The 57,273-nt window shown below is 70.0% G+C and carries 46 protein-coding genes, 1 tRNA gene and 1 rRNA gene (1 of these 48 only partly in view); 27 read left to right on the top strand and 21 right to left on the bottom strand.

Annotated features, from left to right (window positions below; genetic code table 11):
• From MFF58_RS20520 to MFF58_RS20505, 4 genes are all read right to left on the bottom strand, one after another.
• On the bottom strand, positions 1 to 1,498 hold the start of the coding sequence (locus tag MFF58_RS20520) for an efflux RND transporter permease subunit (RefSeq protein WP_238290750.1). It extends 1,700 nt beyond the left edge of the window; only the first 1,498 of its 3,198 coding nucleotides appear in the window; it begins with the start codon at positions 1,496 to 1,498; its stop codon lies off the left edge, out of view.
• A 107-nt stretch (positions 1,499 to 1,605) separates the two neighbouring features.
• Complete coding sequence (locus tag MFF58_RS20515) at positions 1,606 to 2,760, bottom strand: efflux RND transporter periplasmic adaptor subunit (RefSeq protein ID WP_238290749.1); 1,155 nt, start codon at positions 2,758 to 2,760, stop codon at positions 1,606 to 1,608.
• Positions 2,761 to 2,905: 145 nt separating this feature from the next.
• Positions 2,906 to 3,226 (bottom strand): rhodanese-like domain-containing protein, encoded by a 321-nt coding sequence (locus MFF58_RS20510; protein WP_238290748.1) that lies wholly within the window; start codon positions 3,224 to 3,226, stop codon positions 2,906 to 2,908.
• Positions 3,227 to 3,345: 119 nt separating this feature from the next.
• Positions 3,346 to 4,641, bottom strand: coding sequence for a glycosyltransferase family 4 protein (locus MFF58_RS20505; protein ID WP_238290747.1), 1,296 nt, complete (start codon positions 4,639 to 4,641; stop codon positions 3,346 to 3,348).
• A gap of 130 nt (positions 4,642 to 4,771) precedes the next feature.
• Between MFF58_RS20505 and MFF58_RS20500 the strand changes: the two genes are divergently transcribed.
• Together MFF58_RS20500 and MFF58_RS20495 are read left to right on the top strand one after the other, a co-directional pair.
• Positions 4,772 to 4,848, top strand: a tRNA-Pro gene (locus MFF58_RS20500).
• Between the two features lie 771 nt (positions 4,849 to 5,619).
• Positions 5,620 to 7,209 carry a putative bifunctional diguanylate cyclase/phosphodiesterase gene (locus MFF58_RS20495; RefSeq protein ID WP_238290746.1) on the top strand — a complete coding sequence of 530 codons (1,590 nt, stop codon included), beginning with the start codon at positions 5,620 to 5,622 and terminating at the stop codon, positions 7,207 to 7,209.
• Between the two features lie 51 nt (positions 7,210 to 7,260).
• Here the strand turns inward: MFF58_RS20495 and MFF58_RS20490 are convergent, their stop codons facing one another.
• Positions 7,261 to 8,163: an MBL fold metallo-hydrolase gene (locus MFF58_RS20490; protein WP_238290745.1), complete on the bottom strand. Its 903-nt coding sequence runs from the start codon at positions 8,161 to 8,163 to the stop codon at positions 7,261 to 7,263.
• Between the two features lie 228 nt (positions 8,164 to 8,391).
• On the opposite strand from MFF58_RS20490, the gene MFF58_RS20485 reads away from it, so the two are divergent.
• The 5 genes from MFF58_RS20485 to MFF58_RS20465 all read left to right on the top strand — a co-directional run bounded on the left by MFF58_RS20485 (position 8,392) and on the right by MFF58_RS20465 (position 12,432).
• Positions 8,392 to 9,057, top strand: coding sequence for an SCO family protein (locus tag MFF58_RS20485; protein WP_238290744.1), 666 nt, complete (start codon positions 8,392 to 8,394; stop codon positions 9,055 to 9,057).
• Positions 9,058 to 9,316: 259 nt separating this feature from the next.
• Positions 9,317 to 10,027 carry a L,D-transpeptidase gene (locus tag MFF58_RS20480; RefSeq protein WP_238290743.1) on the top strand — a complete coding sequence of 237 codons (711 nt, stop codon included), beginning with the start codon at positions 9,317 to 9,319 and terminating at the stop codon, positions 10,025 to 10,027.
• Positions 10,028 to 10,140: 113 nt separating this feature from the next.
• On the top strand, positions 10,141 to 11,730 hold the full coding sequence (locus tag MFF58_RS20475) for an OpgD/OpgG family glucan biosynthesis protein (protein ID WP_238290742.1): 1,590 nt from the start codon (positions 10,141 to 10,143) through the stop codon (positions 11,728 to 11,730).
• 80 nt (positions 11,731 to 11,810) lie between these two features.
• Positions 11,811 to 12,050 (top strand): hypothetical protein, encoded by a 240-nt coding sequence (locus MFF58_RS20470; RefSeq protein ID WP_238290740.1) that lies wholly within the window; start codon positions 11,811 to 11,813, stop codon positions 12,048 to 12,050.
• Between the two features lie 4 nt (positions 12,051 to 12,054).
• Positions 12,055 to 12,432 (top strand): hypothetical protein, encoded by a 378-nt coding sequence (locus MFF58_RS20465; RefSeq protein WP_238290739.1) that lies wholly within the window; start codon positions 12,055 to 12,057, stop codon positions 12,430 to 12,432.
• A gap of 11 nt (positions 12,433 to 12,443) precedes the next feature.
• On the opposite strand, the gene MFF58_RS20460 is transcribed toward MFF58_RS20465, so the two are convergent.
• Positions 12,444 to 12,713: a DUF6894 family protein gene (locus MFF58_RS20460; protein WP_238290738.1), complete on the bottom strand. Its 270-nt coding sequence runs from the start codon at positions 12,711 to 12,713 to the stop codon at positions 12,444 to 12,446.
• A gap of 305 nt (positions 12,714 to 13,018) precedes the next feature.
• Complete coding sequence (locus MFF58_RS32315; protein ID WP_283206455.1) at positions 13,019 to 13,147, bottom strand: hypothetical protein; 129 nt, start codon at positions 13,145 to 13,147, stop codon at positions 13,019 to 13,021.
• Positions 13,148 to 14,297: 1,150 nt separating this feature from the next.
• On the opposite strand from MFF58_RS32315, the gene rpoN reads away from it, so the two are divergent.
• The 4 genes from rpoN to MFF58_RS20440 all read left to right on the top strand — a co-directional run bounded on the left by rpoN (position 14,298) and on the right by MFF58_RS20440 (position 20,543).
• Positions 14,298 to 15,866: an RNA polymerase factor sigma-54 gene (gene rpoN, locus MFF58_RS20455; protein ID WP_238290737.1), complete on the top strand. Its 1,569-nt coding sequence runs from the start codon at positions 14,298 to 14,300 to the stop codon at positions 15,864 to 15,866.
• Positions 15,867 to 15,939: 73 nt separating this feature from the next.
• Positions 15,940 to 17,319, top strand: coding sequence for a bifunctional UDP-N-acetylglucosamine diphosphorylase/glucosamine-1-phosphate N-acetyltransferase GlmU (gene glmU / locus MFF58_RS20450; protein WP_238290736.1), 1,380 nt, complete (start codon positions 15,940 to 15,942; stop codon positions 17,317 to 17,319).
• A gap of 149 nt (positions 17,320 to 17,468) precedes the next feature.
• Complete coding sequence (gene glmS, locus MFF58_RS20445; RefSeq protein WP_238290735.1) at positions 17,469 to 19,295, top strand: glutamine--fructose-6-phosphate transaminase (isomerizing); 1,827 nt, start codon at positions 17,469 to 17,471, stop codon at positions 19,293 to 19,295.
• Positions 19,296 to 19,385: 90 nt separating this feature from the next.
• On the top strand, positions 19,386 to 20,543 hold the full coding sequence (locus MFF58_RS20440) for a M20 family metallopeptidase (RefSeq protein WP_238290734.1): 1,158 nt from the start codon (positions 19,386 to 19,388) through the stop codon (positions 20,541 to 20,543).
• A gap of 267 nt (positions 20,544 to 20,810) precedes the next feature.
• Here MFF58_RS20440 and MFF58_RS20435 read toward each other — a convergent pair whose 3' ends face one another.
• Positions 20,811 to 21,941, bottom strand: a complete 1,131-nt coding sequence (locus tag MFF58_RS20435) for a serine hydrolase domain-containing protein (protein ID WP_238290733.1) — start codon at positions 21,939 to 21,941, stop codon at positions 20,811 to 20,813.
• A 275-nt stretch (positions 21,942 to 22,216) separates the two neighbouring features.
• On the opposite strand from MFF58_RS20435, the gene MFF58_RS20430 reads away from it, so the two are divergent.
• On the top strand, positions 22,217 to 22,636 hold the full coding sequence (locus MFF58_RS20430) for a hypothetical protein (RefSeq protein ID WP_238290732.1): 420 nt from the start codon (positions 22,217 to 22,219) through the stop codon (positions 22,634 to 22,636).
• Entirely contained in the window at positions 22,624 to 22,797 is a 174-nt protein-coding gene (locus MFF58_RS20425; RefSeq protein ID WP_238290765.1) for a hypothetical protein, read from the top strand. The genes MFF58_RS20430 and MFF58_RS20425 overlap by 13 nt, the downstream gene beginning before the upstream one ends.
• Here the strand turns inward: MFF58_RS20425 and MFF58_RS20420 are convergent, their stop codons facing one another.
• The 4 genes from MFF58_RS20420 to pedA1 form a co-directional block, all read right to left on the bottom strand.
• On the bottom strand, positions 22,798 to 23,775 hold the full coding sequence (locus MFF58_RS20420; RefSeq protein ID WP_238290730.1) for an FAD:protein FMN transferase: 978 nt from the start codon (positions 23,773 to 23,775) through the stop codon (positions 22,798 to 22,800). It lies immediately after the preceding gene.
• Positions 23,772 to 25,871, bottom strand: a complete 2,100-nt coding sequence (locus tag MFF58_RS20415; RefSeq protein WP_238290763.1) for a 4Fe-4S binding protein — start codon at positions 25,869 to 25,871, stop codon at positions 23,772 to 23,774. Before MFF58_RS20415 ends, MFF58_RS20420 begins: the two co-directional genes overlap by 4 nt.
• 281 nt (positions 25,872 to 26,152) lie before the next feature.
• Entirely contained in the window at positions 26,153 to 27,160 is a 1,008-nt protein-coding gene (locus MFF58_RS20410; RefSeq protein ID WP_238290728.1) for a YVTN family beta-propeller repeat protein, read from the bottom strand.
• A complete protein-coding gene (gene pedA1, locus MFF58_RS20405) occupies positions 27,157 to 28,392 on the bottom strand; it encodes a lanthanide ABC transporter ABC transporter substrate-binding protein PedA1 (protein WP_238290725.1) in 1,236 nt (411 codons plus the stop codon). The genes MFF58_RS20410 and pedA1 overlap by 4 nt, the downstream gene beginning before the upstream one ends.
• Positions 28,393 to 28,611: 219 nt before the next feature.
• Between pedA1 and pedF the strand changes: the two genes are divergently transcribed.
• The 9 genes from pedF to MFF58_RS20360 all read left to right on the top strand — a co-directional run bounded on the left by pedF (position 28,612) and on the right by MFF58_RS20360 (position 37,297).
• Positions 28,612 to 29,040, top strand: coding sequence for a cytochrome c-550 PedF (gene pedF, locus MFF58_RS20400; RefSeq protein WP_373323366.1), 429 nt, complete (start codon positions 28,612 to 28,614; stop codon positions 29,038 to 29,040).
• Positions 29,030 to 29,890 (top strand): substrate-binding periplasmic protein, encoded by an 861-nt coding sequence (locus MFF58_RS20395; protein WP_238290721.1) that lies wholly within the window; start codon positions 29,030 to 29,032, stop codon positions 29,888 to 29,890. The genes pedF and MFF58_RS20395 overlap by 11 nt, the downstream gene beginning before the upstream one ends.
• A 463-nt stretch (positions 29,891 to 30,353) precedes the next feature.
• Positions 30,354 to 32,123 (top strand): PQQ-dependent methanol/ethanol family dehydrogenase, encoded by a 1,770-nt coding sequence (locus MFF58_RS20390; protein ID WP_238290719.1) that lies wholly within the window; start codon positions 30,354 to 30,356, stop codon positions 32,121 to 32,123.
• A 179-nt stretch (positions 32,124 to 32,302) separates the two neighbouring features.
• Positions 32,303 to 32,962, top strand: coding sequence for a response regulator (locus tag MFF58_RS20385; protein WP_238290717.1), 660 nt, complete (start codon positions 32,303 to 32,305; stop codon positions 32,960 to 32,962).
• Positions 32,963 to 33,283: 321 nt separating this feature from the next.
• Complete coding sequence (locus MFF58_RS20380) at positions 33,284 to 33,769, top strand: MarR family winged helix-turn-helix transcriptional regulator (RefSeq protein WP_238290716.1); 486 nt, start codon at positions 33,284 to 33,286, stop codon at positions 33,767 to 33,769.
• Complete coding sequence (locus MFF58_RS20375) at positions 33,766 to 35,826, top strand: FUSC family protein (RefSeq protein WP_238290715.1); 2,061 nt, start codon at positions 33,766 to 33,768, stop codon at positions 35,824 to 35,826. Before MFF58_RS20380 ends, MFF58_RS20375 begins: the two co-directional genes overlap by 4 nt.
• The gene (locus MFF58_RS20370) at positions 35,823 to 36,032 is read left to right on the top strand and encodes a DUF1656 domain-containing protein (RefSeq protein WP_238290714.1); all 210 of its coding nucleotides are present in this window, start codon (positions 35,823 to 35,825) and stop codon (positions 36,030 to 36,032) included. The genes MFF58_RS20375 and MFF58_RS20370 overlap by 4 nt, the downstream gene beginning before the upstream one ends.
• Positions 36,029 to 36,955, top strand: coding sequence for an efflux RND transporter periplasmic adaptor subunit (locus MFF58_RS20365; RefSeq protein ID WP_238290713.1), 927 nt, complete (start codon positions 36,029 to 36,031; stop codon positions 36,953 to 36,955). The genes MFF58_RS20370 and MFF58_RS20365 overlap by 4 nt, the downstream gene beginning before the upstream one ends.
• A gap of 63 nt (positions 36,956 to 37,018) precedes the next feature.
• Positions 37,019 to 37,297 (top strand): hypothetical protein, encoded by a 279-nt coding sequence (locus tag MFF58_RS20360; RefSeq protein ID WP_238290712.1) that lies wholly within the window; start codon positions 37,019 to 37,021, stop codon positions 37,295 to 37,297.
• A gap of 208 nt (positions 37,298 to 37,505) precedes the next feature.
• Here MFF58_RS20360 and MFF58_RS20355 read toward each other — a convergent pair whose 3' ends face one another.
• The 6 genes from MFF58_RS20355 to MFF58_RS20330 all read right to left on the bottom strand — a co-directional run bounded on the left by MFF58_RS20355 (position 37,506) and on the right by MFF58_RS20330 (position 46,320).
• On the bottom strand, positions 37,506 to 38,978 hold the full coding sequence (locus MFF58_RS20355) for an NAD-dependent succinate-semialdehyde dehydrogenase (protein WP_238290711.1): 1,473 nt from the start codon (positions 38,976 to 38,978) through the stop codon (positions 37,506 to 37,508).
• Positions 38,971 to 40,983 (bottom strand): acyl CoA:acetate/3-ketoacid CoA transferase, encoded by a 2,013-nt coding sequence (locus MFF58_RS20350; RefSeq protein WP_238290710.1) that lies wholly within the window; start codon positions 40,981 to 40,983, stop codon positions 38,971 to 38,973. Before MFF58_RS20350 ends, MFF58_RS20355 begins: the two co-directional genes overlap by 8 nt.
• Positions 40,984 to 41,229: 246 nt before the next feature.
• Positions 41,230 to 42,300, bottom strand: coding sequence for a class III poly(R)-hydroxyalkanoic acid synthase subunit PhaC (phaC, locus tag MFF58_RS20345; RefSeq protein WP_238290762.1), 1,071 nt, complete (start codon positions 42,298 to 42,300; stop codon positions 41,230 to 41,232).
• 82 nt (positions 42,301 to 42,382) lie between these two features.
• Positions 42,383 to 43,207 carry a poly(R)-hydroxyalkanoic acid synthase subunit PhaE gene (locus tag MFF58_RS20340; RefSeq protein ID WP_238290708.1) on the bottom strand — a complete coding sequence of 275 codons (825 nt, stop codon included), beginning with the start codon at positions 43,205 to 43,207 and terminating at the stop codon, positions 42,383 to 42,385.
• A 241-nt stretch (positions 43,208 to 43,448) separates the two neighbouring features.
• Entirely contained in the window at positions 43,449 to 44,624 is a 1,176-nt protein-coding gene (locus MFF58_RS20335; RefSeq protein ID WP_238290707.1) for an iron-containing alcohol dehydrogenase, read from the bottom strand.
• Positions 44,625 to 44,667: 43 nt separating this feature from the next.
• Positions 44,668 to 46,320, bottom strand: coding sequence for an acetolactate synthase large subunit (locus MFF58_RS20330; protein ID WP_238290706.1), 1,653 nt, complete (start codon positions 46,318 to 46,320; stop codon positions 44,668 to 44,670).
• Positions 46,321 to 46,585: 265 nt separating this feature from the next.
• On the opposite strand from MFF58_RS20330, the gene MFF58_RS20325 reads away from it, so the two are divergent.
• A complete protein-coding gene (locus MFF58_RS20325) occupies positions 46,586 to 48,070 on the top strand; it encodes a DUF2252 domain-containing protein (RefSeq protein ID WP_238290705.1) in 1,485 nt (494 codons plus the stop codon).
• Positions 48,071 to 48,079: 9 nt separating this feature from the next.
• On the opposite strand, the gene MFF58_RS20320 is transcribed toward MFF58_RS20325, so the two are convergent.
• Together MFF58_RS20320 and MFF58_RS20315 are read right to left on the bottom strand one after the other, a co-directional pair.
• Positions 48,080 to 49,018 carry a LysR family transcriptional regulator gene (locus tag MFF58_RS20320; RefSeq protein WP_238290704.1) on the bottom strand — a complete coding sequence of 313 codons (939 nt, stop codon included), beginning with the start codon at positions 49,016 to 49,018 and terminating at the stop codon, positions 48,080 to 48,082.
• 128 nt (positions 49,019 to 49,146) lie between these two features.
• Positions 49,147 to 50,790 (bottom strand): GMC oxidoreductase, encoded by a 1,644-nt coding sequence (locus tag MFF58_RS20315; RefSeq protein WP_238290703.1) that lies wholly within the window; start codon positions 50,788 to 50,790, stop codon positions 49,147 to 49,149.
• A 202-nt stretch (positions 50,791 to 50,992) separates the two neighbouring features.
• Here MFF58_RS20315 and MFF58_RS20310 point away from each other — a divergent pair, with 202 nt between their 5' ends.
• The 3 genes from MFF58_RS20310 (at position 50,993) to gluQRS (ending at position 54,561) form a co-directional block, all read left to right on the top strand.
• Positions 50,993 to 53,023 carry an ATP-binding protein gene (locus tag MFF58_RS20310; protein WP_238290702.1) on the top strand — a complete coding sequence of 677 codons (2,031 nt, stop codon included), beginning with the start codon at positions 50,993 to 50,995 and terminating at the stop codon, positions 53,021 to 53,023.
• Between the two features lie 250 nt (positions 53,024 to 53,273).
• The gene (locus tag MFF58_RS20305; protein ID WP_238290701.1) at positions 53,274 to 53,555 is read left to right on the top strand and encodes a hypothetical protein; all 282 of its coding nucleotides are present in this window, start codon (positions 53,274 to 53,276) and stop codon (positions 53,553 to 53,555) included.
• 145 nt (positions 53,556 to 53,700) lie between these two features.
• Positions 53,701 to 54,561, top strand: coding sequence for a tRNA glutamyl-Q(34) synthetase GluQRS (gluQRS, locus tag MFF58_RS20300; RefSeq protein WP_238290700.1), 861 nt, complete (start codon positions 53,701 to 53,703; stop codon positions 54,559 to 54,561).
• A gap of 16 nt (positions 54,562 to 54,577) precedes the next feature.
• Here the strand turns inward: gluQRS and MFF58_RS20295 are convergent, their stop codons facing one another.
• Complete coding sequence (locus tag MFF58_RS20295) at positions 54,578 to 56,593, bottom strand: M23 family metallopeptidase (protein ID WP_238290699.1); 2,016 nt, start codon at positions 56,591 to 56,593, stop codon at positions 54,578 to 54,580.
• 582 nt (positions 56,594 to 57,175) lie between these two features.
• Here MFF58_RS20295 and MFF58_RS20290 point away from each other — a divergent pair.
• Positions 57,176 to 57,273, top strand: a 16S ribosomal RNA gene (locus MFF58_RS20290); the annotation flags it as partial.

Below are 57,273 nucleotides of genomic sequence, written 5' to 3'. Positions count from 1 at the left end.
GCACGAGGAGCAGCTTGCACAGCGCCGGCGAAAGGGTGAGCGAGTTGAAGGCCGAGATCAGGGTCGAGGCCGCGATGGTCAGCGCGAACTGCTTGTAGAACTGGCCCGAGATGCCCGGGATGAACGCCGTGGGCACGAACACCGCCGCCAGCACCAGCGCGATGGCGATGACGGCACCGCCGACCTCGTCCATCGTCTTGTGGGCCGCATCGCCGGCGGAGAGACCCTCGGCCATGTTGCGCTCGACGTTCTCCACCACCACGATGGCGTCGTCGACCACGATGCCGATGGCGAGCACCAGCCCGAACAGGGTCAGGTTGTTGAGCGAGAAGCCGAAGGCCGCCATCGCCGCGAAGGTGCCGATCAGGGACACGGGAATCGCGATCACCGGGATCAGCGCCGTGCGCCAGCTCTGGAGGAACACCAGCACCACGATGACGACGAGGCCGACCGCCTCGAACAGCGTCTTGTAGACCTCGTGGATCGATTCCTCGATGAACTCGGTCGGGTTGTAGGCGATGCGGTACTCGACGTCCGGCGGGAAGTTCTTCTTGACCGTCTCCATCACCTTGCGGACCGACGCGGCCGCGTCGAGGGCGTTGGTGCCCGGCCGCTGGAACGCGCCGATGCCCACCGCGGGGGTCTCGTTAAGGAAGGAGTTGGTCGTGTAATCCTTCTGGCCCATCTCAACGCGGGCGATGTCCTTCACCCGGACGAGGCGTCCGTCCTGCGCCTTGATGATCACCTCGGCGAATTGCTCGGGCGTCTTGAAGCGGGCTTGCGACTGGACGACAAGCTGGAACGCCTCGCCCCTGGCGGCGGGTGGTCCGTTGAGCTGACCGGCCGCGACCTGGACGTTCTGCTCCTGCAGCGCCGTCGTCACGTCCGTGACCGACAATCCGTAGGCGGCGAGCTTGTTGGGATCGACCCAGATCCGCTCCGCGTACTCGTTACCGCCGAAGATGGTGATGTCGCCCACGCCGTCGAGGCGCAGCAGCTCGTCGCGGATGTTCAGATAGATGTAGTTGGCGAGGTAGTTCTGGTCGTAGGTCTTGTTCGGCGAGAGCAGGTGCACGACCAGCATCAGGTCGGGCGAGGCCTTGCGCACCGTGACGCCGAGGTTGCGCACGTCCGGCGGCAGGCGCGGCTGCGCCACCGACAGCCGGTTCTGCACCAGCACGTTGGCGATATCGAGGTTGGTGCCGACCTTGAAGGTCACGGTCAGCAGCATGTTGCCGTCGTTGGTCGACAGCGACGTCATGTAGAGCATGTTGTCGACGCCGTTGACCTCCTGCTCGATCGGCGTCGCGATCGTGGCGGCCACCGTCTCGGCGTTGGCGCCCGGATAGGAGGCGCGCACGGTCACGGTCGGCGGCACGATCTCGGGATACTGCGAGACCGGCAGGCTCTCGTAGGCCACGAAGCCGAGGATCAGGAACACGATCGACGTGACGGACGCGAAGATCGGCCTGTCGACGAAGAAATGGGCGAAACGCATCGGTCAAACCTCTGAGGCCCGCCGGTCTCCCGGTCGGGGCCCTGCGTCGTCGGTGCGGGGCGCGCCAGGTGGCGCGCTCGGAAGCGGTCGCGATGAGCCGCTCGGGCTCACGTCTTGCTCGGCGGCAGCTCGACGGTCTCCGGCGTCACCTTGGCGCCGGGCCGGATACGGGAGATGCCGTTGACCACGAGGGTCTCGTCCCCCTTCAGCCCGGACTGGATCACCCGATAGCCGTCGACCTTCGGTCCCAGCGTCACGTCCTTCTGCTGGATCACGTTGTCGGGACCGAGCAGGTAGACGATCCGCTTGTCCTGGTTGGCGGCCACCGCCTCGTCGGGGATCAGCACGCCCTGGTACGGCTTGGTCGCGGGCATCGAGACGATGCCGAACAGGCCGGGCTTGATGAACAGGTCGCCGTTCGGGACGGTCGCCCGCAGCAGGATCGTGCCGGTGGCCGTGTCGACCCGGTTGTCGACGAAGTCGAGGCTGCCCTTGCGGGTCGGCTTCGCCTCGCCGGACAACGCGATCAGGATCGGCACGCCCTTGCCCTGCTGGGTCTGACCCATGCCGATGCCGAGGCTGTTCTGGTACTTCAGGAACGACTTCTCGTCGACCGTGAAGCTGAAGTAGATCGGGTCGAGGGACACGATCGTCGTCAGCATCGTCTGGTCGGCGCTGACGATGTTGCCTTCGGTGACCAGCCGCCGGCTGATCCGGCCGTTGATGGGCGCCTTCACCTCGCTGAAGTCGTAGTTCAGCTGGGCGTTGTTGAGGGCCGCCTGGGCGCTGTCGACGTCGGCCTGCGCGGTCTGAGAGGCCTGCCGGCGCTGGTCGGTGACCTGCTCGGAGATGTTGCCGCTGCGGGACAGGGTCTGGGCGCGCTCGAGGTCCGTCTGCGAGAAGGACTGGCGCGCCTTGGCGGAGGCGAGCGCCGCCTGGGCCTGCTCCAGCGCCGCCTTGTAGGGCCGGCGATCGATGACGAACAGGAGGTCGCCCTTCTTCACCGTCTGGCCGTCGGTAAAGTTGATCTTCTCCAGGTATCCGGTAACGCGAGCCCGGACCTCCACGTACTCGATCGCGTCGAAGCGGCCGGTATACTGGTCCTGCTCGACGATCTGGCGGACCACGGGCTTGGCCACGGTCACCTTGGGCGGCGGGCCACCCGGTGCCTGTGCCCGCACGGGTGTCGCGAGCGGACCGGCCACGAGGCCGGCGGCCAGTGCTGAGATCACGGTGAGAAGGCTGGGAAGCCGGCTGCGCATCGGGTCCTGCTGTCCGTTGGCCGACCCGTTGGTCGCGCCGAGCTTGACGATTGTTCCGCCGCTGGAGCGCCGTAACCCGCGGGAAACGCTGTTGCTTGTGCGCGAGCGCACATCACGGCGTCGTGAGCCGGATTGAACCGCTGGGTTACTCGACCGGTTCGCCGGACCCGTACCAATCCTTGAAACCGCCCTTGTAGTGTTCGGCGATGTCCAGTCCGGCGTTCTGGGCTGCCATCAGCGCGTGAACCGAGCGGACGCCCGACGCGCAGGAGAAGACGGGCCGCCGCCCATCGTGGGCGATCAGCGCCCCGACCGCTTCGGGATCGAATTCCGACAGGGGATGCGAGACGGCACCCGGTATGTGTCCGGCAGCAAATTCATGCGCTTCGCGCACGTCGATGATCAACATTGACCCGTCGCTGAGCCCGCGCTTGATCGTATCGCGATCGAGGTCGACCACCTGCATTGGCAGGATCTCCGTTCAGCCCAGGCCCTCGCCAGCCCTGTGGGCTGACGCGTTTCCTTATTCGTCAGGCCGAAGGGGTGCAACTTGCTGCGTCCCGGCGAGGGGACGCGCGGCTCCGCTCAGAGCGCGTCCAGCACGGGCATCACGGATCCGAAATGCGCCTTCCAGCCCGGCGGCTCGTATCCGTCGAGCCGCCCGATCAGATCGACCCGCACGGGCGAGGCGGGACGCGCCAGCGCCTCGATCGTCGCCGTCCAGCCGGGGCCGTCGAGAGGATCGTGAAACCGGGCGAAGCGTCCGGCGATCTCGCGATGGACCGGCAGGTCCGAGGCGACCACCGGCAACCCGCAGGCCGCAGCCTCCACCACCGGGATCCCGTAGCCTTCCGCGAAGGAGGGCATCAGAAGGGCGGTGCAACTGCGCATGAGGGCGGCGAGTCCGTGGGTGGACAGACCGGTGGCCTCGATCACGTGGGCCACGACGCCGGGGCAGCGCTCGAGCATGTCGATGGCGCTCTCGGCCTCCCAGCCGCGCCGCCCGACCACGACGAGGCGGGGCGTAGAGGCACCGTGCCGCTCGGCCAGGCGCCGCCAGATCTGAAACAGCAGGAGGTGGTTCTTGCGCGACTCGATCGTCCCGCACACCAGGAACGTCGGCCGGTTGGGGTGGAACCGGGGCCCGGCCCGCCCGAACGCCTCCTCGACGCCGAGGTGGCCCACGGCCACCGGCGGCCGGCTGAAGCCTTCGGCGGCGAGATGCTCCAGGGTCAGGCGGCCGGTATCGGCCGAATTCACCAGGATCGCGGCCGCATGCCGCCCGATCGTGCGCAATCGTGCCCGGTGGCGGTCGGCTTCGCCGGAGCGGCCGTATTCGGGATGGGTGATCGGGATCAGATCGTGGACGAAGAACGCGGCGCGCACGTCCCGCCGCGTATACAGCCAATCGAACCGGCCGGGGTTGTCGAGACGCAGGTGCGAGGTGTGGAGATAGAGCGCATCGCGCGGCAAGGCGGCGATCGGGCTGCCCCGCAGGGCCATGTCGGCGGCGGTCCGCGCCTGGATCCGGCGCCGCTCGGCCGCGCTGGCCTGCGGGGGAGGATCCTGCCTGGACCTGCCGCCAACCCCGGCCCCGGCGGAATCGCCGCAGCGCGTGGCCAGCCGGTGATAGACTGGGTCCGAGGCGGCCTCCCGATCCTCCACCCAGCCGGCAGCCACGGCCTCGACGATCGCCAGCGCCCGGGCGCGGTCGAGGACGCGTGGGCCGAACGCCGTCGACACCACGCCGAAAGCTGGACCGGGCCGGCCCAGGAAGACGCGGGCGTAGGCCAGGTCGACCCGATCGATCCCGGAGGGGCTCGGGTGGCGCAGGCGCGTGACGAGGCGCGTGAGATCGAAGGCGATCGGTCGGTCTGTCATGATCCTGAAGCGAGGCGGCTGCGGCCGTCTCCCTATCGAGCCGAACCCGCCATTGCCAGCGTGCCAGACCACGCCACGGGGCTTGCACAGGCGCGGCGCGACGGCTAAGAGCGCCGAGCCCGCGTGGCGTCGGAGTGTAGCGCAGCCCGGTAGCGCACCTGTCTGGGGGACAGGGGGTCGTCGGTTCAAGTCCGGCCACTCCGACCATTTCACCACCGCGGCCCGGGCCGGAGCATCGGCGGGGCCGGTCCATGCGTGAGCCTGCTGCATATTATCGTGCCGGGTGATCGGTGTCGCCGGACGCTCCGTCTTCAGTGGCCAGCCGGCCGGGTGTCAGCGTTCGCCGGCACGGAGGCGTCTCGTCGTTCACGATCGCGCTGCCGAACGTGCCGGGGGCCGCCCCGATGCGCGCGGCCGCATGATACGCCCCACGCAGTTCCCATGCGCGAGACGGTGCCGGCATTCGCCGCCGTCTCCGCTCGAACCCTGCCGATACCGGCGCCCGCGCAGAGGCTCCGAAGGGTTGAGGTGGCGCGCGCCTGACGGGCGCCGTCAGGCATCTTGAAGTCAGCATCGCGCGGCGCACCGCGGTGACCGGAACCGGCATCGCGAACTCGGCGACAGGCGGGGTCACGACGCACCCGGACCGGACAGTAGCAAGCGGGCACGGCGGCTTCGGCGGGGCGGCGGCTGGCCAGCCGTGTCCCGGCGCGCCTCACGCAGCGGGCAGTTCCCGGCCCGAACGCGGAGCATCATGGAACCGGCATGATCGCCGCGCGGGACGATTACGGGCAGCGACAGCGCAACCATAGACTGCGCTCAGATGATCGAAGGAGCAGTTCAGGACATCATATTAAGTCCGCTTAAACTAAGAACCGAACCCGAATTATCGGAAGAGCACCGTTCGTCGAGTCTGGAATTCACTGCCTTTTAGCATTTCCCGTGCCTTGCTCACGCGCTGGAAACCGGAAACAACACATGCCGAGCGAGACGTCGACCACCTGGGGACGCGGCGAACTGTACGAGACGCTGTGCCTGCTCGTCATCGGCGTCGGCATCTGGTTCGTGGGCGTCACCCTCGGGACATTCGACACCTTGCAGGGCTTCATCGTCAGCAACAGCCTCAACGATCTCCTGATGCTGGCCGCCTGCATGGGGTTGGCCCTGTGCGGCGCGAGCGTCCGCAAGTCGATCCTCCTCCGCCGGCTCATGCTGGAACGGAATGCCGCCGCCGCCCAGGCCGAGGCGATCGCCCGGCACGATGGCCTAACAGGACTGGCCAACCGGCGCCGCTTCATCGACGCGGTCGAGTGGTCGCTGATCGCGGTGAACACCGGCTCCTCGGCGGCGGTGCTGCTGATCGACCTCGACCGGTTCAAGCCGGTCAACGATCTCTACAGCCACGCGGCCGGCAACGCGGTTCTTTGTGCGGTCTCCGAGCGTCTCCAGCAGCTCCTTCCAGCCGGCGGCGTCGCGGCCCGGCTCGGCGGGGACGAGTTCGCCATGCTGGTTCCGATCGAGCACGGCAGCGAGGGCCTGATGCGCCTCGCGCAGGCTGTGATCGCCAGCATCTCCGAGCCGGTCTCGTGGAACCAGAACGATCTCAAGGTCGGCGCAACGGTCGGCGTGGCGGTCGTCTCGGCCGATCACGCGGACGCCGACGCGGTGCTGCACGCGGCGGACCTCGCCATGTATCAGGGCAAGAAGGACGGCCGCGGCAACTACCGGTTCTTCCGGAGCGCCATGGACGAAGAGCTGCGCGCCCGCGCGCGCTTGGAGACCGAACTGCGCGTCGCCATCGAGACCGGCGCCATCGAGCCCTATTATCAACCGGTGGTCGCGCTGCCCGGGCGGGAGATCATCGGCGTCGAGGTGCTGGCCCGCTGGCGCCATCCGACCCGCGGCCTCGTCAGTCCCTCGGACTTCATTCCGATCGCGGAAGAGACCGGCATGATCGCCGATCTCAGTTACAGCCTGATCCGCCGCGCCTGCCTCGACGCCCGGGCCTGGTCGCCCCACCTGATCCTGGCCGTGAACATCGCACCGCATCAGTTCCAGGATGCGTGGCTCGCCGAGCGCATCCTGGCGATCCTGACCGAAACCGGCTTCCCGCCGCAACGCCTCGAAGTGGAAATTACCGAGAGCGCGCTCATCCAGGATCTCGAGGCCACGCGCGCCACGCTCCTGTCGCTTCGGCAACTCGGCGTGCGGATCGCACTCGACGATTTCGGCACCGGCTATTCCAGCCTGTACCACCTGCGCGAGCTGAAGTTCGACAAGCTGAAGATAGATCGAAGCTACGTTGACGCGATCACCATGAGCGACGAGCGCGCCAAGCTGGTCGACGCCATCATCAAGCTCGGCACGAGCCTGGGCCTGTCGACCACGGCCGAGGGCATCGAGACGGATGCGAGCCTGGACTGGCTCTCCGACCAGGGCTGCCATTTCGGGCAGGGCTACCTGTTCGGTCGGGCCATGCCGAAGGCGGAGATCGATGACATCCTGGGCGTGGACAGCAGCGCCGGTCGCCGGCCGGCCCAGATCGAGGAGCTGGCCGAAGCGTCGTAGGGCCTGTCCGTCCGGACGTTCTTGTGACCGGTCGCGTGCCCAGCGCGACCTTCAGCGTGGCTCCTTGTAGGCAGAGCCGTCGGCGGCGTGCAGCGGCTTCTCCACGAAGCGTCCCTGCCGCGGAACCGCGACCCGGTCGAACTCCGCCGCGAGGGTGTTGAGCGCCCGGCGCATCGCCATCCCCTGCAGGGGCCGGCCGTGACCGGTGATCACCCGTTCCGGCTCGAGGGCGGACAGCGTCCGGACCGAGTTGCGCGCCGCGTCCCAATCGATCGTCAGGTACATCGGCGGTCCGTGCAGCTCCGGCTCCTGAACCGCCACCGCGTAGACCGATTCCTGCGCGGTCGTCACGAAGGCGTCGCCGACGATCAGCGTGCGGTCGGCCTCTCGCCAGAGCGAGACGTGGCCCGGTGCGTGGCCCGGGGTGTGGATCCAGCGCCAGCCCGCCATGGGCGGCACCGATCCATCCTCCGGCAATGTCCGCAGTCGGCCCGACACGTCGACCGGTTTCGTCGGGAAGAGCGGCGACAGGCGGCCGAGAAGCCCGCCCCCGACGCTCGGGTCGGCGGTCGGATAGGCGGCGCTGCCGTCGAGATAGGGACGCTCGAGGGCGTGCGCGTAGACGGGGACGTCCCACGCCTCGGCCAGATCCTCCAGCACGCCGACATGATCGAAGTGTCCGTGGGTCAGCACGATCGCGGCCGGGCGGGCATCCGCGCCGAAGCGAGCCTCCGCGGCAGTCCTGATCGCGCGCTTCGAGCCCATCACGCCCGCGTCGACGAGGACCCAGCCGCGGTCCCCCGCCCCGGGTGTTCCGACGAACACCACGTTGACGAGGACATGACGTTGATAGGCAACATCGTCGGTGATCGCGTGGGTCGCGTCGTCCCGCACGGCGTCGGCCCGCGGATCGTCCGCGCGGGCCCCGGGGTCGACGGGGATCTGCTGGGCCATCTGCGGCGTCTCCCGTGCCGGGTATCGAAGGGGTGAGGCGGCGCTCCCTACGGCGCGTCCCGCCCGTCGGCAGCCGCATCGGCTCGAGATGCCGGTCCGCCCGTCTTCGGCCAACCGGACTTGCCGGGGCGGGTTCCCCGGACGGCCCGGCATCGCACCGGCCGAGACGCACCCCATATTGCGGGCATCGACGCTCCGTCCCAGGTCACAGCAGCCTCGAATCACAGCATGGCACCGAGCCCGCTCGCCCTCATCGCCTCAGCCGCCCTGATCGCCGCGGTCGCCGCCGGCACAGGCGCGATCGTCGTGCAGCAGGGTTCGCAGTTCAGCCATCCGCGCCGAGTCGGCGGCCCCTTCACCATGTCGGATCTCGACGGCCGCCCGGTGAGCCGCGCCGATCTCCTCGGCAAGCCCACCGCCCTGTTCTTCGGGTTCACCCACTGCCCTGAGGTCTGTCCGACGACGCTGGCGACCCTGTCGGGGGCGCTCGGCCGGATGGGCCCCACCGGGGACCGCCTCAACGTGGTCTTCGTGACGCTCGATCCGGAGCGCGACACCCCCGAGACCCTGCGCGACTACCTGACCGCCTTCGATCCGCGCATCCGCGCCTTCGTGGGCACACCCGATCAGGTCGCCCGGATGGCGGATGCCTACCACGTCGCCTACAAGCGCGTGCCCACCCGGAACGGCGACTACACCCTGGAACACTCGGCCACCGTCGCGCTGTTCGACAAGACCGGCCGCATGGTGGGTGAGATCGGCTACGGTGAGGACGAGGCGCGGACCCAATCCAAGCTGATCACGCTGGCGCTGCCCGGCCAGTGCGCCCAAGGTGGCGGCGCCAACCTCTGGACGACCGACGGGAGTTCGGACGCCTGCGGCCCGCGGAGCTGAGACCCACGGGTGAGGGACGGCTGGGCCGGGACCCGACCGGCTGCGCCGCGGAGAGCAGTACTCAAAGCAGGCTTTACGGCGAAGCTCCGGTCACGGTTGGGGATTGGCCATACTCCCGACGCATTCCACCTGCTCACAACTCTGAATAGTCGAGCTTGTGCAACGTGCCGGCGACCGGCAGCGTCAGCTCGGCGCTCTGGTCGACAGGCGCGCGCCGGTGCGTCCGCCGGACGCCGCGGAACAGGGAAAGTCCGGGGACATGCGGATCGCAGGTTGCAACGCCGAAGCCGGCGCGAGGGACGGGGACGCGCGGGACGGACGGCCTTCGGCGCTCCTCAACCGCCGCTCATTCCTGGTCGGCTCGGCGTTCGGGGTCGGCGCCCTCGGGCTCGGGGGCTGCGGGACATCCGACAGCTTGATCCTCGCTGAAGCGGCGAAGATCTACGGTCCGATGCCGAATGAGAAATTTCCGATCCCCGCGGCTGATGTCAGCAAGGTCAACCCGAAATACTACCGCCGGACCGTAGCCTACGACACCAAGGAGGCGGCCGGCACGATCATCGTCGATCCCGCCAACTTCTATGTCTACCGGGTCGAGGGCGACGGATCCGCCACCCGCTACGGCGCCAATGTCGGCCGCCAGGGCTTCCTCTGGAACGGGGACGCCTATGTCGGCCGCAAGTCCGAATGGGCGACCTGGACGCCGCCGAAGGAGATGATCAAGCGCCAGCCCGAAGCGGCCAAATACGCCCGCGGTATGCCGGGCGGCCTCGAGAATCCGCTCGGCGCCCGGACCCTGCATCTCTACCAGAACGGCGCCTACACCCTCTACACGATCTACGCGAGCAGCGATGCCGAATCGATCGGGACCGGCATCACGAGCGGTTGCGTGGGGTTGCTCAGCCAGGACATGATCCACCTCTACGCCCGCACGCCGGTCAAGACGAAGGTGGTGGTGCTGCCCGCGTAGACGGCCCGTGCCGGGATCGCCGGCCGGTCCGGACGAACCGTTGGCTTGCCGCCGCAAGTCTGCTTAGAGGCCCCGCGGGTCACGGGACCCGTCCGTCACACCGGGGCTCCAGCTTGATCACGCGCCGTGTCCTGACCGCCCTCGGGCTCCTCGCCCTCGCGCCGCTCCCGGCGCCATCACGGGCGGCCTCGGGTGGGCCGCGCCTCGCGCCGCCCGAACCCATGGATCTCGAACGGCTCAAGGACCTCGCCCGAAGTCTGCGGGACCGGCCCCACGCGCCCCCCGCCGAGGCGCCGGCCGCGAAGGCCCTCGATGCCCTGACCTACGGGCCGCTGCAGGAAATCCGCTACCCGCCCGGCCACGCGCTGTTCGCCGACAGCCCGTATCCGGTGACGTTCTTCCATCTCGGCAATTTCTTCCGCCATCCCGTGAAGGTCTACGCCCTCGAAGGCGGGCAGGCCCGGGAGGTGCTGTACGCCCACGACCTGTTCACCTACCCGGCCGGCAACCCGGCCAAGGACGTTCCGGACGGCGCCGGCTTTGCGGGCTTCCGGTTCCAGAAGGTGCCGGCCGGCCAGCCCGGCGACGACGGCGACTGGCTGGCCTTCCTGGGCGCGTCCTATTTCCGCGCCGCGGGCGACGGCGAGCAGTACGGCGCTTCGGCCCGGGGCATCGCCATCGATACAGCACCGGGCCCGGGCAAAGCCGAGGAATTCCCGGTCTTCACGCGCTTCTACGTCAGCCCGGCGGAGGAGGGCGCCGTCACCGTCCTGGCCCTGCTGGAGGGGCCAAGCCTCACCGGTGCCTACCGGTTCGTCGCCCGCAAGGCACCGCACGTCGTCATCGACGTCGCCTGCACCCTTTACATGCGCAGAACCGTCGAGCGGTTCGGCGTCGCGCCGCTGACCTCGATGCTGTGGTACTCGGAGGGAACAAGCCGGTTCCTCGCCAGCGACTGGCGCACCGAGGTCCACGATTCCGACGGGCTGCTGATGCGGACCGGTGCGGGCGAGCTGATCTGGCGGCCCCTGAACAACCCGCCGCGCCTGAGCGTCAGCGCCTTCGCGGACCGTTCGCCCAAGGGCTTCGGCCTGCTCCAGCGCGACCGCACCTTCGATCACTACATCGACGAAGGTTTCGAGGAGAATCGACCCGACATCTGGGTCGAGCCGCAGGGAGACTGGGGCCAGGGCAGCGTTCAACTCGTGGAGATCCCGACCCATCAGGAGACCGACGACAACATCGTCGCCCTCTGGGCTCCGGCTGAGCCGCCGACAGCCGGGACCGATCGCAGCTACGCCTACCGCCTGCGCTGGACCGTCGCGGAGCCGGTCGCCACGGATCTCGCCCGCTGCGTGGCGACGCGCGCCACCAAGGGTTCCTGGCTCGCCGAAGCCGAGCGGCGGCCGGGGCGGGCCAATCTGGTGCGCCAGTTCGTGCTGGAATTCGAAGGCGCCGCCCTGTCGGGTCTCGACCCGGAGAAGGCTGAGGTCGCCCTGACGCTCTCGCGCGGGAGCGTCGAGGAGGTGGGCGCCACCTGGGCACCCTACGGCAGGCCAAGTCCCTGGCGGGTCTTCCTGAAGGTCTACGCCGAGGGTCCGGAGCCGGTGGAGATGCGCCTGCAGCTCAGGTCCGGCGGCCGTCTTCTCTCCGAGACCTGGGCCTACCGGTACGACCCGGAAGCCCCCGGAACGGTCCTGTGAGCGGCGGATTCGGCGCATTGCCGGGACTGTTCCGCGCCCGGTAGAAGCCTCGCCCCAGCCCCGTCGCGTCCGAGGCCGTCATGAACGGCGAACAACCATCCGGCCCGCAGCCTCCGAACCTGCCCGAAGTCCTGACGCGCCTGCTCACGGCGCCCAAGGGCGCGATCTGGCCGACGCCGGAGGATCGCCACCGCCCGCGGCCCGGCCCGCAGAGGCCGCGCCAGCCGAGCCGGGCGGTGCTGGGTGTGTGGCTGTGGGTGATTTTCTACAACCTCGTCGGTTTCGCGATACTGGCGACCCTATGGCAGACGATGCAGTAACCCGATGATTCGATTTCGCTTCCCACCCGCGCGTTCGGCCCGCGTGGCCTTCGCGGCGCTGCTCCTGTTGGGCGTCGCGGCCCCCGCGACCGGAGGGACGGCCGGCGACGCCCTCAACGCAGATGACGGGACGGGAGCCGTGAAGGTCTGCGCGCCGGTCGCGATGCCGCGCTGGCGATCGATGACCCCGGTGCCCAAGACCTGGACCTTCCTGGACTGCATGGGCTTCTCGGGCGAGATGGGCGCGAGCCATTTCCAGCTCGGCTGCTTGTTCACCAACGTCACGCCCCACGCGCAGAAATACGCCTGGGGGCCAGTGGTGCAGATCGAGAAGTCGGCCCTCGGCAAGTCCCAGGCGCCCATGCCGAATTGCGGCTGGTAGCCCGTGCCGGATCAGTCGCCCGCGACAGGCCAGTCGAGATCGAGGGCGAGGCGGGCGCGGAAGACCACGCGCCCGGTCGCGTCCCGGACCTGCGCCTCCAGGCGCAGATCGGCAGGCGCGATGGCAGGCAGGTGCCGCGGTCGGACCCGGACAAGGTCGTGCGCGGCCTCCACCAGCGCTTCGGCGGCCGAGTGACACGCCTCCCGCTCGCCGACAAAGTCGAGCCCCTCGTCGTCGCGGGATAGACCCTGGCCGTCTATGAAATCGGTGAAGTAGCGCACGGCGCAGGACCTCACGGGCAGGTCAGGAGCGTGGGCCGCGGCCCGACGCCTGTCGCTAACCTGTGTAAAGGACTCGGCCGTGCAGTCAGGCCTGGGCGCAGCCCGTCCGACTCCGGGCAAGCTTGGCCTTGATGGGGCATGGCGGAACCGGCGCGTCTCCAGACTTTCGCTGAGAGATTGTCTAAAAGTGTACGATGCACAAGGGATGTTGTGAGCGGACACCCGGCACGCGCAGGGGCTGAGGCTAGGTTCGCCCACGACGCCGAAGGTTGCGACGGCGGTTCACTCGGTCGAAGCGTCGATGTTCACACGTCCCGCCGTCGGGCGTCGAAGGTGGCATCTCCGCCGCGTGCCGCCTGAAAGAACAGGCGTCCGCAGATCGTCTCGCCCGGGTCGAAGCAGTGGGGCGATGCCGGACCGGCGGTCGTCGACACGCCGACCTGATCGCGTCCCGCGGAGCGCGCAAGGGGCCGATCAGGCGCTCGTACTCGGCCTCTGCACGCCCGTAGTCTGACCGGCCGCCCACCCAGCTGCGCACGGCTGAGGAGCCGGATCCGCCCACACCGAGCCGGGACCAAGCGGGCCCCCTCCAGCGCGTGGATCGCCACCGTCGCCTGAGGCCTGCGCACGCCCACCCTGATCGACAGAAATTCATGGATGACGGAGATATCGTCCTCTTCCTTCCGATCGTGGTGCATCCGAAGCCAGCATGCGAGCCGTTCCTCGCCCGGTGCTCCCGCGCAGGCGACGGCCGTCTGCCCGATCTGCCTCAGGAAGGTCGGGGCGGCGCGCGGCAGGAGCATGTGCAACGATTCGCGGGTTTCGGCCGCCAGCAGGGCGGGCGCGGAAATCCGTCGGCCGTATCCGGTGACCCGCATGAAGATCTGATCGCGAACCGAGTCGGCGCCTCGCATCAGCGCGGGGACAGTCCTGCCGTTGCGGCCGAAGAGTTCGACCTCGATCCGACCGCCTGCCGCCAGAGCTCGAAACCAGCGAGCACAACGGGTTTGATGACGACGGCGTGCGGGTTGGTCTCGGCCGGTTTCACCGGCACCAGGCCAGGGGGAAGGTCGACTGGCTCGCAGTGCGGTTCGAGCCGTGCGCCGTCGGTCCGGAAAGGGCAGCACGAAGGCGGTTCTGATGGGCCATCGCGGTGCGGTGTGCGCAGCGGCGGACCCGCGCGTCGGCCCGGCCCCACGCTTCGAAGGCGTTCGCCGAGCCATGATCGGAACGTCAGGGGAATGCGAGCCTGTACTGCTCTCGCCTTCGGGAGCGTCTGGAATCAAACTGTTTCAGCCGCCTGAATGTGGCGGGTTCCCCAAGCAACACCGTCCACAAGTCGCGACCCTCGATCCAAAGCTTCGTTAAGTGCGTGCACCCATACCGTTCAACTGCAGCGTGGAGATGTGGCCCCGGCGCCACGTGAGCCCCCATTGCAGGGTTCGCTCTGTCCAGGGGCGCCGAGGTGCTTTGACGTGCGCCACCGATCGGTCTAGAGATCTGAATACACGACAAGCAAGAACCGTGCCGAGCGGGTGTGGTTTCTGCTGACAAACCGTGTCGGAAAGGCGATCGGGGCTTCGCATGAGTTTGGTGCAACGGCTGGAAGTGCGTCAGGGCCAAGCCCTGGTGATGACGCCGCAGCTCCTGCAAGCAATCAAGCTCCTGCAACTCTCACAGCTCGACCTTGCCGCTTATGTCGACGCCGAGCTGGAGCGGAATCCGCTGCTCGAGCGCGCCGAGGCCGAGCCCACGAACGCCTCCGAGGCTGCTGGAGATCACGGGGACGAGGCCGGCTCGGACGGCTTCGAGACGGCGGAGCCCGAAGCGTGGCTGTCCACCGACCTTAATCCCAGCCGGAGCGAGATCGAGAGCGATTTCGACACGCGGCTCGACAACGTCTTCCCCGACGAGTCGCCGGTTCAGGCGCGGGAGGCTGCCGGGGGCGACATGCTCTCGCTCACGCCGCCCCCGTACGGCAGCACCGGCGGGAGCTTCGACGCCGAGGCCCCGGATTTCGAGGCGACCCTCACGGCCGAGACCTCGCTGCGCGATCACCTGGCCGGCCAGCTCGACCTCGCGACGCGCGAGCCCATCGAACGGCTCGTCGGCGGCTTCCTGATCGACGCGGTCGACGAGGCCGGCTACCTGCGCGAGACCGTGGAGGGCGTGGCCGAGCGGCTCGGCGCCGATCCGGCACTCGTGGCCCGGATGCTCGGCGTCGTGCAGAGTTTCGACCCGCCCGGCGTCGCGGCCCGGGACCTTGCCGAATGCCTCGCGATCCAGTTGCGCGAGCGCGACCGGTTCGATCCGGCCATGCAGGCGCTGGTCTCGCGCCTCGATCTCGTGGCTAAGCGCGACTTCGCCGCGCTCCGGCGGCTCTGCGGCGTGGACGACGAGGATCTCGTCGACATGCTGGGCGAGATCCGCCGCCTCGATCCCAAGCCCGGCCGGGCCTTCGGGTCGAGCGCCGTCGAGGTGCTGATCCCCGACGTGTTCGTGCGGGCCGCGCCGGACGGATCCTGGCTGATCGAGCTGAACGGCGAGGCCCTGCCGCGGGTTCTGGTCAACCAGAGCTACTACGCCCGCGTCGTGCGCGGCGCCTCGGCCGAGGGCGACAAGGCCTTCCTGTCGGAGGCCCTGCAGAACGCCAACTGGCTCACCCGCTCCCTGGAGCAGCGAGCCCGCACGATCCTCAAGGTCGCCACCGAGATCGTGCGCCAGCAGGACGGCTTCTTCGTCCACGGCGTCACGCACCTGCGCCCGCTGAACCTCAAGACGGTGGCCGAGGCGATCGGAATGCACGAGTCGACCGTCTCGCGGGTCACCTCCAACAAGGCGATCGGTACGAGCCGCGGCACCCTGGAGATGAAGTACTTCTTCACCGCGGCGATCCCCGGGGCGGCGGGCGCGGCGGCCCATTCCTCCGAGGCGGTGCGCCACCGCATCAAGCAACTCGTCGATGGCGAGGCGCCCAACGACGTGCTCTCCGACGACGCGCTCGTGCAGAAGCTGCGCGGGGAGGGGGTCGACATCGCCCGCCGGACAGTGGCCAAGTACCGGGAGTCGCTGCGGATCCCGAGCTCGATCGAGCGCCGTCGCGAACACTTCGCCCACGTTCCCGCCCACCAGGCGGCCGTGGCTCTGCGCTGAGATCCCGGCCGGGCTTGCGCCGAAGGCCGGTCCGGCCCATCCGTGGCGCCGGATCACGACGCCTGGACCTGCGATGACACCGACCGGAACGCCCTCGCGCAGCCTCACCGCCATCGTGCTTGCGGCCGGGAAAGGCACGCGGATGCGCTCGGACCTGCCGAAGGTGCTGCACCGGATCGCCGGGCGCAGCATGCTCGGCCATGTCCTGGCCGCCGTGCAGGCGGCGGGCGCGGGCCGGATCGCCGTCGTGGCCGAGCCCGGCCGCGACGACGTCGCCGCCGAGATCGCGACGGCGGCTCCCGGCGCACGGGTCTTCCCGCAGGCCGAGCGGCTCGGCACCGCCCATGCCGTCCTGGCCGCGCGGGACGTGCTGGCCGATCCGGACGACGACGTGGTGATCGCCTTCGGCGACACGCCGCTGGTCACCGCCGAGACGTTCCTGCGCTTGCGCGCGCCCCTCGCCGACGGCGCGGCGGTCGCCGTGCTGGCCTTCGAGACCGCGACGCCAACGGGCTACGGCCGCGTGCTCACCGAGGGCGAGCGCGTCCTGGCAATCCGCGAGGAGAAGGACGCGAGCGCGGCCGAGCGCGCCGTGACCCTGTGCAACGCCGGCCTGATGGCCCTCGCCGGGCGGCACGCCCTGGCGCTGCTGACCCGCATCGGCAACGACAATGCCGCCGGCGAGTATTACCTTCCCGACGCGGTGGCGCTGGCGGCGGCCGACGGCCTAGCGGTCGCCGTGGTGCCGGTGGACGAGGCCGAGGCGCAGGGCGTCAATGACCGGGTGCAGCTCAGCGTCGCGGAAGCCGCGATCCAGGCGCAGCTGCGGCGCACCGCCATGCTGGGCGGGGCGACCCTGATCGCCCCCGAGACGGTGTTCCTCAGCCACGACACGCTGCTGGGGCGCGACGTGATCGTGGAGCCCAACGTCGTGTTCGGTCCCGGTGTGCGGGTGGCCGATGGCTGCACCGTGCGGTCCTTCGCGCATCTCACCGAGACCAGCCTGGAGGCGGGCGTCCGGATCGGACCGTTCGTGCGGCTGCGGGGCCACGCCGTGCTGGAGGCCGGCGTGGAACTCGGCAATTTCGTCGAGCTGAAGAACGCCCGGATGGGCGCGGGCGCGAAGGCCGCGCACCTGACCTATCTCGGCGACGCGGAGGTCGGCGCCAAGGCGAATATCGGCGCCGGCACGATCACCTGCAATTACGACGGCGTGCTCAAGCACCGGACCATGATCGGCGCGGGCGCCTTCATCGGCTCGAACACGGCGCTGGTCGCCCCGGTCACCGTGGGGGAGGGGGCCTACGTGGCCTCGGGCTCGGTGATCACCGACGACGTGCCGGCCGACGCCATGGCGGTCGCCCGCGGAAGGCAGGCGGTGAAGCCGGGCTGGGCCAGGGAGAAGCGCGCGGCTCTGCAGGCCGAGAAGGCGCGGCGCGCGAAGGGCTTGTGACGCCCGGCCGGCGGGCCTCGCACGGGGGCTGGCACTGCGCCACCCCGATCCGGTACAAGTCACGCTTGGGCCCGCGCTGAGCGGGACGGCCCGGACCTTGCGCAGCGCCCTCGCGCGGCCATCCGGGCGTCGAAGCGAGAGACAGTTTCATGTGCGGCATCGTCGGCATCGTCGGGCGCGACGCGGTGGCGGGGCAGGTGATCGAGGCCCTGCGCCGGCTCGAATATCGCGGCTACGATTCCGCCGGCATCGCCACCTTGGAGCATGGCCGATTGGCGCGTCGGCGCGCCTCCGGCAAGCTCGTCAACCTGGAGGCCAAGCTCGATCAGGAGCCGCTGACCGGCACGATCGGCATCGGCCACACCCGCTGGGCGACCCACGGCCGGCCCAACGAGACCAACGCCCACCCGCACGCGACCAAGCGGCTGGCCGTCGTCCATAACGGCATCATCGAGAATTTCCGCGAGCTGAAGCAGGAGCTCGAGGCCGACGGGGTCGTGTTCGAGACCGAGACCGACACCGAGGTCGTCGCCCAGCTCGTCAGCCGCAACATGGACCGGCAGATGGGGCCCGTGGAGGCGGTGGCCGCGGCCCTGCCGCGGCTGCGCGGTGCCTTCGCGCTGGGCTTCATCTTCGCGGGCGAGGAGAACCTGCTGATCGGCGCCCGCCACGGCGCGCCGCTGGCGATCGGCTTCGGCCAGGGCGAGACCTATCTCGGATCCGACGCCCTGGCCCTCGCCCCGTTCACCGACGCGATCACCTATCTCGACGAGGGCGACTGGGCGATCCTGTCGCGGAGCGGGTCCGAGATCCGGGACGCGTCGGGCGCCACGGTCGAGCGGCCGCGCCAGAAGATCGCCACGCAGGCCTACCGGATCGATAAGGGCGAGTACCGCCATTTCATGGCGAAGGAGATCCACGAGCAGCCCGAGGTGGTGGGCCGCACGCTCGCCCACTACGTCGATATGGCGCAGGGCCGGGTCATGCTGCCGGAGGCGCTGCCCTTCGACTTCGCCAAGCTCAGCCGCGTCTACATCACCGCCTGCGGCACGGCCTATTACGCGGGCCTCGTCGCCCGCTACTGGTTCGAGCAGGTGGCGCGCCTGCCCGTCGAGATCGACGTCGCCTCCGAGGCCCGGTACCGCGAGGCGCCCCTGGAGCGCGACGGGCTGACGCTGGTCATCTCGCAATCGGGCGAGACCGCCGACACCCTGGCCTCGCTGCGCTACGCCAAGAGCCAGGGCCAGCACACCCTGAGCGTGGTCAACGTGCCGACCTCGACCATCGCGCGGGAATCCTCCGTGGTGATGCCGACCCTGGCGGGGCCGGAGATCGGCGTGGCCTCGACCAAGGCGTTCTCGTGCCAGCTCACCGTGCTGCTGTGCCTCGCCATCGCGGCCGGCCGGGCGCGGGGCACGCTCGACGCGGCCGGCGAGCGGCGGCTGGTCGACGCGCTGATCAAGGCGCCGGGCCTGATGGCCGAGGCGCTGACCCACGAATCGGCGATCGAGGTGCTGGCCCGGGAGGTCGCGAAGGCGCGGGACGTCCTCTATCTCGGCCGCGGCACCAGCTATCCGATGGCGCTGGAGGGCGCGCTGAAGCTGAAGGAGATCAGCTACATCCACGCCGAGGGCTACGCGGCGGGCGAGCTGAAGCACGGGCCGATCGCGCTGATCGACGAGAGCGTGCCGGTGATCGTCATCGCGCCGCACGACGCGGTGTTCGAGAAGACGGTGTCGAACATGCAGGAGGTGGCCGCCCGCGGCGGGCGCATCGTACTGATCGGCGACGCGAAGGGCGCGGCCGAGCACGGGCTCGACACGCTCGCGACCTTCACCATGCCGGCGGTCAACGCCACCGTGGCGCCGATCGTGTACGCGGTGCCGATCCAGCTGCTCGCCTACCACACGGCGGTGTTCATGGGGAAAGACGTGGACCAGCCCAGGAACCTCGCCAAGTCGGTCACCGTGGAATAGGCCCACGGCGTCGTATGCCCGCGATCCGCTCCCTCACGGCGCCGTCCTCGCGAGTGGGATGCGCCCGACGTGCCCGCGACGAGGCCCCCCATGACCGCACGTGACGCCGACGTCCTCCACTGGCTCGACGGCCAGGAGGGGGCCATGCTGGCCCTCCTCGCGGAGCTGGTGAACATCGATTCCGGCTCCTACGACAAGCCGGGCGTCGACGCGGTCGGCGCCCGCATCGCGGCCTTCCTGGCCGAGCACGGCGTTCCGGTCACGACGGTCCCGGTCGAAGGCTACGGGGACGCGCTGAAGGCTCAGGTCGCCGGGTCCGGAGGCGGCAACCGGCCGGTCGTGCTGATGGGCCACCGCGATACGGTTTTTCCGAGGGGCGAGGTGGCGCATCGCCCGTTCCGCATCACGGAGGGCCGCGCCTACGGGCCGGGCGTCGCCGACATGAAGGCGGGCCTCGTGATGAACGCCTTCGTGCTGGCGGCCTTCCACCGGACCGGCGCGCCGGTGCCGCTCATCGGCCTGTTCACCAGCGACGAGGAGATCGGATCGCCGGCCTGCCGACCGATCATCGAGGAGACCGCGCGCGGCGCCCGGGCGGTGCTGAATTCCGAGCCGGGCCGGCCCACCGGCAACGTGGTGACCGGCCGCAAGGGCGGCGTGTTCATGCACCTCGAAATCGTGGGCAAGGCGGCCCATTCCGGCGGCAATTACGCGGACGGGCGCAGCGCGATCGGTGAGCTTGCCCACAAGACCATCGCGTTCCACGCGATCACCGATCTCGACCGCGGCACCACGGTGAATGTCGGGCTCGTCGCGGGCGGCCAGTCGGTGAACACCGTGGCGCCCCGGGCGACCTGCGAGATCGACCTGCGCTACGTCACGCCGCCCGATCGCGGGGCAGCCATGGGCCGGATCGCCGCGATCGTGGAGCGCTCCACGGTGCCCGGCACGACCGCGCGCCTGACCATCAAGGGCGAGTTCCTGCCGCTGGTGCAGGACGAGGCCTCGCGGACCCTGTTCGAGACCTACGCGCGCGTCAGCGCGCGGCACGGCACGCCGGTGGAGGGCGAGTTCGCCGGAGGCTGCGCGGATTCCGGCTTCACCGCCAGCGTCGGTTGCCCGACCCTCTGCGCCGTCGGACCCGTCGGCGGGAAGGCCCATTCGCCCGACGAGTACCTGGAGGTGGCAAGCCTCGTCCCCCGGGCCCGCGCGATGGCCGAGACGATCGCGGCTTTGGCGGCGGGCTGATGGCCCGGGACACGTGCAGGGGCTTCGGTCTCGCAGGGGCTTCAGTCTCGCAGGGGCTTCGGTCTCGCCCGCCCGTTTGAACCGCAGACCGCCGTAAATTTCGGATCCCGTCGGCCGATACAGGTCACCGATGACGGGGAGGGGTTCTTCCCCGGCTACTACCTGTACTCTCCGAGCCGGGCCGATGTGCCCTGTGTACCCGGGCCGTCACCGACCATGTCGGTGCCCCCCACCGCGGGCGGATCCGGCCGCGGTCGATCGGCGCCCTTAGTCCCGCAGGGCCGCCATCAACCGGAGCAAGAAGTCGTCGAGGGCGGCCTTGTCGATCCAGCGCAGGACCGCCACGAGGTCGCGCTCCGGATCGCACCAGATCACGTTGTTGCCCGCTCCGAGCGCGCTGAAGGCGGAGGCGGAAAGCTGCGGTTTGGCGGTCGCCCCGCGGTTCAGCCACCAGAGATAGCCGTAGCTGTCGAGGGTGGGGGAGGGGGTCAGCATGGCGCGGATCCAGCGCGCCGACAGGAGCTGCCGTCCGTCCCAGGCCCCGCCCCGGGCGATGAGCAGCCCGAACCGGGCGTGGTCGTCCGTCCCGATGAACAGGCCGCCGCCCCAATGGCCGCCACCCGGCACAGATTGCATCCGTACGCCGCCGGCCTCCACCCAGGCGGTGTCGTAGCCCTGCCAGGCCCAGTCCTGGGACGCGCCGATCGGGTCCATGATCCGGGCGCGCAGCACCTCCGGGAGCGCCCGGCCGAAGAGGCGCATCAGGCAGTAGGCCAGAAGGTTCACCCGCACGTCGTTGTACTCGTAGTAGGTGCCCGGCGGACGCAGGGCCCGCTTCTCCCCCTTGCGGCTGTTGTCGGCCCGGGGGCCGATCTGCCGGAAGTGGTCGACCTGATCGGATTTGCCGAACAACGTGCCCCGCCACTCGCTCGATTGCTGCAGCAGGTGGCGCCACGTGATCGCGCCGTTATGCGGCCCGTCGAGGAGCGGATCGGGCACGCTCGCCCGCACCGGCGCATCCACGTCGGGGATCAGCCCGTCGTCATGGGCGAGGCCGGCCAGCACCGCGAGGTAGCTCTTGGCGATCGAGAAGGTCATGTCCGGACGGCGCGTATCGCCCCAGGCGGCGACGCGGCGTCCGCCCTTCAGGATCACGCCGGCGGGTCCGCCCCGCGGGCGCACCGGACCGGCGATGTCGCTCCAGGGCCCGCGCTCGTTCCACTCGACGATTCCGACATAGCGCCCATCGGGATAGTAGAGGCTGCGCGGCCACGCGCTCTCGCTGGCCTCGGCGAAGGCGACCGCTCCGGCGAGCCGCTCGGCATCGAATCCCGCCGCATCCGGATCCTGCTCCGCCCAGACGTCCGTCGGCCAAGTCGCCTCGATTCCCTCGGTCACACGCGATCTCCTGACGGCCGTCCCCGTCGCCGCACATGCAGGGGCCGCGCCGTGGGGATCCGGGCAAGTAGGGCGAGGACCCCGGCCCGGCAGGGCCTCGGCGGCCGGCCGAACATCGTGATCGCCCATGCCGATCCCGAGGGGTTCGCCCGGCGACTCTACGGAGCCGGCGCCCGCCTCGTCCTCGACGGGCGCATCGGAGGGCTCTGCGGTCGCCCGTCGCAGAGCACGCATCTCACGTCAGGGCCCGGACCGGGTCTCGGTCGTCCCGCACCATGAACCATCTCGACGCGATCCGGCGCAACTTCGGGCGCTGCCTCATTCCGGCCCTGTGGGCTCATGTTCCTGCCGTTGCCGCCGCCGAAGCGCTCCTGGGCGGCGGGCTACCGCCCCTGGCACCGGTCGTCGCCGCGGCGATCCTCGCGGGAACCGTGACGCTCCTGTGGCTGAATGATCCGGTCGGGCCGGCCACCCAGATCGTCAGCGGGTTGGCCCTGATCGGCATGGCGGCAAGCCTTCTCACCGTCTTCACCGGTCATCGCTGGCAGATCGACTTGCACATGTCCTTCTTCGCCTGCCTGGCCGTGCTCGTCGGATGGTGCGACCGGCGCGTGATCCTCGCGGCGACCGCCGCCATCGCGATGCATCACCTGACCCTCGACGTGGCGATGCCCGTGCCGCGGTGGCCGTCGTGAACGGGATCGTGCGCACGGTCGCCGAGGCGGCGGCCGGCACCGTCGAGGCCACCGGGGCGACCGCCGGCAGCGTGCTGGCCTCGGCCTCGGCGCTGTCGAACCAGTTCGACCATCCGGGGGCCGAGGTCGAAAGTTTCCTGGCCTCCGTCCGCGCCGCCTGATCAGACCTTGCCGGTGAAGCGCGCGGCGCAGCCCGGATGGGCCGCGACGAGATCCGCGCCGCGCGCGCGCCCCAGGACCATGCAGGCGGTCGACAGCCCGTCGGCGAGCAGTCCCGTCGGCGCCGTCACCGTCACCGAGGCGAGGCCGGGCGGGGACCGGCCCGTCGCCGGGTCGAAGATGTGGTGGTCGGTGCGGTCGTCCGAGAAGCGCATGGCGTAGTCGCCCGAGGTCGCCGCAAAGCCGGCGAACGGGGCGATCACGGTGGCGACGACGGCGGGGTCGCGGGGATCGGCGAGTCCCAGGCGCCAGGGCGTGCCGTCCGGATGCGAGCCGGACGCGCCGAACTCACCGGTATCCACGAAGGCATCGCCGATGCCGCGCGCCCGGAGCGCCGCCATCACCTGGTCGGCGGCGTAGCCCTGGATCAGGGCGTTCAGGGTCAGCGCCGTTCCGGGCTCCAGCACGATGCGGTCCGTGCCGAGATGCACGCGCCGCCAGCCGACCTGCGCCAGGGCCGCGCGGAGGGCGCCAGCCCCCGGTCGCTCGCCCCGGGCGGCGGCGCCGGCCCAGACCGGCCAGAGCGGTTGCACGGTGGGGTCGAAGGCGCCACAGGTTTCGTCCGCGAGGGCCAGGGCGAAGCGCAGCAGGGCGACGAGGTGCGGATCGGGCGCCTCCAGGATGCCGTCCCGGTTGAGCCGCGCCAGGGCGCTGTCGGCCAGGAACAGGCTGGCGGCCGCCTCCACGGCGCGCATCGTCGCGAAGCCGTCGCTCAGCGCGTCCTCGACCGCGGAGCCGTCCGGCCCCGCGGCCGTGAGCGCCACGGTCGTGCCGAAGGCGAGGCCGGCGCGGGTTCGCAGCGTCAGCCCCCGCGACGCCGCGGAGGCGCAGAACGCCGCGATTCCGCCGAACCCGGCGAGTCCGGCAGCCCCGATGAGGACGTGGCGGCGCGCGGGGGTGAAACGAGCCGGCGCACTCATCCGACGGTCACCGGCCGGGGCGCGGCGCGGTGCGCCCGCTTGCGCGCCACCACCTGCGGCACGCATTGCTCGGGATCGTGGATGATCGTCACGCACTCCATGCACTGGAAGCACTCGGCGTAGTCGATCCGGCCGGAGGGCGCGATGGCACCGTAGCGGCAGCGGACCTTGCAGAGCTGGCACGGTGAGCCGCACTCCGCCCGGCGCGGGATCCAGTCGAGGATCCGGGCTCGACCCAGGAGGGCGAGGCCGGCGCCCAGAGGACACAGGTAGCGGCAAAACCCTTTGTAGACGAAGAGGTTGAGAACGAGCAGGCCGGCCGCGTAGGCGACGAACGGCCAGGATCGCACGAAGGAGAGGGTGATGGCCGTCTTGAACGGCTCGACCTCCGAAACGGTGTCCGCGAGGGGCGATCCGGCGGCGGCGGCACCGAGAATGCCGACGAGCACGACGTACTTCACCGGACGCAATGCCCGGTCGAGGCGCGCCGGCACCGCGAGCTGCCGGATGCGCAGCGGTCGCGCGAGCAGCGCCACGAATTCCTGCAGCGCGCCGAAGGGGCAGAGCCAGCCGCAGAAGGTGCCGCGTCCCCAGGCTACCAGCGCGGCCAGCGCGAAGACCCAGAGCACTAGCGAGGGCGGGTCATAGAGCAGGAAGGCGAGGTCGTGGCTGACGGTAGCGGCGCGGACGAGACCGACGAGGGTTACGATCGAGAGCTGCGCCTGCGCGTACCAGCCCACGAAGCCGAGCGTCAGCGCCAGGAAGCCCAGGCGGAAGAGGGCGAAGCGGCGACCATCGGCCACCAGCCCGCGCTGGCGGCTCAGGACCGGCACCAGCACCGCGAGCATCAGCCCGATCAGCCCGAGTTCGGGGCCTCGGGCCCGCCACGGGTCGGTCCAGTTCGGCCCGTCCTCCGGGCGGACGCGGGTGAACAGGTCGGCGGGGAGCTTCGTCTCGACCGGGAAGGCCCGGGCGATCTTCTCCGACAGGATCTGCCCGCGCTCGCGGACGATGGTCTCGGCCAGGACCCAGGCAGCGGACGGATCGAAGCCGGCGGCCTGATCGATCCGCAGGATGGTCCAGGGACCGGGCGGGAGACCCTCGGCGCGGCCGGCGTCGCGGCGCTCCACTGCCATGTCGCGGGCGTTTACGATCAGGCCGCCCTGGCCGACGGCCAGCCGTTCGGGCACCGCGCCCAGCACGAACCGGTCGCCGATCGGGTTCTCGGGCGCGTCCTCCGGCCCGGCGCTGATCACCATCACCGCGTGGTTGCCGGGGCCGAGCTCGCGCATCAGCGCGTCGTACCGGACCTCACCCAGCAGGTTGCGGCCGATCGTCGGCACGTTGAGATAAGCAACGATGAGGTCGGTCAGCACCGCGTCGGGGCGCCCTTCGGCCCGATCCTCCACGCCGGTTCCCTTGAAGGCCGACGCGGCGTGAGCGTTCGTCACCGTCAGCCGCCCGACCCAGCCCCGGGCCACGAGATCGGCCAGGGTGAGAGGCTCGTAGAGGTCAGCCCTGGCCTCGACCTTGAGGCCGACATTGGCGGCGCCGAAGCCGAGCTTCGCGCGCGCCACAGCGAGGGCGGAGGCCAGGATCGACTGGTTGATCACCCGGGTCGAGGCGGTGGCCATGGAGATGCCGTCGACGGTGGTCTGCGGCGCGGCACCGGCGGCCCGGGCGTTCGGTCGGCCGACCCGGATCGCCTGCCGGGCCGAGAGGCCGGCATATTGCTCCACGAAGGCGAAGAGCGGCTCGGAGCCGAGGCCCTCGAGGAAGACCGGCTCGTGATGCGCGATCACCTTCACGTCGCGGAAGGTGCCGTCGGGCGCCAGAGCGATCAGCAGGTCGGGGGGCGTGCCGCCGAAGCCGGGGATCGGCGCGAGATCGACCGATTCGAAGGCGTAGGCGAACACCTCGTAGGCGCCGGCCTGCTGCTTCAGGATCGGCCAGACCGGGAGCCGGTCGTCCTTCTCGCCGACCACCAGCGGGGGCGGGAAATACTTTTCGAGGGCCGCGCGATCGAGTTGGCCGGCCCGGGCCGAGAGGGTCGGCAGGAGCAGGACGAGCAGAAGCAGCGCGGCGCGCAGGAGCATAACCGGACCCCGGCCGCCGCCCACCGCGGTCCGGAGCGCGGGTGGGCTCGGAGGCGTTCCCCTCCGCATCGGCCGGACATCCTCCCGGCTTCCGCCGCCGGCTGGGGGGGGCACACATCCCCGTCGAACACGGACGCTGACGGCGGAACGCGACGGGTCCCCTCTCCCGCATCGAAACGGGGCCCCGCGCTCCGTCCCGCCGCCTCGGCGCCAATGCCGATGGATGGATCGGATCGCCTCTGCGGAGGCGGGAGATGCCACCGTGCGGGACTGCGGAAGCCTCACGGCGCCGCACCGGCGGCGCGCCCGTCCGGTGCCTGCGCCGCCGTCATCGGCCGCGCCGCCGCGCCCCAGGGAAAGCGGCCGACCTTCACGGTCTTGATCGGCTTGAACGTCTCGGCGTCGATCACCGTCACGTCGCCCGAGACGCCGTTGGTGGTGAAGAGCCGCGTACCGGCGGCGTTGAGCGCGAGCTGCCAGACCCGGCGGCCGACCAGGATGTAGCTCTCGACCTGGAAGGTCGCGGTATCCACGACCGCGACTCGATCGGACGGACCGAGAGCCACGAAGGCGTGGCGACCGTCCTTCGACATCTGGATACCCACCGGCTGGATCCGGTCGGGCGCGATTCCCTTCACGGCGAACGCGATCGTCTCGGCGACCTTGCGGGTGGCGACATCGATCACCGAGACGGTTCCGCCGATCTCCGAGGAGGCCCAGAGGCGCGTCCCGTCCGCCGAGAACGCCGCGAAGCGCGGCCGCTGCCCGACCGGCGTGGCGTCCACCGCCTCCAGGCTCCTCGTGTCGATCCAGTGGACCATGTTGGTGGTTTCGGAGGTGGTCACGGCGGTGCGGCCGTCCGGGCTCACCGCCACACCCTCGGGCTCGATGCCGACGTCAATCTGCGCCAGGACCTTGCGGGTCTGCGCGTCCACCACGGTGGTGGTGGCGTTCTCCTCGTTGGCGATGAACAGCGTGCGCCCGTCCGGCGCCAGCGCGAACTGCTCCGGATCCTCGCCTGAGGGGAGGTTGTGCCGGACCTCGCCGGTATCCGGGTCGATCACCTGCACGGCGTCGGAATCGCTGGCGCAGACGTAGAGCGCCCGCCCGTCCTTCGAGAAGGTCAGCCCCCGGGGCCGCCGGCCGACCGGGAAGTTGCGCATCACCGCGAAGCTGTCGCCGTCGATCACCGAGACGGTGTTGTCGCGCTCGTTCGTGACGAAGATCTCCTCGGCCTGCGCCGGGGCCGATAGGCAGAGCAGGAGGGCGATGGGGGCGAGCCAGCTCATCCTGATGTCCCCGAGAACGCGCGGCAGGCACTCTCCGGCTCGTCAAGGCCGAGGGTGTCGAGTTCCGTGCGGTGGTGGAGGTAGCCCTCGATCGGCGCCGTCGCCGTGACGGCCCCGGGCCAGAGCAGGAAGACCGGCTGGCGCAGCTGCCCGTCCCAGGCGCGGAAGCTCAGCGGCCGGCCCTTGAAGCCGCCGACCTCGAAGCCGGGCGCCGCCAGGGCGGCGCGGACCGTGGCGGGATCGGTGCTGCGCGCCTTCACGGCGGCCTCGCCGATCGCGTGCACCGCCATCCATCCGGCCCAGTCGACCGGCCGCATCGGCCGCCCGGCGATCTTCCGGAACCGGCCCTGGAGCTGCACGGCCGCCCAGGCCTCCACGGGCCGCCCCCAGGCGGCAGGCGAGAGCCCCTGCGTGCCAACGACCGGCCGGGGCGCGGCGGTGTTGTAGTTCAGGCTCGCTCCGAAGGCGCCGGCCTCGTCGGCCACCGCCACCACATCGTGCTCGGGCCCGCGGGTCGGCAGGGCGAATTCGCGAAGCGCCGTGTCGCGGACATCGCCGCCCTGCGGGTCGTAGCGGGACTCGACGACGATGCGGGCCCCGAATTTCCGGGCGCTGCGCTTCAGCGCCTCGGCGTAGAGCGCGTCCCCGGGCGCCGGCCCGGTCACCAGCAGGATCCGCGACCAGCGCTTGAACGCGAGCAACTGCACCAGCGCGTCGGTCAGCATGGCGCGGGACGGCAGGACGTGGAGCAGGTTCCGCCGGCAGTCGGCGTCGCGCAGCCGCGTGTCCGGGGCGGCGATGTTGAGGAGCACGCTGCCCCGCGCCTCCGGCAGGTCGGCGAGGGCGAGGACGTCGGCGGCCGGCGCGTTCAGCACCACGAAGCGGCGGTCGGCGAGGTCGCGGAATGCCTGGCGGATGTCGTCACCCGGCTCGATTACGCTCGCGTCGAGCCCGAAGCTCAGGCCGAGGAACCGGCCCGTGGCGTTCGAATCCCTCAGGCCGAGTTCCACGCCCTTCGCACCCTCGTCATCGGGGATCGGATCCTCGTTGTTGAGGGGTACCGGCCGCTCGACCCGCCGCTCGAGGTAGTGGATCGTGAGGGGTGGCCCGGCAACCGGGGTCACGGCCTCGGCCGCGGGGGCCTGCGCCAGGCTCGCGAAGGCGAACGGCAGAAGCAGTGCGGCCAGGGACCGTCCGCACGTCCAGACCCGCCGCGCACCGGGGGACACCATCCTCGCCCGTCTCCTCACATCCCCGCGGTTCTGTTCGTTGCCGCGGATCCTACGGGCTTGATGTTGCGTGCCGATATTGGACCAAGGTGCACCCATCAGTTTTGATGCAGTGCAACACAAATTGTGGATGGACATAACCCAGTCGAACCGTACCAAAGCATAATGGGTCGGGCGCCCGGACCTTGCTAACCGTCGTTCAAAGACGACGGGAGGCGGCGGATGCGCAGGATGAAGACGGCGACGGGGGGCGTGCTCGTGGCGCTCGGACTGGCTGTCGGAGCCGGCAGCGCCCTCGGGCACGGCGACGTTCAGCCCCAGCCGGTCAAGACCGACGGGCTGAAGCCGCTGGGCACCGAGTGGGTCACCGAGAACCCCTACAAGGGCGACGCGCACGCCATCTCGATCGGCGCCTCCGGCTTCAACCAGAACTGCGCCCGGTGCCACGGCCTGGAGATGATCTCCGGCGGCCTCGCTCCGGACCTGCGATACCTGCCGCAGGGCAAGGAAGGCGACGAATACTTCGTCGAGCGCATGAAGCACGGCGCGGTGATCAACGGCGTGACCAAGATGCCGGCCTTCGAGGGGATCATCTCGCAGGAAGGCCTCTGGGCGATCCGCAGCTACATCGAGTCGAAGCATGAGGAATAGGGCGCAGCTCCTCACGGCCTGCGGGCTCGTGCTGGCGCTCCGGTTCCAGCCGGAGGCCGCCGCCCGTCCGCTCGATCAGGTCGTCGCCGACGGAACGCTGCGGGTGGCGGTCTACGGCGACAACGCCCCGTTCTCCGACGAGGTGAAGGGCAAGCCTCAGGGCATCGACGGCGACCTCGCCCGGGCCATCGCCGAGACGCTCAAGGTGAAGCTCGACCTGCGCGTGGTCGATGCCGGCGAGAACGTCGACGGCGACCTACGCCTGAATCTGTGGCGCGGGGATCTGGCGGGAACGCCGCTCGCCGACCTGATGCTGCACGTGCCCACCGATCGGCAGCTCGCCCTGCGCAACGACCAAGTGTTCTTCACGGCCCCGTATCTCGAGCAGGAGATCGCCTTCGCGTACCGGAAGGACGCACTGGAGGGTTTCGACCGGCTGGATGACATCGGCGACCGGAGCGTCGCCCTGGAGGGCACGAGCGCGGCCGACTTGATGCTGCTCACCGCGCAGGGCGGCCGGTTCCGCCCGAACCTGAAGCACTACAAGAGCTTCGAGGAGGCCGCGAAGGCATATCTCACCGGCGAGGCCCCGATCCTGGCCGGCACCCGGGCGGCGATCGAGGCGGCCCTGTCCGCCGCCAGGGCGCCGAAGGACGACAATCCGATCGCGACCGTTCCCTCGACAGGTCTCGTCAAGACCCGTTGGGAGATCGGCGGCGCGGTGCGCACCGATTCCCGGGATCTCGCCTACGCGGTCGGAGACGCGATAACGGCGTTGAAGGCGAACGGCCGCCTCAAGGCGATCTGCGAGACCTATGGCGTCAGCTATACGCCGCCGAAGGGGTATTGAGTCGCGCTTCGGTGGCGACTGACGACGACACGGAAAGGGCGCCGATCGATCCGAAACTCCGACCCATCCCCTCCCTGCCGAGATGCGGCGCAAGCCGCCTCGAAGGAGCCCCCCGGAAGGCGTCGCGATCCCTGGAGCCCTCCTTCGAGGCCGCGCTCCGCTTCGGCACCTCACGACAAGGGCGCGGTTCGGGGCGCTGCTGATGCCGCAGGCGTTACACGATCCCGCAAGGCCACACGCCGCCGCTCCGGGCTAAAGCCGGGATCGACGGCGATGTCCATTCTGTTAAATACAGTCTAATCGCCGGACCAATCGCCGACTCATTGGACCAATGGCCAATAAGACTTCTCTGAGAACATCGATAGCCTCTGTTTTCAAGGGGGCGCCCCGCGACTCGTGCGGATCACGCCGAAACCCGAATGCTCCGGCCGCACGGACCGGAGTCGAAGACGGAGGATACGTCATGAGAATGCGGACCCGGTTTCTCGCCGCGGTGGGCGTCGCTGCCCTCGTGGCGGCCGGCGCCCTCCCGGCCATGGCCGAAGGCGTCACCGAGCAGGACATCATCAACGACGCCAAGACGCCCGGCGACGTCGTTACCTACGGCCTCGGGCCGCAGGCGCAGCGGTTCAGCCCGCTGAAGACCCTCAATCGCGACAACATCAAGAGCCTCGTCCCGGCGTGGTCGTTCTCCTTCGGCGGCGAGAAGCAGCGCGGCCAGGAGAGCCAGGCGCTGGTGAAGGACGGCATCATCTACGTGACGGGCTCGTATTCGCGCATGTACGCGATCGATTCCCGCACCGGCGATAAGAAGTGGGAATACGACGCCCGCCTGCCGGAGGGCATCCTGCCCTGCTGCGACGTGGTGAACCGCGGCGCCGCGCTCTACAAGGATAACGTCTACTTCGGCACGCTCGACGCCAAGCTCGTCGCCCTCAACACCAAGACCGGCAAGGTGGTCTGGCGCAAGGACATCGACGACTTCAAGGCCGGCTACAGCTACACGGCCGCCCCGATCATCGTGAAGGGCAAGATCATCACCGGCGTGTCCGGCGGCGAGTTCGGCGTGATCGGGCGCATCGAGGCCCGCGACGCCGAGACCGGCGAGGTGGTGTGGAAGCGCCCCGTGATCGAGGGCCACATGGGCGAGCTCAACGGCAAGCCCTCGACCATGACGGGCAAGGTCAACGAGTCCTGGCCCGGCGACATGTGGAAGTTCGGCGGCGGCGCCACGTGGCTCGGCGGCACCTACGACCCCGAGACCAACCTGATCTACTTCGGCACCGGCAACCCGGGCCCGTGGAACTCCTGGCTGCGGCCGGGCGACAACAAGTGGACGTCCTCGCGCCTCGCCCTCAACCCCGACAACGGCGAGATCGTCTGGGGCTTCCAGACCACCCCGCACGACGGCTGGGACTTCGACGGCGTCAACGAGTTCGTGCCGTTCGACCTGAACAAGGGCGGGAAGACCATCAAGGCCGGCGCCACCGCCGACCGCAACGGCTTCTTCTACGTCCTGGACCGGACCAACGGGAAGTTCATCTCGGCGACGCCGTTCGTCGAGAAGATCAACTGGGCCAAGGGCATCGATGAGAACGGCCGCCCGATCTACAACGAGGAGAACCGGCCCGGCGACCCGAGCAAGGCGACCGGCGACGACAAGAAGGGCAAGTCGGTCTTCGCGGTGCCGAGCTTCCTCGGCGGCAAGAACTGGATGCCGATCGGCTACAGCCCCGACACCAAGCTCTTCTACGTGCCCTCCAACGAGTGGGGCATGGATATCTGGAACGAGCCGGTGAACTACAAGAAGGGCGCGGCCTATCTCGGCGCCGGCTTCACCATCAAGCCGGTCTTCGACGACCATATCGGCTCGCTCAAGGCGATCGACCCGGCCTCCGGCAAGGTCGTGTGGGAGTACAAGAACAAGGCCCCGCTCTGGGCCGGCGTGCTCACCACCGCGGGCAACCTCGTCTTCACCGGCACGCCCGAGGGCTTCCTGAAGGCCTTCGACGCCAAGACCGGCGAGGAGGTGTGGAAGTTCCAGGTCGGCACCGGCGTGGTCTCCTCGCCGATCACCTGGGAGCAGGACGGCGAGCAGTGGGTCGGCGTCGCGGCCGGCTGGGGCGGCGCGGTTCCGCTGTGGGGCGGCGAGGTGGCCAAGTCGACCGCCGGCATCAACCAGGGCGGCAGCTTCTGGGCGTTCAAGCTGCCGAAGACGGTGGCGTCGCGCTGAGGCGCACCGAAGAAAGCGTGCCGGTTCCGGATCGGGCCGGCACGCTCAGGCCTCGGGGCGCAACGGCGGCCGTCTCAACACCCGCTTGCGCCCCGGGGCTGCTTCCATCACCTTTCGGACCTCCCGCCCGCGTTTTCGGCGGATCCTGTGAGGATCTCGAGCGAAGGACCGAGGTGTCCGTGCATCTCCTGATCGTCGACGATCATCCCCTGTTCCGTGACGCCCTGGCGGCCACGATCCGCCTCGCGCATCCGGATGCGGTTCTGCACGAGGCCGACGGGATCGAGGCGGCGTGCGCAGTCCTCTCAGCGAACCGTAACATCGACCTGACGCTCCTCGACCTGTCGATGCGCGGCGTCACCGGGTTCGACGGTCTGATCACCATCCGGGCGAGCTTCCCGCGCATCCCGATCCTGATCGTGTCCGGCCACGAGGATCCGCGCATCGTGCGCGAGGCCCTGCAGCACGGCGCGGCCGGGTTCGTCCCGAAGGCGATGGACAAGGCGACGCTCACCCGGGCGATCACCGAGGTGATGAGCGGCGCGCTGTTCCTGCCGCCGGGCTTCACCGAGGCCAGTGCACCGGCGCCGCGGAGCAAGAAGGCGCCCTTGCCCGAACGCCTCGCCCGGCTGACGCCTCAGCAGCTGCGAGTGCTGATGATGATCCGGCAGGGCAAGCTCAACAAGCAGATTGCCCACGAGCTTCAGGTCGGCGACTCGACCGTGAAGGCGCATGTGTCCGAGATCCTGCGCAAGCTCGAAGTGATCAGCCGGACGCAGATCGTGATCGACACGGCATCCCTGGATTTCAAACAGATCCACAACACGCATCCCGCCTGACGCCTCCGCCGTCCTGACCACGCGGCGCGATACGATCCGTGCCGTCGTGAGGAACGAGTCAGCGTGATCCAGGCCGAGCGACATCGATCAGCGTGGCGCCGGCTGGAGCGCCCCCGTGGGGTCGCGACGGCGGCGGCTGACACCACGCCGAGGCACATGCCTTCGATGCTGCACGCCCGTCTTTTGAGGCGAAGCCATTCGTTGACCGCAACTCTGCTCCCGCGCGGTGCCGCCTCGTCATAATCGATATGATGCTATCTATCAGCATGCAATCCGATTGACCTGCGTCTCGATTGGGCCCTCGCGGTGGTGGACCGGACCGTGACCGACATCGACGATCCGAATACGCACGAGAAGCTCCAGCAGGCCGTGACGCACGCCCTGCTGACGACCGGCCGGCACTGGCGGCGCGCCGCCAACACCGTCGCCGAGGCGCATGGCCTGTCCGACGCGACCGCGCACCCGCTGATCATCATCGGCCGGATGGCCGAGGCGCCGCGTCAGAACGTCCTGGCGGACGCAGTCGGCATTGAAGGCCCCTCTCTGGTCCGCCTGATCGATCAGCTCGCCGCCGCCGGGCTGGTGGTGCGCCGCGAGGATCCATCCGACCGTCGCGCCAAGGTGCTGGGCCTGACCGCCCGCGGCCGCCAAGTGTTCGAGCGGATCGAGGCTGAGCTCTCCACCCTGCGGGCGCAGGTTTTCGCCGGGGTCAGCCGCGCCGATCTCGAAGCGAGCCTCCGGGTCTTCGCAGCACTCCAGCGCCACGGCCGCGCGGTCGCCGGGCTCGCGCTGGAGCCCGCGTCGTGACCCTGCCCGGATGGCGCGACTGGGCCTTCGCGCTGAAGACCTACGCGGCGGCGATGCTCGCCCTATACCTGGCGCTGTGGATCGACCTGCCCCGGCCCTACTGGGCACTCGGGACCGTCTACATCACCAGCCAAGTGCTCTCCGGAGCGACGCGCTCGAAAGCCGTCTACCGGGTCTGCGGCACGGTGCTCGGCGCGGCGGTGAGCGTCGTGCTGGTGCCGAACCTCGTCAACGCGCCGATCCTGCTGAGCCTGGCGGTGGCGCTCTGGGTCGCGGCCTGCCTCTACGTCTCGCTCCTCGACCGCACGCCCGCGAGCTACCTGCCGATGCTCGCCGGCTACACGGCCGCGCTGATCGGCTTTCCGGCGGTGGACGATCCCAACGCGATCTTCGACACCGCCGTCGCGCGCGCCGAGGAGATCTCGCTGGGGATCCTGTGCGCCAGCCTCGTCGCCACGCTCGTGATGCCGCAATCGGCCGCCCCGGCGATCATCGACCGGCTGAACCTGTGGCTGGCCGAGGCGCGAGCCTGGATCCAGGGTGCCCTGGCGCCGACTGGGGCGCCGGAAACGCGCGACGCCGAGCAGGCCAAGCGCTTGCGCCTCGCGTCGGACGCGATCGGCCTCGACGCCCTCGGCCTCGCCCTGCGCAACGAGGCCACCGGCTCGGAGGGGGCCGCGAAGGCCTGCGCGCTGCTCCGCCAGCACATGTTGATGGTCCTGCCGATCGCCGCCGCCGTGGCGGACCGCGTGGCGATCCTGGAGCAGGCGGGCGCGCTCCCGGCCCGCGCCCGGGCCTTCCTGTCGGACCTCGCCGTGTGGCTCGCCGACGACCGCGACGACCCGGAGGGCGCCGCGGAGCTGCGCGGTCGGATCGACGGGTTCGAGCCGGTCCTCGGACCTGCGCCGGACTGGACCGCATTGCTACTGGGGAGCCTGGCGGTCCGTCTGCGGGACGTGATCGACTTGCGGCAGGACCTGCGCGCGCTCCGCGGCCACGTGGCCGCCGGCACCGCACCCACGGCGCCGCTCGCCTTCGCGTACACGGCCCGGGTGCGGACCATCCGCCATCGCGATCACGGTCGCGCGGCGTTCTCGGCCCTGGGCGTGTTCGTCGGGCTGCTGGCCTGCTGCGCCGTCTGGATCGCCACCGGCTGGCCCGACGGGTCTGCGGCGCCGATGATGGGGGCGGTCGCCTGCTGCCTGTTCGCCGCGCAGGACGACCCGGCGCCGCAAATCCTCGGATTCACCAACTCGGCGATCGTCGGCGCCCTCGGCGCGGGATTCTGCCTGTTCGCGGTCCTGCCGCTCGCCACCAGTTTCGAGATGCTGGCCCTAGCGCTGGCGCCCGCCCTGATCCTGTGCGGCCTGATGATGACGCAGCCGCGCTTCGCCCCGATGGGCATGGGCGCGGCCCTCAACGGTGCCACCCTGCTGGCCCTTCAGAACGGTTACAGCGGCGACTTCGCGCCCTTCGCCAACGGGGTCGTCGCGTCGGTGACGGGAATGTGGATCGCCGCCGTGGTGACCCGGCTGATCCGCTCGGTCGGCGCCGGGTGGAGCGCGCGGCGGCTGGTGGGGATCAACCGGCGCAGCCTCACGGCGGCCGCGGACGGGCGCGGCGCTGGGCACGGCCTCGAACTCGCGGCCCTGATGCTCGACCGCGTCGGCCTGATCGCCCCGCGTCTGACAGCACTCCCGGCTGAGACCGCGGCGGCGATGGGCGACCTGCTGGCCGACGTGCGGGTGGGCATCAACCTCGTTGAGGTGCGGCGGGTGCGCCGACAGCTGCCGGGGGCGGCTCACGCCGCCGTCGACCACCTCCTGGCGATGGCGGCCCGCCAGTTGCGCGATCGGACGGACCACGGCGACGCCGATCTCCACGCCCATCTCCTCGCCGCCCTCGACGGAGCCCTCGATGCCGTCGCGGGCGCCACGGCGTCGCCGGAGCGCCGAGCCGCCCTGATCGGGCTGACCGGCCTGCGCCGCGGCCTGTTCCCCGACGCGCCCGCCTATAGGGCCGCGACCGTGCCGGACGACCGGGAGATGGCGGCATGATGGGCGAGATCGACCTGTACGGAGTGTTCGTGCCCGGCCTCGCCCTCTGGATGGCCATCGCGTTCGCACTGAGCCTGCCGCTGCGCCGCCTGCTTGCGGCGGCCGGCTTTTACCGCCTCGTCTGGCACCGGCCGCTCTTCGACCTCGCCCTCTACGTCGTCCTGCTCGGCGGCGTCGTGACCCTCGCCCACCGGACCCTGCAATGACCGCCGTTCTCTCCGTCCTCGGCCGCCTCCTGGTCACCCTCGGCATGGTCGCCGCGGCGCTGATCGTCGGCCTCGGCCTGTGGGACTACTACATGGAGGCACCCTGGACTCGGGACGGTCGGGTGCGCGCCGACGTTGTGGCGGTGGCGCCCGACGTGTCCGGCCTCGTCACCGAGGTGCTGGTGGAGGACAATCAGGTCGTGCGGACGGGCGACATCCTGTTCCGGATCGATCCGGACCGGTTCCGCCTCGGGCTGCGGCAGGCGGAGGCGATGGTGGAGGGCCGCAAGGCCACCGCCGAGCAGAATGCGGCCGACTACGCCCGCTACAGCAAGCTCTCCGACGCGGCGGTCTCGCAGCAGAAGGTCGAGGCCGCCAGGGCGGCCGACCTGTCCGCCCAGGCGGCCTACGAGCAGGCCCGGGCCGACCGCGACCTCGCCAAGCTCAATCTGGAGCGCTCGGCGGTGCGGGCCTCGGTCAACGGCCGGATCGCCAACATGGAGCTGCGGCCGGGCGCCTACGTCACCACCGGGCGGGGCGTGATGGCGCTGATCGACCGCGACACGGTGCGGATCGAGGGCTACTTCGAGGAGACCAAGCTGCCGCGCATCCGGGTCGGCGCGCCGGCGACCGTCCAGCTGATGGGCGAGGACGGCGTGCTCCGGGGCCGCGTGGCGAGCATCGCGGGCGGCATCGGCGAGACCGGCCGCAGCGACGCCACCAACCTCCTGGCCAACGTCAACCCGACCTTCTCGTGGGTGCGCCTCGCCCAGCGCATCCCGGTGCGGATCACCCTCGACGGCGGCACGGCGGATCCGCGGCTGGTGAGTGGCCGGACCGCGACGGTGTCGATAGCGCCCGCGGCGGGCGCGGAGACCCTGCGCTGGCCTTGGATGGCGTGGCGCGAGGCGCTCGCCCGCTGAGACGGCGGCCGAACCATCCCCCGGCACCCGGGTTGGCCTGACACGACGAATCAGGAGGTCCCCATGACGAAGACGATCCTCGCGCTGGCCACGTCCCTCGTGCTCGCTACATCGGGCGCGGCGCTGGCCCAGGCTCTGCACACCGGCGGGAGCGACCGGGGCAACGTCAACAAGTCGGGCGCGGTGGGCGGCACCGGCACAGGCAGTGCGGAGCGCACCGGCTCCACCGGCTTGGCGCCCGGTACGAGTGGCGGCCCGCGCGTCAGCACCCCGGGTGCCGCCGGTGGCAGCAGCATGGGCAACGGCACCACAGGCAGCGGCGCGGCACCGAGCGGTCGGTAGGCCTCGCGGTCGCTTCGGAGCAGCCCGCAGGTGGCAGCTTGCGTGGCGAGCCCGGAGAGCCGTCGCAAGCACCTCTTCATCCCGGGCCACGCAACGGCGCCCGGAATTCGGATCCGTCGACGCGATTTCTATTGCACCGTCGGCGGATCTGGCATTCGGACGCCCCGGAAGGACGCTGACACTCAGCGCAAGGGCGCCGGGGCGAGCGTCAGGCGCCGAGCCCGCCCACGCACAGGTACTTCGTGTTCAGGTAATCCTCGATGCCCTGATACGAGCCCTCGCGGCCGAGGCCGGATTCCTTCACGCCGCCGAAGGGCGCCACCTCGGTGGTGATGATCCCCTCGTTGATCCCGACCATGCCGTATTCCAGCGCCTCCGCCACCCGGAAGGTGCGGCCGAGGTCGCGGGTGTAGAAGTAGCAGGCGAGGCCGTACTCGGTGTCGTTGGCCATGCGGATCGCCTCGGCCTCGTCGCGGAACCGGAACAGCGGCGCCAGGGGGCCGAAGGTCTCCTCGCGGGCCACCGCCATGGCAGGGGTGGCGCCGGTGATCACCGTCGGCTCGAAGAACTGCCCGCCGAGCGCGTGGCGGTGGCCGCCCGCGACCACCCGGCCGCCCTTCTCGACGGCGTCGCGGATATGCGCCTCGGTCTTCTCAACGGCCGCCATGTCGATCAGCGGCCCTTGCGCGACGCCGTCCTCGAAGCCGTTGCCGACCTTCAGGCGGTTGGCGGCCTCGGCCATCTTCTCCGCGAAGGCGTCGTAGATCCCGTCCTGCACCAGGAAGCGGTTGGTGCAGATGCAGGTCTGGCCGGAATTGCGGTACTTGGCGAGCATCGCGCCGGCGACGGCCTTGTCGAGGTCGGCGTCGTCGAACACGATGAAGGGCGCGTTGCCGCCGAGCTCCATCGAGACCTTCTTCACCGTGTGGGCGGCCTGCTCCAGCAGCACCTTGCCGACCTCGGTGGAGCCCGTGAACGTGATCTTCTTCACGAGCGGGTTGCCGGTCATCTCGGCGCCGATCGCCCGGGCCGAGCCGGTGAGGATCGAGACCGTGCCGGCCGGGAAGCCGGCGCGCTCGCACAGCACGCCCCAGGCGAGGCCCGAGAGCGGGGTCTGCGAGGCCGGCTTGATCACGATCGGGCAGCCGGCGGCCAGCGCCGGGGCGATCTTGCGGGCGATCATGGAGGACGGGAAGTTCCACGGCGTGATCGCCGCCACCACGCCGACCGGCTCCTTGGTGACGAGGATCTTGCGGTCGCCCCAGGGGGAGGGGATCACGTCGCCGTAGACGCGGCGCGCTTCTTCCGCGAACCAGAGGACGTAGGCCGCCGACATGGCGACCTCGCCGCGGGCTTCGGTCAGCGACTTGCCCTGCTCGGCGGTGAGGATCTGCGCGAGGTCCTCCTGGTGCTCGGTGACGAGCGCCGCGAGCTTGCGCAGCAGCACGGCGCGCTCGTTGGCGGTCTTGGCGCGCCAAGCCGGGTAGGCCGCGTGGGCGGCCTTGATCGCTTGGGCCGTCTCCTCGGCGCCGGCACTCGGCACCCTGGCGATCAGCGCGCCGGTCGCCGGGTTGGTGACGTCGATGCTGCCGGAGCCGGCCTTCGACCATGTGCCGCCGATCAGGCAGGACTCGACCAGCAGGGCGCGGTCCTTCAGGGAGAGGGTCTCGAACTCAGGCATCCAACGGTTCCTTCGGCGGCTGCGGCATGTCGGTTTCCGACATTACCGTCCGCGGCTTGAGGGGCACGCTCTGGGCCGTATTCCTCGCCTGCGCCTCGGCTTTTGTCTCGAAGACATGGGGAGCCAGATCGCGGCTCGCCAACGAGGCGCCAAGTTTCAATCGCAAGAACGCGCTCGTCGTATACCGGGATGCGGTCTCGTAATAGCGGTTTTCGAGGTAGGCGATCGCTGAGAAGTAGGCGTCGCTCACCGTCGGGTCGATCTCGAACCCGTCGTAGTTCGCGATCAGGTGGACCTTGCGGCCGATCTCCTGGCAGGCGCGCTCGTATTCGCGGCGCACCAGCTCGACATCGTCGATGGTCCGGACCTGGAAACCTTCGAGGTTCGAGAACAGGATGTTGCGCTCCGGATCGTAGCTGATCCGCTCCGCGAGCGAGAGCCCGAGGAGCCAGGGCTCCAGCGCCATCACGGCCTCGCGGAACAGGCGCGGATCCATCGGCTTCGGGTCCTGCACGATCGGCGTGAAGCCCATCTGGCCGAGGATGTCCCGCGCGATGTCGATGCCCGGCGCGACCTCGATCAGCTCCATGCCGGCCCGCGTCCGGCGGAACACGCAGCGCTCGGTCACGTAGAGCACCGGCTGACCACGCTCGGCCGCGTAGGACCCCGAGAAGGTTACCTGCTCCACCGCGCCGACGAACTTGCGCGAACGTCCCTCGGCGAGGATCCGGATGCCGCCATCCTCCACCGCCACCTTGAGGCCGTCGGCCGTGAAAGTCCCGGCGAAGACGAGGCTCTTGGCGTTCTGCGAGATGTTGATGAACCCGCCCGCGCCCGCGAGCCGCTTGCCGAAGCGGCTGACGTTGACGTTGCCCTCCGCGTCGCACTGGGCGAGGCCGAGGCAGGCGAGGTCGAGGCCGCCGCCGTCGTAGAAGTCGAATTGCTGGTTCTGGTGCAACACCGCGGCCGGGTTCAGGGCGGCGCCGAAATCGAGACCGCCCTGCGGCAGGCCGCCGATCACGCCCGGCTCGGCGGTGAGCGTCAGGTACTTGAGCACCCGCTCCTCGGCGGCGACCGCCGCGACGCCCTCGGGCATGCCGATGCCGAGATTGACCACGCCGCCGGGTGGTAGCTCGAAGGCGCAGCGCCGGGCGATGACCTTGCGGGTGTCGAGCGCCATTGGGGCGATCCGGTCGAGCGGCACGCGCTGGCGGCCGGTGAAGGCGTGGTTGTAGGGCGTGCCGTAGGTCTGGCGGTGGTTCTCGGGCTGGCTGAGCACGACGCAATCGACCAGCACGCCCGGCACCTGCACCTCGCGTGGGTTGAGCGAGCCAGCCTCGGCCAGCCGCTCCACCTGGGCGATGACGAAGCCGCCCGAGTTCTTGGCGGCCATGGCGGCGGCGAGGTTGTCGAGGGTGAGCGCCTCGCGCTCCATGGTGATGTTGCCGGCGGGGTCGGCGGTGGTGCCGCGGATCAGCGCGACGTTGACCGGGAAAGCCTTGTAGTGGAGCCAGGATTCACCGCCGAGCTCGACCACGCTGACGAGGTCCTCGCGGGTCACGGCGTTGAGCTTGCCGCCCTCGAGCCGCGGGTCGACGAAGGTGCGCAGGCCGACCTTGGTGATGTGGCCGGGGGTGTGGGCGGCGATCTCCCGGTAGAGGTGCGAGACCACGCCGAGCGGCAGGTTGTAGGCCTCGATCAGGCCCTCGACAGCCATCGCCCCGAGCTTCGGCACGAGCGCCCAGTGGCCGCCGACGACCCGCTTCACGAGGCCCGGAATGGCCAGCTGGTTGAGGCCGCGCTCCTTGCCGTCGCCGGGGGCGGCGGCGAACATCAGCCCGAGCCCGTGCGGGCCGGTGCCGGATGTGAAGCGCCGCGCCAGCGCCAGGATCAACTCGTCCGGGGTGCCGATCCCGACGAAGCCCGACACCGCGACCATGTCGCCGTCCTGGAGGATGGCGATCGCCTCGTCGGCGCTGACGATCTTGTTCTTCAGGCTGCCCATGGATTGGTCCTCGGCGCCCGGAATGCGCGCCTCTCCCGCGCCCCCGTGCGGGGGAGGGCGGTCTCCGGAGCGGGTCGGGAGAGGGACGCGACGGTGAGGACTGGAACCCCGAATGTCAGGTCGGCCGCGCCCCTTCCTGTACCCGGGTCCCCCAGTCCCGCCCCCTGCCGATGCAGGGGCGACCCTCCCCCGCAAACGGGGGAGGGGAGGGACGTCGCGCCCGTCTCGGACCGATGAGCGACCATCCTACCCCCGCTTGCCGAGCCAGTCGGCGATGCCCGAGCCCAGCAGCTTCTGGGCCTTGCCGCCGACGAAGACGCCGACATGGCCACCAGGCAGACCCATCTCTGTGTAATCGCTCGTGCCGATCCGGCCCTTCAGCGCCTGCGAGGTGGCGGGCGGGATGATGTGGTCGTCCTGCGCGAAGACGTTCAACACCGGGCAGGTGATCCGCTTCAGGTCCACCGTCCGGCCGCCGAGCTCGAAGGCGCTCCGCACCAGCTTGTTGTCCTGGTAGAGATCCTTCAGCCACTGCTTGGCCGCCTCGCCGGGATGGTCCGGACGGTCGGCGATCCACTTCTCCATGCGGAGGAAGTTCAGGAACTTCTTCTTGTCGTCCAGGGCGTCGAGCAAGTCGAGGTTGTACTTCGTCATGGTGCGCATCGGCGTCATCATCGAGAACACCGAGCCCATGAAGGCGCCGGGTAGGGTGCCCTGCGCGTCGATCAGCCGGTCGACATCCTCGGGCGTCAGCGAGCGCGTCCAGACGTTGATGAAGCCGTGGCCGGCGCGGGCGTCCCGGGCATCGGCGTGGAAGTCGATCGGCGTGATCGTCAGCACCATCGCGTTGACGGTCTCGGGATAGAGCGCCGCGTAGCAGGTGGTGAAGACGCCGCCCTCGCAGATCCCGAGCAGGCTGATCGTCTCCCGCCCGGCCGCCTCCTGGATGAAGGCGACGCACTCGGCGAGGTAGCCGTCGACGTAATCGTCGATGGTGACGTAGCGGTCGGCCCGGCCCGGATTGCCCCAGTCGACCACGTAGAGGTCGAGGCCGAGATTCAGGAGGTTGCGCACCAGCGAGCGGTCCTCCTGCAGGTCCGCCATCGTGTAGCGGCCGATCAGGCCGTAGACGATCAGGACCGGCGGCAGCCCCCGACTCTCGGCGAGGGGCCGGTAGCGGTAGAGACTCACCTTGTCCTGGCTCCAGACCAGATCCTTCGGCGTGGTGGCGATCGCGACATCCGCGTCGCGGACCTCCGCGAACAGCTTGGCGCCGGCACTGATGCGCTGGCCGAGGGTGCCGACCTCGGCGAGCATCTCGGCCGGGGTCAGGGCGAGCGGCGCGGCCGGCGCCTTCGGGGGCTCCGGGTTGGAGCTCTCCGGGGTGCGGCTCTCCTGGTCAGCCATGGGATTCCTCCGCGGCGCGCGCGCCGTCCGCCTTGGCTCTGGCCGCGCGGCGCTCGCGGCGGAGCGCCCGCACCTCGCGGCGCAGCTCGGTCAGGCTCTTGTGCACATCGTCGAGCTCGGCGCGGGTCGGCTGGCCGTAGAACTCGGACAGGAAGGCCGCGACATCCTGCTGGGCGAGCCGGAGGTCGGTGGAGGCCCGCAGCACCGTCCGCTGCGAGGTTAGGAACTTCTCCGAGCGCTGGACCTCCAGCAGGACCGCGTTGGCGGTCTCGATCCAGCGGGTCATCATGTCTCGGGCGGAGGCGAAGCTCTCGCCGCGCTCGGCGCGGGCATTGGCTTCCTGGGCGAAGGTGCCGGCGGCGCGCGTCCAGGCGTCCAGCATCACGGCCTGGTGCTCGCTCTGCGCCCGCCGCAGGCTCGCCCAAGCGGTGAACAGGGCCGCGTAGCGCCGCTCCGTCTGCCACAGATCGGCGAGCTGAGGTCCTTCGGCCATGCGGGTGAGCGCGGCGTCGAACTCGCCCGAGCCGCCGAGCCAGGCCTGGGGATCGAAGATCCGGGCCAGCACGGCGCCCGCGGTCGGGTCCGGCGCGCCGGGGCCGCCCTGCAGCGACGCCGTCAGGGTCTGGGACAACGCGGTCGCAGAGGTCCAGGCCTCGGTCAGCTTGGCCTGCGCGGTCGCGAGGCCGGAGAGATCGGCCGCCGGAAAGGTCGGCCAGCCGAAAGTGGGGGCTGACTGCCCGGCGCCGGGGGTAAGGAAGCCCGCGCCGGCCCGGGTCCAGAACTCGCCCATCGCGCGGAACGCGTCGAACTGGTCCATGCTGGCGTTCCTCCCGGCCGTTCCGGCCCCGCGATGCCGCAGAACGTGTCGTCAGCGCACGGGCTCGATCGCCCGTCGCGCAAACCCTTGATCGCTCCCGCCCTGAACCCTCATCCTGAGGTGCCGGAGCGCAACGGAGGCCTCGAAGGAGGGCTCCAGGGACGGCAGCGGCTTCTGGAGGGCTCCTTCGAGGCGGCTTCGCCGCACCTCAGGATGAGGTCGAGAATGGCGAGACGCGCCCTCACGCCGCCGGGCGCGTCTCACCGAGGGCCTCGGCGTAGATCGCAAAGGCGTCGTCGTAGGTGACCTCGCGCGGGTTGTTCACGAGGAGCCGCGTCTGCTTCATCGCGTCGGTGGCCATGCGCTCCAGGTCCTGCCGGGCGACGCCGACCTCGGCGAGGGAGGCTGGCACCTTGCAGTCGCGGCAGATCGCGTCGAGGCTCTCGACGAAGCGCTTGGCGGCCTCAGGCTGCGGCAGATCCGCGGCGGCCGGGTCGAGGATCGGCGCCAGCTCGGCGTAGAGTCCCTCCGCGTGGGAGAGGTTGAAGCGCATCACCCCCATCAACACGAGGGCGTTCGAGAGCCCGTGCGGCACGTGGAAGAGTGCGCCGACCGGGTAGGCGAGGGCGTGCACCGCCGCGACCGGCGCGTTGGCGAAGGCCATGCCGGCCAGCATCGAACCGAGCAGCATGCCGGAGCGCGCCTCGAGGTTCTTGCCGTCCGTGCAGGCGGTGCGGATGTTGGCCGAGAGCAGCGCCAACGCCTGCTTGGCGAGCTGGTCGGAGATCGGGTTCTTCTTGTTCTTGCTGGTGAAGGCCTCGATGGCGTGGACCATGGCGTCGATGCCGGTGGCGGCCGTCACGTGGGACGGAAGGCCCAGCGTCAGCTCCGGGTCGAGCACCGCCCAGTCGGGCAGGAGCTTCGGGGCGACGACGCCCTTCTTCTCGGTGGTCGGCGTCGTGACGATCGAGATCGGCGTCACCTCGGAGCCGGTGCCGGCCGTTGTGGGTACGAGGATCAGCGGCAGGCGGTCGCCCTTGGCGAGGCCGACGCCGTAGATCGCGTCGAGCGGCTCGTCCGACTTGGCGAGGTAGGCCACGAGCTTGGCGGTATCGAGCGCCGAGCCGCCGCCGATCGACAGGACGAGATCGGTCCCGAGCTCCCGGGCGCGCCTGGCTGCCGCCTCGATCACCGTGGAGGGCGGGTCGGCAACTACGTCCTCGTAGACGTCCAGGGTGACGCCCGCGGAGGTCAGAGCCGTCTCGGCGGCCCGGGTCAGCCCGGCGCCGCGCACGCCCTTGTCGGTGACCAGCAGGACGCGCTTGGCCCCGAAACTGCCGACGATCTCCGGCAGCTTCCGGGAGGCGCCGGCCTCGAACAGCACGTTCGGCGTGGTCTGGAAGGTGAACGGATTCATCGCGCTTCCCTGTCTTGCATGCCGAGTCTCTGCGAGGCCAAGGTCACTCGGCGGGCTCGAAATCCTTCACCTTCGCGCGCAGCTCGTCGACCAGCACGCGGGTGTTCTCGGAATAGTCGATCGGCACCGCCACGAGGTGGACGCCGCCCGCCGCGAAGGCCCGGTCCAGGGTCGGCACGAGGTCGTTGACCGATTCGACCCGGTGGCCGGTGGCCCCGTACGACTTGGCGTAGAGAACGAAGTCCGGATTGTTGAAGGTCATGCCGTAATCGGCGAACTTGTCGACGGCCTGCTTCCAGCGGATCATCCCGTAGGCCGAGTCGTCGAGCACCAGCACCACCAGATTGAGCTTGAGCCGCACCGCGGTCTCCATCTCCTGGCTGTTCATCATGAAGCCGCCATCGCCGCAGACCGCCATGACGCGGCGGTTCGGGTAGAGCATCGCCGCCATCATGGCCGAGGGCAGGCCCGCGCCCATCGTGGCCAGCGCGTTGTCGAGGAGCAGCGTGTTGGCGACGTAGGTCCGGTAGTTCCGGGCGAACCAGATCTTGTACATGCCGTTGTCGAGGCAGACGATGCCATCCTCGGGGATCACCCGGCGCACGTCGCGCACGAGGCGCTGCGGGGTCACCGGGAAGCGATCCTCGCCGGCCCGGTCACCGATATGGGTGAGGATGTGCTCGCGCAGGTGCAGCAGCGCGCCGGCGTTGGGGAGCTTGCCGTCGAGCTTCTCGGCGAGCAGCTTCAGGGTCGGTCCGAGATCGCCCACCACCTCGGCGTCGGGGTAGTACACCTGCTCGACGTTGGCCGGCATGTAGCTGATGTGCAGGACCTTCTGGTCGGCCTGGCCCATGAAGAAGGGCGGCTTCTCGATCGTGTCGTGGCCGATGGCGATGATCAGGTCGGCCCGGTCGATCGCCTCGTGGACGTAGTCGCGCTCGGAGAGCGCCGCGGTGCCCATGTAGAGGTCGGTCCCGCCCGCGACGGTGCCCTTGCCCATCTGGGTGGTGAAGAACGGGATGCCAGTGCGCTGCACGAAGCCGCCGAGCTCGCCGGTGGCGCGGGGGCGGCTCGCGGCGGCGCCCAGCATGATCAGCGGGCGCTTGGCCTTCAGGATCATGGCGGCGGCGCGCTCGATGGCGGCCGGGTGGGCGACCGGGATATCGATCGGGTGCGAGGGCACCAGATGAGCCTCGGCCTGTTCCGAGGCGATGTCCTCGGGCAGCTCCAGCAGCACCGGTCCGGGCCGCTCCTCGGTGGCGACCCGGAAGGCGTCGCGCACGATGCTGGGGATCGAGGAGGCCGAGACGATCTGCCGGGCCATCTTGGTGATCGGCTTCATCGAGCTGATCACGTCGACGATCTGGAATTTCGCCTGGCGCGAGGACAGGATGCCCTTCTGTCCGGTGATGATGATCATCGGCATGGCGCCGAGATGGGCGTAGGCCGCGCCGGTGGAGAAATTGAGCGCGCCCGGGCCCAGCGTCGAGAGGCAGACGCCGGGACGGCCGGTGAGGCGGCCGTGGGTGGCGGCCATGAAGCTCGCCGCCTGCTCGTGGCGGGTCAGGACCAGCTCGATCTTGGAATTGCGCAGGGATTCGACGACGTCGAGATTCTCTTCGCCGGGGATCCCGAAGATGCGGTCGACGCCCTCGTTCTCGAGGGCCGCCACGAGTAGATCTGAACCCTTGGGCATGCGAAGTCTCGCTGATGCAACGGCGCGCCCGCGATCCCGGTCCGCTCCTGGCCCGCGCGTCGAGCGGCCTCCAACGGAACGGCACGGGACGAAGAAACGCTTCCCGAATAGCGGTTCGTTAGAGGGCCGGCCCGTAGAGCGGTCAAGGGCCGCGCAGGGTCGGAAAGTCACAGAGCCGGGCGGATGCTACCGTATGGAAGTCTGCCCGGTGCCGGGATGACGTCCGTAAGGTCGAGGCGGTCCGGCGCGCACGGATTGGTTATCGATGGACCGCCTGGAAAGCGACAAGACAGCGCCGGATGACGGGGACGCGCATGCCTCGGCCGCGGCATCGGTGCTCGCACCGATCGCCGATTTCCCCCGCATCGACCTGCGCGCGGGGGTCGAATCCTGGGACAAGCGCCGCCACGCCGGCAAGCGGCTGCGCGCCGAGGTGCCCCACGCGGCCCAGGCCGTGCTCAAAGCCGATTCGGACCGGCCGGACCCGGTCGACCTGATCGAGGCGGCGCACGAGGGCCGCCAGCCGCACCTGCTCCCGCTGCGGGTCGCCCGGATGGCGAGTTCGCCCTTCGCGTTCCTGCGCGGAGCCGCGCCCGTGATGGCCTGGGACCTGTCGCGTGGCCCCCGCAGCGGTATCGACGTCGTGATGAACGGCGACGCCCACATCGACAATTTCGGCCTGTTCGGCACGCCCCAGCGCGACATCGTCCTCGATCTCAACGACTTCGACGAGGTGACGATCGGCCCCTGGGAATGGGATCTCAAGCGCCTTGCGGCCGGCCTCGCGGTGGCCACAGCGGATGCCGGCGCGACGGCGGGGGAGCGGCGCAACGCCGTCATGGAGGTGGTCGCCGGCTATCAGCAGACGATGCGGCGCCTTGCGCCGCAGGGATCGCTGGACGTCTGGTACCAGACCACGCGCGCCGATACCCCGCACATCGCCGGTCTGCGGATGGACATGGAGGCCCGGGCCGTGGTGCGGCACGCGGTGGACAAGGCCCGGCGCCGGAACAACCGCAGCCTGCTCGGGCAGGTCGCGGAGCGGCGCACCGACGGCAGCTGGCGTCTGCAGGCTGATCCGCCGATCCTGACTCCGGTCGACGAGGCGACGCGCGAGGGCGTCGTCACCGGCCTGGAACGCTACGCCGAGACCCTGCCCCGCGAGCGCCGCTTCATGCTCGACCGCTATCATGTGGTCGACGTCGCCCATCGCGTCGTCGGGATCGGGAGCGTCGGAACCCGTGCCTACCTCGCGCTGCTGTTCGGCAATTCTGACGCCGACGCGCTGTTCCTGCAGGTCAAGGAGGCGGTCCGCCCCGCCCACGCCCCGTACCTGCCGGGCATGCCCGCACCCTATGCGGGGCACGAGGGCGAGCGCGTGATCTACGGTCAGCGGCTGCTCCAGGCGGTGGGCGATCCGCTCCTCGGCTGGACCAGCATCGCGGGGCGGCCGTTCTACGTGCGGCAGATGAAGAACCTGAAGGGCGCGCTCCCCCTGGCGCGGATGTCCGGCGCGCCGCTGCTGACCTTCTCGTACGCCTACGGGGCGCTGCTCGCCCGCGCCCACGCCCGGACCGGGGACGCGGCGGCGATCGCCGGCTACTGCGGAAGCGGCAAGCATCACGACCTCGGCGGCGCGATCGCCGACTGGGCGGCGGCCTATGCCGAGCGGAACGCGGCGGATCACGCGCTCTTCCGCAAGGCGATCGATCACGGGCGCCTTGCGGCGGCGGACGATCCGTGCCTGTGACGCGACCCCTCAGATCACCCCCTGGACCGGCGCTTCGCCGGCCAGCCGCACCAGGAGGTCGCGCAGCCAGCGATGGGCCGGGTCGCGGTCGTAGGAGGCGTGCCAGAGCATCGACACGGCCACGTCGTCCAGGGGCACCGGCACGGGGCTGACGCTGAGCGCCAGGGCACTGGCGAAGGCGGTGGCGAGCCGCGCATGCATCGTGGCGATCACCGGCGCGGCGCGGACCATGAAGGGCACGACGAGGAACCGCGGCGTCGTCACCGCCAGGGTACGCGAGCGGCCGATACGGGCGAGCGCGTCGTCAACAACCCCGTGAGCGGTCTCGCGCAGGGATGTCAGGACATGGGGGAATCGCAGGTAGTCGTCGAGCCCGATCGGCGGATGGAGGCCGATCAGCGCGGCGTTGAACAGCACGACGTAGCTGTCCCGGTAGAGAAGCCGCTGTTTGTGGTGCAGCTGACCCTCGGAGAACAGCCCGATGGCGAGATCCACCCGGTCGGCATCGAGCTCGTCCAGGATCCGGGTCCGGTCGATCGAGCGCAGCAGCAACCTGATCCCGGGAGCCTCCTGGCGGAGCTGCGCGATCAGTCGCGGCCCGAGGAGCGCCTCGACGCTGTCGGGCAGGCTCACCGTGAACGTCCGCGCCACGGTCGCCGGATCGAAGCGATCCTCCCGATGCACCAGCGCCTCAACCTGCCGGAGCGTGGCGCGCAACGGCTCGGCGATCTTGAGGGCCCGGGGCGTCGGCCGCATCCCGTCCGGCGCCCGGGTCAGGAGCTCGTCGTCGAACAGGCGGCGCAGGCGGGCGAGGCTCGAACTCATCGCCGACTGGCCGATCCCGACCCGGGCGGCCGCCCGGGTGACGCTGCGTTCGTCGAGCAGCGCGTCCAGGGCGACCAGCAGGTTCAGGTCGATCCGGCTGAGATCGATATGGTCAATGGCCACGGGCGTCACTGTCGCTTGAGCTCGCCGAGCTATAGCAACATCCACGGCCAGCGGCGTGCGTTAGCGGGCCTATCCAACCACGACCTCGGGATGCGGTCGCGGGTGGGAGGTTCCGGACCGGACAGACCTCAAGCCGGCAGCGGCTCTCGCGGCTCCGTATGGTCGAAGAGGCGCGGCGGCGGGATCTCGTCCCGGGCCCCCATCCGCGCGACGAGGTGATCGGCGACACGCAGCGCGTTGGCGATGATCGTCAGGGTCGGGTTCACGGCGCCGATCGACGGGAAGAAGCTGGCGTCGGTGACGTAGAGGTTGTCGAGTTCGTGCGCCTTGCAATTCCGGTCGAGGACAGAGGTGGCCGGATCGTCGCCGAACCGCAGGGTCCCCGCCTGGTGCGCCGTCCCGCCGATCGGGACGTTCTTGCCGAGGTAGAGCGATCGGTCGAACAGGTGCGGATGGATGTCGGTGAAGCTGCAGATGGCGCGCAGCTTCTGCCGGAGCCGCTTGTGCGCTTCGACGTTCGTCTCCGTGAGGTCGAGATGGACCTTTCCGTCCTTATAGTAGACCCGGTTCTGGGCCAGCGGCACGTCCTCCGAGGTCAGCCAGAAATCCACGGAGTGCTTGGCGATCCAATCGAAGGGTTTGTCGGGGAACCATTGCAGGAAGCCCGGCAGGCCCTCGCCGTGGATCTGGACGCCGTCCGACTTGCCGACCATCTGGATGTGACCGAGGGGGAAATCCCAATCGTCCGTCGGATCCGGATCGCCGAAGTAGAAGTCGTTCAGACCGAGGGTCTTCTGGAAGCGCGTCGGATTCGGCGTCTTGGAGATTGCCAGCACCGTCGAGTTGTTGTGGCGCATGTAGTTGCGCCCAACCTGATCCGAACCGTTGGCGAGACCGTTCGGATGCCGGTCGCTGGCCGAACGCAGGAGCAGCAGTGCCGAGGAGAGGGCGCCGCAGGCCACCACTACGATGTCGGCCGAGGCCTCGAAGGGCGCGCCGTCCCGGCTGCCGGCGACGCCGGTGACGGTGCGGCCTGACGGATCCGTCACGAGCCGCTCGATGTAGGTCCGGGTCAGGAGCGTCAGGTTCGGGCAGTCGCGCAGGGCGGGATCCACCACCATAGTCTGGGCGTCGGACTTGCCGTTGGTGGGGCAGGGGAAGCCGTCGAACGATTCGCACTTGATGCAGGGCGAGGTGGAGATGGCCCGTCCGTCTTTCTCCACGAGCCGCACGCCCACCGGCAGGTGGAACGGGTGATGTCCGGCCGCCTTCAGGTTGTCGAACAGCTCCTGGATCCGCGGCTCGTGGGAGACGGGCGGATGCGCGTAGGGCTTCGTCGACCAGGGCTCGGTGGGGTCCTCACCGCGCAGGCCGTGGACGTGGAACAGCTCCTCCGCGGCCTGATAGTACGGCTCGAACGTGTCGTAGCCCACCGGCCAAGCCGGCGCGATACCGTCCTGGTGGCGGATCTCGGTGAAATCCTTCTCGCGCAGGCGGAAGAGGATTGAACCGTAGAATTTGGAATTTCCACCGACATAGTAATGCAGCCCAGGGTGAAAGCTCTTGCCGTCCGAGGAGTACCAAGTCTCCGTGGCCTGGTAGTAGCCATCGACGATCACCGCCTGGCTGTCCCAATTGCGCGGCTCGCGCAGGAGGTAATCCCCGCGCTCGATCAGCAGGATCCGCTTGCCCGTCTGCGCGAGACGCCACGCCATCGTCCCACCCCCGGGGCCGGAACCGACGATGATGACGTCGTAGTGCTCACCGGACATGTGCCGTCTCCGTTCGGGTCTCGGTCCAGGCAGGCAACTCGCGAGTCGCGGTTCGGATCATGCCCCCGCTCCGTTTCGTGCACACCCGTTGTCAGGCTCCGACGCCGCGCTGACCGCAACCACCAGTTAAGCGCCTTTCCCAACGCGACCTTCAGCTTCAGCTGCGATCCTGTTTGGACCGGCCCCCGCCGGGGAGGCAGGCATGATCGAGGATATCGCGCTGGTCCTGGCGCTCCTGGTAGCGGCGATCCTGGCGCTCGGCCGCTGGCGTTCGCGCGGCGCGCTGTACGACGAGAACGAGGCCGAGCGGCTGCAGGACCGCATCTGGCGCATCAGCGAGAGCGAGGACCGCTACCGCGCGCTGGTGGCCGCCACCACCGAGATCATCGTCCAGCGCGATGCCCGCGGGCGCATCACCTACGCCAACGACGATTTTGCCCGCCTCCTCGGCCGCGAGCCCCTCGACCTGCTTGGCTCCCAGACGGATCTCGAGATCCTCGACCGCAACACCGTCGAGATCGGGCAGGACGGGGTGCGCCGCATGGAGGCGCAGGTCCGTGCCGCGGACGGTCGCGTGCGCTGGTTCGCCTTCGTGGAGATGCCGGTGGCGCACGGCGACGCGATGCATTGGCTGCGTGCCGGCCGCGACGTGACCGCCCGGGTCGAGGCGATCCGCAGCCGCAACGCCGCCCTGGAGCGTGCCGAGTCGGCGAGCGTGGCGAAATCCCGCTTCCTAGCGACGGTGAGCCACGAGATGCGCACGCCGCTGAACGGGATCCTCGGCATGGCCGATCTCGTGCTTGGGACCGACCTCAACCCGGAGCAGCGCACCTACGTGGAGGCGGTCCGTACCAGCGGCCAGGCGCTGCTCGGCCTGATCGACGGGGTGCTCGACTTCTCGCGGATCGAGGCCGGACGCCTCGACCTCGCGGCCGAGCCGTTCGACCTGCCGGTCCTCGCCGAAGGCGTGGTCGAACTCCTGGCGCCGCGGGCGCAGGACAAGGGGATCGAGATCGCCCTCGACGTCGCCGAGGATTTCCCTGCCGCGGTGGTGGGCGACGCCGACCGGGTGCGACAGATCCTGATCAACTTGGCCGGAAACGCCATCAAGTTCACCGACCGCGGTGGCGTGGGCGTCACCCTGGGCTTCACCCGTACCGCGGACGGTGGCGAGGTCGTGCTCGCGGTGGCTGATACCGGACCGGGAATCCCGGAGGAGCGGCTCCCCATCCTGTTCGAGGAGTTCGAGCAGGGCGACGGCAGTTCGAGCCGCAGCCACGAGGGCACGGGCCTCGGGCTCGCCATCACCCGGCGTCTCGTCACCCGCATGGGCGGCCGGATCGAGGCGGATTCGCGCGTCGGGCGCGGCTCGACCTTTCGGGTCGTGCTCCCCCTCGCGGAGAGGGACGGCGCAGCGCACGACAGGCGCGTTCCGCTGCCGCCGCTCTCCGCCCGGCGCTGTCTGATCGTGGCCGATTCGCCCTTCCAGGCTCCCTACCTCGCCCGCCTCCTGTCCCGGGCCGGGGCGGCGACGGTGATTGTGGACAGCCTCGACTCGGGCCTCGACGCCCTCTCCGGCGCCACGTTCGACGTGGTGCTGGCCGACCGGGCACTCGGCGACGGGGTGGTGCGGCAGATCGCGGACGCCGCGCATGCCTGCGGGGTACGCACCAGCCTCGTACTGCTCTCGCCCTTCGATCGGCGCGGCTTCGGCTCCCCGGGTGCCGCAGGCTTCGACGGCTACCTGATCAAGCCGGTCCGCCCCCGCTCACTGTTCGAGCGCCTGCTCGCGCCGGCCGCGACGCCGGAGAGTGCGACCGCACCACCCGCGGCACCGCCGCGGACCGGCTGCGGGATGCGGGTGCTTCTCGCCGAGGACAACCCGATCAACGCGTTGCTGGCGACCCGGGCCTTGGAGCGCCTGGGCGCCACGGTGGTCCACGCGGTGGACGGCGTCGAGGCGCTGGAGCGGCTGCAGGTCGAGGGGCCGTTCGATCTGGCGCTGATCGACGTCCGCATGCCCCGCCTCGACGGCCACGAGACGGCCCGTCGCATCCGGGCGGCCGAGTCCACCGGTACCGGACGGCTCCGCCTCGTCGCGCTCACGGCGAATGCCGGCCGCGAGGACGAGATCGCGGCGCGGGAGGCGGGATTCGACGGGTTTCTGGCCAAGCCGCTCAACCTGAAGCTCCTCCCCCCCTTGCTCGAGCGGCAATCCGCACAGGCGGCCTGATCTTGCTCGGTCGCGCCGGCAACCCGTCAAGGCGGCGGCGACGGGTTCGCCACAGCGGGTTGGGAAGGCATGCGTGACCAGCACCAGATCCCGCCGGGCGCTTCGTGCCCTCCACGCGCGAAGCCTCGGGGCCACCACAGGGATCTCGGGTGACGCGAGGCCGGTCGGCGCGGCGCTCCCGTGCATTCGCCGAAGCGCCCGATCCGACCCGCGTTGACAGCGGGGCGCATCCCGCGCCAACAGAGCGTCCATGTCGACAGCCCACTCCCCGTCGCCCGCACCGCGCTCCTCGAGCGGCGCGCTCGCCGCATGGGGCACGGCAGCCCTCGTGATCGCCACAGTCCTCATCGGAGCACTGGCGCCGACGCGTCATAGCGCGCCGGTTCGCGCGGTCGCCGAGGATCCGGCCTGCCTGGAATGGACCGACGGCTGCACGGTCTGCCAACGCCTTGCGGCGGGCCCGGCCTGTTCGCTGCCCGGCATCGCCTGCCAGCCCGCGGCGCCGCACTGCCTCCGCCGCCGCGACGGGTGAGCTTGGGCCACCCGGTACTGACGCGCCTCGCGGCGACACCACGGCGCCGGCGAGGACTACGCGGGATCGCTTGGCGCCGTTCGCACCATTCGCGCAGACGATGGCGAAGGCGATGCGTCCGGGGGCGCGCAGCATGAGTCCCTTCATGCCGCGCCTACGCTTCGCGCCGAGCCCGAACGGGCGGCTCCATCTCGGCCACGCCTACTCGGCGCTGCTCAATGCAGACCTCGCTCGCCGCATGGGCGGCATCTGTCGCCTCCGGATCGAGGATATCGACCCTGCACGCTCGAAACCTGACTTCATCGATGGGATTCGAACCGATCTCGCGTGGCTCGGGCTGACCTACCCGGAGCCGGTGCGGCATCAATCCCGGCACATGGCAGCCTACCGGACCGCCCTCGAGAACCTGATCGCCCGGAGGCTCGCGTATCCCTGCTTCTGCTCACGCGGGCAGATCCGAACCCGGGTCGCGTCCGGTGCCGTGGGTGGCGAGCGTTCCTGCGATCCCGACGGCGCACCGCTCTATCCCGGCACCTGCCGCAACGGCGATCCCGGGGCGGTGGCCGATCGCATTGCCCACGGGGATCCGCATACCTGGCGCCTCGACGTCGCGGCCGCCCTGCGCTGCGCCGGCGCCGCGCACGGCTACGTCGCCTTCGACGACTCCGGCGAGCGCCGGGTCGGTGCCGATCCGGCGCGCTGGGGGGATGCCGTGATTGCCCGGAGGGACGTGCCGACGAGCTACCACCTCGCGGTCGTCCACGACGACGCCGTGGAGGAGATCACGCACGTGGTCCGCGGCCGGGACTTAGAGGCGGCGACCGATCTCCACGTGCTCTTGCAGGCCCTGCTTGAATTGCCCCAGCCGCGCTACCGGCATCATTCGCTGATGCGCGACGCCGGGGGCGAGAAGCTCGCCAAGTCGCGCGGCTCGCAGACCCTCGCCGACCTTCGGCAGGCCGGTGTCACGCCGGAGGCCATCCGTGCCCGCCTCGGCTTCGCCTGAGACGGACGCCGGCGCGTCAGCGCACGACCGCGTCGCGCTGAGCGATCGCCGTGGCGCTCTTCGATTTCTGCATGGTGGCGTCGATCTGTTCGCGCTGGCGCTTGAACTCGGCGAGCATTCGCCCGTCGAGCTCGCGGCCGCGCGGGACACGGATCTTCATCGGATCGACGAAATGGCCGTTGATGATGACCTCGTAGTGCAGGTGCGCGCCGGTCGACAAACCGGTGGACCCGACATAACCGACGACCTGGCCCTGCCGGACCTTGACGCCCTCGCGGATGCCCCGACCGATCCGGGACATGTGGTTGTAGGTCGTGACGTAACCGTTGACGTGCTGCAGCTCGACCCGGTTGCCATAGCCGGAGGTCATTTCGGCGCGGATCACCACGCCGTTGCCGGCGGCCATGATCGGCGTACCCACCGGATTCGACCAGTCGACCCCGGTGTGCAGCTTGGCGTAGCCCAGCACCGGATGGCGTCGGTAGCCGAAGCCCGAGCGCATGATGCCGTCCGCGATGGGCTTGCGCAGCAGGAACTTCTTGAGCGAGCGCCCCTGCTCATCGAGGTAATCGATCGTGCCGTCGTCCGGGGATTGAAAGCGGTAGACCTTGCGGGTCTCGCCGCCCAGCGTCAGCGCGGCATAGAGCAGGTCGGGCCGGTCGGCACTGGCCTCGTCCTCGTAGGTGTAGAACACGTCCAGACCGTCGCCGCTGGCGATACGGCGCTGGAAGTCGAGATCGTAGCTGAAGACCCGGACGATGTCCTCGACGGTCGCGCGTGGCAGGTCGTGCCGCGCGGCGGTCTCGTACAGGCTCTGGTAGAGCCGCGGGCCGGATCCGGCATCCTCGTCCTCGTCCTCGCCGGCCTCGGCCTGGGGCTGCGCCTTGGATGACGGGGTGTCCTCGGCGGGGGGCGCCACCGAGACGAAGGCGCCGCGATCGTTGAGGGCCGCGATTCCCTCGATGCCGGACTCGCCGTAGAGCACCACGCGCGTCACCAAGCGCGGATCGCCAGGCCGGGGCCCGGGGGCGATCTGCACGCGCATCGGCTGGCCCTCGTTCAGGGCGGCGATGCGCGCCTTGCCGCCGAGCGCCGCGACGATGCCGCGGATCGCCTCATCGTTCGCCAGCCCCGTGGCCCTGAGCGTACCCTCCAAGGTGTCGCCGCGCTTGAGCGCGAGGTCGCGCTCTTCCACGAGCGGCGCCTCGTTGGGCTTCAGCTCGACCTTGGAGACCTTGGTGACGTTCTCGGGTACGACCAGCACCTCGATGGATTTGAACGGGTTTGCCTCCTTGGCAACCGCACCGTCGCCGGCGGCGCCCTGCTGCAGCGTGCGCGACAACAGGATCTGCGGGGCGATCGGGATGGCGGCACGGCGCCCGGCTTCGGCGGCGATGCGGCGCTCCTCCTCGACCTGAGCGGTAACGTCGTCGTCGCTGAGCGCCGGGGCGTTGGCGTCGACCGGCGCTTCGAGGAGATCGCGCTTGACGACGCTGACCTCCGCGCTCGGCGTGTCGGTCGCTTCGGGCGCACGCTCGAGGGGCTCGTCCGAGACGAACTTCATGGGATCAAAGCGCGGCGGTTCGCTGGCGTAGACGCCCGTGGTCATGGACAGCGGGGCGCTGAGGCGGACGAAGGCCTTCGCCTTGATGATCTCGCGGTCGCCGAGCCGGACCGTCACCGGCGCGCGGAAACTCTGCTTGGCAGAGGCGATCATCAGGTTGCGCACCAGCCGGTCGCCCTTCCGGGCGATATTGGCACCGCTCTCGCTGGGTTGAGGCCGGGCCACCACGACCGCCTTCTCGGGGATCGCCGCGAACGACACGTCACCCTGCAGGGAAACATGGAGCGCCGCAGCGATGAGAGCCGCGCCGGTCAAGCCGGTCAGTGTGCTGGCACAGAGCCAGCGCAGGTTCACGGCGCGCCGATCGATCTGGCTCGTGGAGGCGCCGAGATGGTCCAGCGGCGCCTGCACCCCGTGGGCCGGGGCAAGAGCCGCCACGTCGCCGATCTTGAGTCGCTCGCGCTTCACTCGAAGGCCCTGAAAAGACGCTGGTGACCGGATCCGCCGACCGGATCTACCATGCCGGGCGCGATCCCGCGCCCGCTCGAACCATCTCACGAGGCAGGGTGTCGAGATTGAGGCGTCGCGACGGGCTCATGGCTCCCAGCCGCCCGCGCGCACCACGCCGAGCGACCCGACTCGGCAGACCGCGGAAACGCAGGAAAACTTTTTGCAGACGGCTGTTGACGGGTCGGAGCGGTGGATCTATACCCCGGTTCATCGGCGCCGGCCGCGGAAGTGGACCGGGCGCTGAGCCATCTTCTGACAAGCGGCGGGACTGGCCGGCGAAGTAGCCGGGTGGTCCTCTGTTTGCCTGTGATGAGCCCCGGGGTTCCGGGGTGTTCTTTGACAAGTTGGATTGAGGAAGGGAGACGCGGGCGGCGTTTGTCCTTGCGGCCAAGCTTTAGGGCTTGGCGTGAGAGACTTGTGCCGATCTGTTGTTCTTCTTTCTGAGCTCACCGACGGGTGTTGAGCGCTGTGAAGCGTCTGGCACTTGGTCGATGTGAGGCTCCGTCTGAGAATATATGTGATCGGCCAGATCAATCTCTTCAACGTGAGAGTTTGATCCTGGCTCAGAGCGAACGCTGGCGGCAGGCTTAACACATGCAAGTCGAGCGGGCCCTTCGGGGTCAGCGGCGGACGGGTGA

This window comes from Methylobacterium longum (assembly GCF_022179385.1).
GTDB classification, from domain to species: domain Bacteria; phylum Pseudomonadota; class Alphaproteobacteria; order Rhizobiales; family Beijerinckiaceae; genus Methylobacterium; species Methylobacterium longum.
This window is presented reverse-complemented; position numbering and strand designations above follow the sequence as displayed.

Excerpts from the sequence above, each read along its gene's own strand:
- MFF58_RS20515 (WP_238290749.1), bottom strand. The coding sequence starts at position 2,760 with ATGCGCAGCCGGCTTCCCAGCCTTCTCACCGTGATCTCAGCACTGGCC.
- MFF58_RS20510 (WP_238290748.1), bottom strand. The coding sequence starts at position 3,226 with ATGCAGGTGGTCGACCTCGATCGCGATACGATCAAGCGCGGGCTCAGC.
- MFF58_RS20505 (WP_238290747.1), bottom strand. The coding sequence starts at position 4,641 with ATGACAGACCGACCGATCGCCTTCGATCTCACGCGCCTCGTCACGCGC.
- MFF58_RS20495 (WP_238290746.1), top strand. The coding sequence starts at position 5,620 with ATGCCGAGCGAGACGTCGACCACCTGGGGACGCGGCGAACTGTACGAG.
- MFF58_RS20490 (WP_238290745.1), bottom strand. The coding sequence starts at position 8,163 with ATGGCCCAGCAGATCCCCGTCGACCCCGGGGCCCGCGCGGACGATCCG.
- MFF58_RS20485 (WP_238290744.1), top strand. The coding sequence starts at position 8,392 with ATGGCACCGAGCCCGCTCGCCCTCATCGCCTCAGCCGCCCTGATCGCC.
- MFF58_RS20480 (WP_238290743.1), top strand. The coding sequence starts at position 9,317 with ATGCGGATCGCAGGTTGCAACGCCGAAGCCGGCGCGAGGGACGGGGAC.
- MFF58_RS20470 (WP_238290740.1), top strand. The coding sequence starts at position 11,811 with ATGAACGGCGAACAACCATCCGGCCCGCAGCCTCCGAACCTGCCCGAA.
- MFF58_RS20465 (WP_238290739.1), top strand. The coding sequence starts at position 12,055 with ATGATTCGATTTCGCTTCCCACCCGCGCGTTCGGCCCGCGTGGCCTTC.
- rpoN (WP_238290737.1), top strand. The coding sequence starts at position 14,298 with ATGAGTTTGGTGCAACGGCTGGAAGTGCGTCAGGGCCAAGCCCTGGTG.
- glmU (WP_238290736.1), top strand. The coding sequence starts at position 15,940 with ATGACACCGACCGGAACGCCCTCGCGCAGCCTCACCGCCATCGTGCTT.
- glmS (WP_238290735.1), top strand. The coding sequence starts at position 17,469 with ATGTGCGGCATCGTCGGCATCGTCGGGCGCGACGCGGTGGCGGGGCAG.
- MFF58_RS20440 (WP_238290734.1), top strand. The coding sequence starts at position 19,386 with ATGACCGCACGTGACGCCGACGTCCTCCACTGGCTCGACGGCCAGGAG.
- MFF58_RS20430 (WP_238290732.1), top strand. The coding sequence starts at position 22,217 with ATGAACCATCTCGACGCGATCCGGCGCAACTTCGGGCGCTGCCTCATT.
- MFF58_RS20420 (WP_238290730.1), bottom strand. The coding sequence starts at position 23,775 with ATGAGTGCGCCGGCTCGTTTCACCCCCGCGCGCCGCCACGTCCTCATC.
- MFF58_RS20415 (WP_238290763.1), bottom strand. The coding sequence starts at position 25,871 with ATGCTCCTGCGCGCCGCGCTGCTTCTGCTCGTCCTGCTCCTGCCGACC.
- MFF58_RS20410 (WP_238290728.1), bottom strand. The coding sequence starts at position 27,160 with ATGAGCTGGCTCGCCCCCATCGCCCTCCTGCTCTGCCTATCGGCCCCG.
- pedA1 (WP_238290725.1), bottom strand. The coding sequence starts at position 28,392 with ATGGTGTCCCCCGGTGCGCGGCGGGTCTGGACGTGCGGACGGTCCCTG.
- pedF (WP_373323366.1), top strand. The coding sequence starts at position 28,612 with ATGCGCAGGATGAAGACGGCGACGGGGGGCGTGCTCGTGGCGCTCGGA.
- MFF58_RS20395 (WP_238290721.1), top strand. The coding sequence starts at position 29,030 with ATGAGGAATAGGGCGCAGCTCCTCACGGCCTGCGGGCTCGTGCTGGCG.
- MFF58_RS20390 (WP_238290719.1), top strand. The coding sequence starts at position 30,354 with ATGAGAATGCGGACCCGGTTTCTCGCCGCGGTGGGCGTCGCTGCCCTC.
- MFF58_RS20370 (WP_238290714.1), top strand. The coding sequence starts at position 35,823 with ATGATGGGCGAGATCGACCTGTACGGAGTGTTCGTGCCCGGCCTCGCC.
- MFF58_RS20365 (WP_238290713.1), top strand. The coding sequence starts at position 36,029 with ATGACCGCCGTTCTCTCCGTCCTCGGCCGCCTCCTGGTCACCCTCGGC.
- MFF58_RS20360 (WP_238290712.1), top strand. The coding sequence starts at position 37,019 with ATGACGAAGACGATCCTCGCGCTGGCCACGTCCCTCGTGCTCGCTACA.
- MFF58_RS20355 (WP_238290711.1), bottom strand. The coding sequence starts at position 38,978 with ATGCCTGAGTTCGAGACCCTCTCCCTGAAGGACCGCGCCCTGCTGGTC.
- MFF58_RS20350 (WP_238290710.1), bottom strand. The coding sequence starts at position 40,983 with ATGGGCAGCCTGAAGAACAAGATCGTCAGCGCCGACGAGGCGATCGCC.
- phaC (WP_238290762.1), bottom strand. The coding sequence starts at position 42,300 with ATGCTCGCCGAGGTCGGCACCCTCGGCCAGCGCATCAGTGCCGGCGCC.
- MFF58_RS20340 (WP_238290708.1), bottom strand. The coding sequence starts at position 43,207 with ATGGACCAGTTCGACGCGTTCCGCGCGATGGGCGAGTTCTGGACCCGG.
- MFF58_RS20335 (WP_238290707.1), bottom strand. The coding sequence starts at position 44,624 with ATGAATCCGTTCACCTTCCAGACCACGCCGAACGTGCTGTTCGAGGCC.
- MFF58_RS20330 (WP_238290706.1), bottom strand. The coding sequence starts at position 46,320 with ATGCCCAAGGGTTCAGATCTACTCGTGGCGGCCCTCGAGAACGAGGGC.
- MFF58_RS20325 (WP_238290705.1), top strand. The coding sequence starts at position 46,586 with ATGGACCGCCTGGAAAGCGACAAGACAGCGCCGGATGACGGGGACGCG.
- MFF58_RS20315 (WP_238290703.1), bottom strand. The coding sequence starts at position 50,790 with ATGTCCGGTGAGCACTACGACGTCATCATCGTCGGTTCCGGCCCCGGG.
- MFF58_RS20310 (WP_238290702.1), top strand. The coding sequence starts at position 50,993 with ATGATCGAGGATATCGCGCTGGTCCTGGCGCTCCTGGTAGCGGCGATC.
- MFF58_RS20305 (WP_238290701.1), top strand. The coding sequence starts at position 53,274 with ATGTCGACAGCCCACTCCCCGTCGCCCGCACCGCGCTCCTCGAGCGGC.
- gluQRS (WP_238290700.1), top strand. The coding sequence starts at position 53,701 with ATGCCGCGCCTACGCTTCGCGCCGAGCCCGAACGGGCGGCTCCATCTC.